Origin of the sequence: Candidatus Brevundimonas colombiensis, assembly GCA_029202665.1 — a bacterium.
Taxonomy (GTDB): Bacteria; Pseudomonadota; Alphaproteobacteria; order Caulobacterales; family Caulobacteraceae; genus Brevundimonas; species Brevundimonas colombiensis.
In genome coordinates this window covers 3,041,866-3,099,536 of record CP119326.1, presented here as the reverse complement: position 1 = coordinate 3,099,536, position 57,671 = coordinate 3,041,866, and the positions used below count along the sequence as shown (strand labels likewise).

Here is a 57,671-nt window from a genome sequence, read left to right as displayed (position 1 = left end):
GATCGAAAGCCTGGTGACGGAGGCGAGGAAGCGGCTGGATCGCGATGGGCCGCACGACGAGGCGGCGTTCGCGCGTGACATGGCCCAGCGCGTCATCGCCGAACACGCCGATGCGGCGAACGAGCAGCATTACGAACTGCCGCCCGAGTTCTTTCAACTGTGCCTGGGCCAGCGGCTGAAATACTCCTGCTGCCTGTATCCAACCGGACGCGAGACGCTGGATCAGGCGGAAGAAGCGGCGCTGGCCGAGACCTGTGCCCATGCCGAGTTGAAGGACGGGCAGACGATCCTGGAGATGGGTTGCGGCTGGGGTTCGCTGTCGCTGTGGATGGCCGAGGTCTATCCGAACGCCCGGATCACGGCGGTGTCGAACAGCCACGGTCAGCGCGGCCATATCGAGGCCCAGGCGGCGGCGCGGGGCTTGAGCAACCTGACCGTCATCACGCGCGACATGAACGCCTTCGAGACCGAGCAGCGGTTCGACCGGATCGTGTCGGTCGAGATGTTCGAACATATGGCCAACTGGCGCGCCCTGCTGACCAAGGCGCGGGGCTGGTTGAAGGACGACGGGCGGATGTTCATCCACGTCTTCACCCACCGCGACGCCCCCTATCGGTTCGACCACACCGACAGCGGCGACTTCATCGCCCAGCACTTCTTCACCGGCGGCGTCATGCCCAGCCACGGCCTGATCCGCCAGTTCCCCGACCTGTTCGCGGTGGAGCAGGAATGGACCTGGAACGGCGGTCACTACGCCCGGACCGCCAACGACTGGCTGGCCAATATGGATCGGAACGCCGACCGGGTCGCGGTGTTGATGCGCGAGACCTATGGCGACGAGGCCCGGCTTTGGACCCGGCGCTGGCGGCGGTTCTATCTGGCGACGGCGGGCCTGTTCGGCAACGACGGGGGCCGGACCTGGGCGGTCAGCCATTACCGACTGAAACCTGTTTGAGGACACGAGCATGATCAAATATGTCGCGGCCTATCTGGGGGCCGGTCTGACCTTCGCCGCCATCGACTTCGTCTGGCTGACGACGATGACCGACCGGCTGTACAAGCCCGTCATCGGGTCGATCATGGCCGACAGGCCGGACATGAAGGCGGCCGTGGCCTTCTATCTGATCTCCATCGCCGGGACGGTGTTTCTGGCCATCGCGCCGGCGCTGAAGGACGGCGCCTGGACGCGGGCGGCGCTGAACGGGGCGGTGCTGGGTTTCGTCGCCTACGCCACCTATGACCTGACCAATCAGGCGACCCTGTCGGTGTGGCAGACCCGGCTGACGCTGATCGACCTGATGTGGGGCACGGTTCTGACGGCCGCGTCGGCGACCGGCGGCTATTTCGCGGTGCGCTGGGCCGAGGGGCGTTTCGGCTGATCCCAGTGAGGGCGCCACCCTTGCCGGGGTGCGTATCGCGTGTGTAACGTCCCGCCAAGGTTGAGTGTCGGGGGCGACAGGTGGGGCGGGAGCGGCGGCGAGGACTGTCTGCGCGCAGCGTGGCCGACGTTGGCTGGCTGTATGTCGCCCACATCGCCCGTTACGCCGCGCCCCTGCTGCTTTATCCGGTTCTGACGCGACGGCTGGGGGTCGAGGGGTTCGGCGTCTATGCGGCGGGTCTGTCGCTGGCGCTGATCGTTTCGGTGGTCGTGGACTATGGCCTGTCGGTGTCCGGCCCGCGCGACATCGCGGCGCGTCCGGCGGACAGGGGCCGGATCGTCGGCCGGGCGGTTGCGGTGCGGGCTCTGTTGGTGCCGCCCGCCATAGGCGTGGGTCTGGGTCTGTCGATCCTGACCCCGGCGCTGGGCGGCGTGGGCGGGGCGACGGCCATGGCGATCCTGCTGGGCGTCGGCCAGGGGGCCGGCCTGCTGTGGTATTTTCAGGGGATCAGAAATCCGGCGCCGATGGCGATGCGGGAGGTCGGCTTCATTCTGGCGGCGGCCCTGGCCATCCTGGCGTGGCCCGGATCGGGCGTGGCCGGGGCCTTGGCGGTGCAGGCCGCCGGGGTCTGGTGTGGCGTGGCGGTCGGCGGCGTGGGGGTATGGCGCAGGGAGCGGATCGCGCGGCCGTCGTGGTCGGCGGTGGTCGGGGCGTTGCGTCAGGAAGGCGCATTGTTTCTCAGCCGCGCGGTGATCGCGGCCTATACGGGGGCGGCCGTGTTCGTGGTCGCCGTCCTGGCCGGGCCGACGCAGGCGGCGCTGTATGGGGTCGCGGATCGGCTGGTCTCGGCCGCCGGGTCGCAGATGCGGCCGCTGGCGGGGGTGATCGCGCCCCGGATCGCCGCCCTGCTGACGCATGATCCCATCGCGGCCTTTCGCACCGCGCGCTGGACGCTGGTCAGCGCCTTCGGGGCGGCGGCGGTGGTGGCCACAGGTTTGATGATCGCGGCGCCGATGCTGATGCGCGGCCTGTTCGGCGCGGCCTTCATGGGGGCGGAGGCGCCCTTGCGTCTGCTGGCCGCGACCCTGCCGCTGGTGGCGATCAGCCAGGTGCTGGGCCTGCATCTGATGACGTCGCTGCGGATGGACGGACGGTTCGCGGCGATGACGGCTGTGGGATGTGCGGCGACGTTGGGGGCGGCCTGGGCGCTGGCCCCGAACTTCGGCGCGGTCGGCACGGCCGGGGCCAGGATCGTGGGCGAGGCGGCGGTCGTCCTGATCTGCGCGGCCTGTCTGAAAGGCCATTGGGGCGCCCTGTTTCCCGCACGGAGCCGTCATGTCCCGGCGATATGACTGGCTGGTGGTGGGGGCGGGGTTCACCGGGGCGGTGGTCGCCGAACGGCTGGCGCGCGGCCTGGATCAGCGCGTGCTGGTGATCGACCGGCGCGATCATGTCGGGGGCAACGCCCATGATCGCCGCGACGAGGGCGGGCGTCTGATCCATCCCTATGGGCCGCACGTCTTTCACACCAACAGCGACCGCATCTTCGATTATCTGAGCCGGTTCACGGCGTGGCGACCCTATGAACATCGGGTGCAAGGGTGGATCGACGGGCGGCTGGTTCCGCTGCCGTTCAACCTGACGTCGCTGCGGATGCTGTTCCCGGAGGCGACGGCGGCGCGGCTGTCCGAACGACTGGTCCGGGCGTTCGGCCGGGACGCGCGGCCGACCATCCACGACCTGAGGGCGGCGGCGGACGACCCCGATCTGAGGCGCGTCGCCGACTATGTGTTCGACAAGGTGTTCGCCAGCTATTCGGCCAGACAATGGGGCGTGCCGGTGGCAGATCTGGACCCCGCCGTCCTGGCCCGGGCGCCGGTGGTGGTCGGGCACGACGACCGCTATTTCACCGACCGTCATCAGGCCATGCCGCGCGACGGCTATTCGGCCCTGTTCGCGCGGCTGCTGGATCACCCGAACATCCATGTGTCCTTGAACACGGCGATGGCCGAGGTCGAGCCGACGACGTGGACCCGGATGGTCTATTGCGGGCCGCTGGACGATTATTTCGGCCGGTCGGCGGGCGCCTTGCCCTATCGCAGCGTGCGGTTCGCGCATCGGGCCGTGGATGTCCGCGACGGCCTGCCGGTCGGAACGGTCAACCATCCCCAGGCGCCCGACTTCACCCGCGTCACCGATTTCCGCCATCTGACGAGGGAGGCGAGGGCGACGACCGCCCTCGTCACCGAATATCCGATGGCCCATGTTCCCAGCGTGACCGAGCCGCACTATCCGGTCCTGTCCGAGGCGTCGGGGCGGTTGGCCGACGAATACCGGACGATGGGGCGGTCGCTGGCGGGCAGGGTCTGGTTCGCCGGGCGGCTGGCCGACTTCCGCTACTACAATATGGATCAGGCGGTGGGGCGGGCCCTGAGCCTGGTCGAAAAGACGCTGGCGCCGGCCGTTATGGGCGCAGCGGCATGAGGTCGCCCGTCGTCTTCGCGGTGGTGGTGACCTGGAACCGGCGCGCCCTGCTGGAGCAATGTCTGGCGCATCTGTTCGCCCAGACGCGGCCGTGCGACGGCCTGATCGTGGTGGACAACGCCAGCGACGACGGCGCCGCCGAGATGCTGGCCGACGCCTGGGCGGGGCGGGCGACCGTGGTGCGGATGGCCACCAACACCGGCGGGGCGGGCGGGTTCAACGCCGGGATTCGTGCGGCCATGCAGGCGGGGGCCGAACGGCTGTGGCTGATGGACGACGACGTGCTGGCCGCGCCCGATGCGCTGGAGGCGCTGTTGGCGGCCGAGACGTCGCTGGTCCGCGAGGGGGCGGCGCCCGCCTTTCTATGTTCCAGCGTCCGCTCGCCCGAAGGCCATCTGACCAATACGCCGGAGATCGACCGGCGGGAGAATGTGCTGGGCTATCCGGCCTGGGGCGAGCGTCTGGAGCGGGGGCTGATCCCGGTGCGACAGGCGACCTTCGTGTCGCTGCTGGTCGGTCGAGCGGCGGTCGTGCGGCACGGTTTGCCGCTGGCGCCGATGTTCATCTGGGGCGATGATACGGAATATACGCTGCGGCTGTCGCGCGACGGGCCGGGGCATTTGGTCGCCGCCAGCCGGGTGATCCACGTCCGCGCCGCGCCGGGTCGGTTGAGCATCGAGACCGAGCCGGACGCTAAACGGGAGCGGCTGCACCGCTATCTGACCCGCAACATCATCCTGGCCAAGCGGCGGCACGAGGGGGCGGGATCGGCGTTGCGCTATGCCGCGTCGCGGCTGCGGATAGCGGGCGGGCTGGCGCTGAAGGGGCGGTGGAGGAAGGCGGGGGTACTGGTCGCCGGGGTGCTGGACGGCGCGCGCTTCGATCCCGAGGTCGAGTTTTGCACGGGGCTGTAGCCGCCGGGCAGCCGCGCCGTCTGCGCTGGTCGCAGGTCAGGGCGGCCTATGGGCGGACGTGTCTAGTTCTGCTGGGGCTGGGCGCGACGGCGCCGCTGTTCCTGACGCCGGGACACCTCAGCGGGCCGCGTCTGGGCGATCTGGCGCTGTTGATCGCCCTGCCGATGACGCTGGTGGAGTTTCGGCGGATGACGCCGACGCTGCGCGCCGTCGGCTGGGGCGCCGCCTTCTTCCTGACGGTCACGATGCTGGCGCAGCAGTCGGCGGTTGGCGCGTCGTTCGATGCCGGGGACGCCGCCTTCTGGTTTCGATGGATCGCCGCCAGCCTGGTCGCGCCGCCCATTGCGGCTTTGATCGCGCGGAATGAGGCGAGCAGACGCCTGTTCTTCGCGGCGGTCCTGGCGGGCGCGGCGGTTCATGTGGCGACGTCGGGGCTGTCGCTGCTGGTCGGGCGCGAGGCGTTGCAGGCCGTGGGGCTGGCCTCGCCGCGCGCCGTGGTCACGACCGTCGCGGCCCAGGTGCGGATCACGACCCTGGCCGAGCATCCGAACGCCGCCATGGCCATGATCGGTCTGGCGATTCCGGCGGGGATCGCCCTGGCGCGCGGGCGGTGGACGCGGGGCGTCGCGACCTGGGCCGGAGCGGGTCTTGTCCTGGCGGGGTTCGCGGGAACCCTGTCGCGGGCGGGTCTGGCGGCGGCGGGCGTCGCCTGGCTGGCGCGGATCGCGGTCGGCTGGCGATGGCGCGAGCGGTTCAATGTGGCGGCCTCGGTTCTGGCGCTGTGCGTCGTCGCGGCGGGGGTGCTGATGCTGCAGGGCGGCGCCGATCTGGACGATATGCGCTTCGCCGAGCGGTTCGACCGGGCGGCGCTGGCGGACAATCTGGCCGGTCGGGTCGAGACCTGGCGACGGACGCTGGATCAGGCGGCGGATCGGCCCGGGGGTGTGGGCTGGACCACGGCGCAGGACATGGGCGCCGATCGCGCCCTGTCGGTCAGTCACAACGGCTATCTGTTCATGGCGCGGACGGTCGGGGCGGCGGCGGCGGTCGGGCTTCTGGCCCTGCATCTGGCGTCCGCAGCGCGGATGGACGCTTTTACGCCGCTGTCTGCCTATCTGCTGGTCGCGATGTTCGCCGAGGACCTGACGCAGGGGGCGGGGTTCGTCTTCTTGTCCTGTCTGATCGCCGCCCTGGCCTGGCGCAGTGCGACGCCGCCATGAGGGTGCTGATCGTCAACACCCTGTATCCCCCGGCCGACATCGGCGGGGCCGAACGCAGCGTGGCGCAACTGGCCGAGGGTCTGGCCGCTGCGGGCGTGGAGACCTCGGTGCTGACCTTGTCGCCCGGCGACGCCGCCGTGGAGCATACGGCGGGGGGCGTCGCCGTTCATCGGCGGCGGTTGAGGAACCTGTACTGGCCCTATGACGGCGAGACGCGCGGGGCGGCGGAACGGGCGCTGTGGCATGGGCTGGAGGCGGCCAATCCGCTGATGGACGGCGTGGTGGATCGGGTGGCGGCGCAGGTTCGGCCCGATCTGATCCATCTGCATCTGACGACCGGGTTTTCGCTGTCGGTCCATCGGGCGGCGGCGCGGCGGGGGCTGCCGCTGGTTCAGACCCTGCGGGACTGGTCGATGATGTGCGCGCGGGCGTCGATGTTTCGGCACGGGGCCCGTTGCTCGCGGCGGTGCGCGTCCTGCATCATGCTGACGGCCGGGAAGCGGGCGCGGTCGCAAGGGGTCGATCATGTGATCGGCCTGAGCCATCCGGTTCTGGAGGCGCATCGCGACGCCGGCTATTTTCGCGCCAGCGCAGGCTCGGTCATCGGCAACGCCGCATCGCCGATGGCCCGGACGCGGCGGCCGCCGTGGTCGCAGGCGCCGGTGTTGACCTTCGGTTTTCTGGGGCGGGTCGAGCCGGAAAAGGGGATCGAAACCCTGCTGCGGGCGACGACGCGGTTGAAGGGGGATTGGCGGCTGCGGATAGCGGGGCGCGGCGATGCGGCCTATTTGGCGCGGCTGCGGGCCGGGTTTTCCGATCCGCGCATCGCCTGGCTGGGACAGGTCGGGGCGGTCGACTTCTGGCCGACGGTGGATGTGCTGGTCGCGCCGGCGCTGTGGGCCGAGCCGTTCGGGCGGGCGGTGGCGGAGGCCGTGCAGCAGGGGAAGGGCGTCATCGCCTCGCGCATCGGCGGACTGCCCGAGGCGGCGGAGAGGGCGGGGGCGTCGGCCTTGGTCGAACCGGGCGATGTCGCGGCCCTGACGCAGGCGATGCAGGCGGCGATGTCGGCGCCTGAACCCTGGCGGTTCGCCGCGTCCGGGGCGCCGCGCTGGACCGAGGCGGCGGTGATCGAGGCCCATCTGGCGATCTATGGCCAGGTCCTGTCCAGGAGGGCGTCGAGGATTTCGGCGGATCGGGACCAGCTGTAGGCGTCGGCGCGGCGTCGGCCCGCTTGGAGACGCGCGGGGTCCGGGTTGTTCAGCAGCGTCTGCATCCGGTCGGACAGGGCGGCGTCGTTGGTCGGGTCGAAATAGAGGGCGGCGTCGGCGCAGACCTCTCTCGTTGCGGGAATGTCGGAGGCGATCACGGGGCAGCCGTGGACCATGGACTCCAGCGGCGGGATGCCGAAGCCTTCGTAGAGGCTGGGGAAGATCAGCCCTGTCGCGCCGCTCAACAGGGCGGCGATCTCCTGGTCCGTGCGCCGACCGGCCGGGATGATGCGCGGATCGGCGGGGGCGGGCGATGCGCGGGTCACGCCGCTCAGGCGGGCGCCGACCAGCACCAGCCGAAGGTCGGGATCGGCAAGGCGGCCCAGGGCGCGGGCCGCCACGGCGAGGTTCTTGTTCGGCGTCTGATTGCCGATGCAGACGAAATAGCGGCGGTCCGACACGTCCAGCGTCCGCAGGATATCCCTGTCCAGGATGATGTCCCGCAGGTGATCGGCGCTGTTCGGCGCGACGGCGATGGCGTCGGGCGCCAGGTTCAGTACGGCCGCCAGTTCGGCCTGGGAAAAGCGCGAGACCGTGGCCAGCCGCGCGCGTTTCGCCAGTCGTCGGCCCAGAACCCGATGCGCCAGGGCGTAGCGGGAGCGAAACAGGTCGGGTCGGCGAAAGACGGCGGCGTCATGGATCACCACCGCCTGACGCGCGTGGCCGACCGGCCCGGCGCCGCACAGGGACAGAAGGCGATGGTTGCGCGCGGCGTCCGCCAGGCGGACCTGTTCCCACAGATGACCGCCGGAGCCCGACAGCCGGCGGACCGGGATCCGATCCAGGGGCATGGGATCGGCGCCGCTGGGGACCATCAGCCGGTAGCGACGCTCGGCGTCCGGCAGCCGATCCAGCGCGCGGACGATCTCGCGGGCGTAACGCTGCACGCCGCTGAGGGGCTGGGTCAGGAACCGCCCGTTGATCAGGATCGGCTCATCCACCCAGGCGGCGCCGCTGGAAGGCCCGACGATAGACGTCCGCCGTTTGCGCCGCCATTTGCGCGGCCGATGGAAGGGCCGCCGCCGCGCAGAGCCTTGGCGGGCGGGCCAGGGCGGACAGGATCGCCTGGGCCAGGTCTTGGGCAGACGTATCCACCGGCAGGCGGTCGATGCGCGCGCCGGCAACGATCAGGCGACCGGCGCCGCCGACGTCGGTCGTGACGATGGACAGGCCCAGAGCCGCGGCCTCAATCAAGGCATAGGCGTCGGCTTCGTAACGGCTGGTCAGGGCGAACAGGTCGAAACCCGCCATCAGCCCGCGTGCGTCGGTGTCGCCCAGTAACCGTACGGCCTCACCGCCCTCTTTCGACACGGCGGTCGCGAGTTCGCCATGTCCGATCATGACGCCCACAAGCCGGGGATTGGACCGTTTGGCCATGCACATGGCGCGGGCGAAACGCACCGGATCCTTCTGTCGACACAATCGGCCCACGAAACCGACGACCAGGGCGGCATCCGGGACGCCCATGGCGCGGCGAGCGGCGGCGCGGTCGGGCCGAGGCGAGGCGGCCAGACCGTTCGGCACGACGTGCAGACGATCCTTGGGCAGGCTGTATCGGCGCGCGACGGCGGCCTCCTCGCTAGAGACGGCGATAACGGCGTCGGTCGTTGAGTGGGCCAGCAGGCTTTCCGTGACCCCGGCCACGATCCTGGACAGGCGGCCGGCGCCCATCATCGGCAGGGCGTGGGGCGTATAGACCTTTGCGGCCCCCGGCGCCTGGGCCAGACGCACCAGGGCCCCGGCCTTGGCGCTGTGGCCATGCAGGATTTCAAAGGGGCCAAGCCGGGCGATCAGTCGGTTCAGGGCCCTGAGGGCAGGAATATCCCAGGGACCGGCTGCACGACGCAACGGCAGCCGTGCGACGGCGGTCAGGGGCAGGGCCGCCACCTCGGCCTCGAACCGCCGTTCGGCGCGAAGCGGCGAATAGGCGAGGGCGACCTGGTGGCCCGCGTCGATCAGGGCGGCGGTCAGATCGACGACATGACGTCCCGAGCCGCCGCCGGACGGCTCGATGACCTGAAGAATACGCACGCCAGCCGTTCCCCGACGATGGTTCAGTTCTGCAACTGCAAGCCATCGTCGGAAAACGTCAAGATTGTATTTTTAGCTGACCGTCGCCTTGACGATCTTGCCCGGGCTGCGCGGCGGCTCGCCCTTGGGCAGGGCGTCGACGTGTTCCATGCCGGATTCGACCTGACCCCAGACGGTGTACTGACGATCCAGGAAGGTGGCGTCGTCGAAGCAGATGAAGAACTGCGAATTGGCGCTGTTGGGGTCCGAGGTGCGGGCCATCGAGCAGACGCCGCGCACGTGCGGCTCGGCCGAAAACTCCTGCTTCAGGTTCGGCTTCTTGGAGCCCGAGGTGCCGGTGCCGGTCGGATCGCCGCCCTGGGCCATGAAGCCCGGGATCACGCGGTGGAAGACCACGCCGTCATAGAAGCCTTCCTGGGCCAGTTCGGTGATGCGTTCGACGTGACCGGGGGCCAGATCGGGGCGCAGCTTGATGACCACGTCGCGGGCTTCGCCGTCGCCGGTGTCCAGGGTGAAGGTCAGGGTGTCGGCCATATCGGTCGTCCTCTTGGGGTTGATTTGAGGCGGGACATAGCCCGCAACGCCGGTCGGGGCTATGTGGGAACGATGAGCGAAGACGAAAAGCCCGAAAATCAAAAGTCTGGGGAACGCCGACGGATGGTTCGTCCCCCCACCGGCGGGACCGCCGCCGGGCGCGGCATGGGCACCAAGATGAAGACGGCCGACACCAAGTCGATGTCCAGCCAGCAGTGGATCAAGCGCCAGTTGTCGGACAAATGGTCCGAAAAGGCGCGGGCCGAGGGCTGGCGCTCGCGCGCGGCCTTCAAGCTGATCGAGATCGACGACAGGTTCCGGCTGATCAAGCGCGGGTCGCGGGTGATCGACCTGGGCGCCGCGCCGGGCGGCTGGGTGCAGGTGGCCTTGAACCGGGGCGCGGCGGCGGTGGCGGGCGTGGACCTGCTGATGATCGAGCCGATCCCGGGCGCGACCCTGCTTCAGGCCGACTTCACCCATCCGGGCGTGGACCAGCAGCTGATCGACGCCATCGGCGGAGCGCCGGACCTGGTGCTGTCGGACATGGCGCACAACACGGTGGGCCACCGCCAGACGGATCACCTGAAGATCATCGCCCTGATCGAGATCGCCGCCGACTTCGCCATTCGAACCCTGAGGCCGGGCGGAAACTTCGTGTCCAAGAATTTCCAGGGCGGGGACGCGGGCGGGGTTCTGGCGCGACTGCGCGAAGAGTTCGAGACGGTGAAATACGTCAAGCCGGCGTCCAGCCGCAAGGACAGCGCCGAGGTCTTCCTGGTGGCGCTGAACAAGCGATGAGCGAGGCGGCGGTCAGACGGGCCTTTGCGGAGCAGGGGGTCATCTGCACGCGGATGGGCGCGCCCTTCACCGGGCGGCTGTGTCGATTGGTCGGGGAACGGCTGACGGCCGACGGCGCCATTGGGCGGCGAGTCCTGGGATGGATCGGCGTTCCCTCGCATCAGGGCGACGCCCTGCCTCTGCGTCTTATGGGCGGACTGCATGACCTGGCCCGGTCAGGGGGGGACGAGGCGCTGGCGGCGACCTATCCGCCGCATCCGGCGCCGGATGACGACGCGACCCTATGGGCCGTCGTGGCGCGGGTGCTGGACGACCATGCCGACAGCCTGTCGCCCTGGCTGGACGGCCCGCCGCAGACCAATGAGGTGGGGCGGTCGGCCGCCCTGATGGCGGGCCTGCTGGTGCTGGCCGAAAGGTTCGGACTGCCGTTCGCGACATATGAACTGGGCGCCAGCGCGGGGCTGAACACCGTGCTGGATCGCTATGCCTACCGTCTGGGGGACATCGAGGCGGGGATGGCCGGGTCGCTCGTGCGGCTGACGCCGACATGGACCGGCGCATCGCCGCCGAGGGGGGATGTGGAGATCCTGCGTCGGGCCGGCGTGGATCGCAATCCGCTGGACGTGCGCGACCCGGCGACCCGTGCGCGACTGGCCGCCTATGTCTGGGCGGATCAGCGCGAACGGTTGGCGCGGTTGGAGGCGGCGCTGGATCTGGCGGCCGCCGATCCGCCGCCTATAGACCAGGCCGACGCTGCCGACTGGCTGGAGGCGAAGTTGTCGACAGCCCCCGAGGCGGGCGTCTGTCGCGTCGTGATGCACACCATCGCCTATCAGTATTTCCCGCCCGAGGGGCAGGCTCGCATTCGCGCCTGCCTCGCCGCAGCGGGCGCTAGGGCGACAACGGACGCGCCTCTGGCCTGGCTGAGTTTCGAGGCCATGTTGGACACTGTGGACCGGCGCCCGGCGCTCGATCTGACGGTCTGGCCCGGCGGCGAGACGCAACGCCTGGCGATCTGTCAGCCGCATGGCGCGGAGATCGACTGGAAGCGTTAGGTCGCAGCCATGTGTCTGACGGCGCGGCGGGCCTCGATCCGCGACCAGATGCGGTCGTGAAGGGTGAAGAAGACCGTCTGCACCAGCGGCTCGATCGTGCCGATGGCCAGGGCCGTGCGGATGTCGTGCGTCAGGGCGAAGGCGACCGAGACGGCGACGGTGAAATGCATGACGCCATAGGTCAGGGTCTTCATCGCGATCTGCCGGAAGGAGCGGGGCAGGGCGTGGGCATGGCCCGCGTGGCCCGCGTTGTCATGGACGCGCGCCTGTTCGTCCGGGGACATGACGTCCAGCCGGGCGGCGACAGCCTCGGTCGCCTCTTCCAGCCCCGACGCCATGCGACGGCGTTCGATGCGGTGCCAGACGCGGTCGTGGATGGAATAGGCCAGCGTCTGGAAGATCGGCTCGACCACGCCGACCGCCAGGGCGACGCGCCAATCGCGGGTGATGACGAAGGCCGTCAGTATGGCCACCACCAGGTGCATCAGCCCATAGCTGGCGATCTTCATCGCCAGTTTTCGCGCTGTGCTGAGGATCATGCCGACCATGCGATCAGAATGGTGAGCCGCCGCAACGGTTGCAAAGCAATAAAATCTATCGCGGCCATAAGCGGCAAGACCCTTGCCCCCGCCCCCCGCATCCCGTTATACGCGGCCCGCAAAACGGAGACTCCCCATGGAGATACGCGAAGGACTGACCTTCGACGATGTTTTGCTGGAACCCGGCCCGTCCGAGTTCATGCCGGCGATGGTCGATGTCTCGACCCAGCTGACGCGCGACATCAAACTGAACATCCCGCTGCTGTCGTCCGCGATGGACACGGTGACGGAAAGCCGCCTGGCCATCGCCATGGCGCAATCCGGCGGCCTGGGCGTGCTGCACCGGAACATGACCATCGAGGAGCAGGCCGATCAGGTCCGCGCCGTCAAACGCTATGAAAGCGGGATGGTGGTCAATCCGGTTACGGTCGGACCCCGGACCACGCTGGGCGAGGTCCGCCAGATCGTCGAGGCCAGGAAGATCACCGGCTTCCCCGTCGTCGATCCCGACACCGGCAAGCTGGTCGGAATGCTGACCCACCGCGACATGCGGTTCGAGAGCGATCCGAACGTTACGGCGGCCTCGCTGATGACCACGGGCGACCTGATCACGGTGCGCGAGGGCGCCAGCCGTGAAGAGGCCCGCGAACTGCTGCGGACCCGCAAGATCGAACGGGTCATCGTGGTGGACGAGGATTATCGCGCCGTCGGCCTGATCACCATGAAGGACATCGAGAAGGCCCAGGCCTTCCCGAACGCCGCCAAGGACGAGCAGGGCCGCCTGCTGGTCGGCGCCGCCTCCACCGTCGGCGACGCCGGTTTCGAACGGGCCATGGCTCTGGCCGACGCGGGTTGCGACGTGGTGGTGATCGACACCGCCCACGGACACTCCGCCTCGGTCGCCGAGGTGGTCGAGCGCATCAAGCGCGAGAACAACCGGCTGCAGATCATCGCCGGAAACGTCGCCACCTATGACGCCACGCGCGCCCTGATCGATGCGGGCGCCGATGCGGTTAAGGTCGGGATCGGTCCCGGCTCCATCTGCACCACCCGCATCGTCGCGGGCGTGGGCGTGCCGCAACTGACGGCCGTGATGGACTCCGCGCGGGCCGCCAAGGGCACGGGCGCCTCGGTCATCGCCGACGGCGGCATCAAATATTCGGGCGACCTGGCCAAGGCCATCGCGGCGGGCGCCAATGTCGCCATGATGGGTTCGATGTTCGCCGGCACCGACGAGAGCCCCGGCCAGGTCTTCCTGTACCAGGGCCGGTCCTACAAGTCGTATCGCGGCATGGGTTCGGTCGGGGCGATGGCGCGCGGATCGGCGGATCGGTATTTCCAGAAGGAAGTCTCGTCCGAGAAGCTGGTGCCCGAGGGCATCGAGGGCCAGACCGCCTACAAGGGGCCGATCAGCCCGGTGCTGCACCAGTTGGTCGGGGGGCTTCGCGCCTCCATGGGCTATGTCGGGGGCGCCAATATCGCCGAGTTCCAGAACCGCGCCCGCTTCGTGCGGATCACCGGCGCGGGCCTGCGCGAAAGCCATGTCCACGACGTGATGATCACGCGCGAGGCGCCGAATTATCGGCAAGGATAAGTGTTTAGCCCGTCATCCTCGCCCCTCGGGTCGTGCCTGCACGGCCCGAGGGGCGAGGGCAGGCCAAGTGGCGAGGATCCCTGCGCCCGGTGTTCGATGGTTGGTCTCCAGCTTTCGGCGTCTGTGTTTATGGATCCTGGGTGCAAGGCCTAGGATGACGCTGTCGAGGATAAGGCCATGACGACCGAGCTGACCTATCTGGCCCTGACGCTGATCCTGGCGCTGGTTCAGGTCTTGCTGCCCGCAGGGGCGCGGACGGTCGAGTTCGGCTTGAAATGGAATGCAGGCGCGCGCGACGATACGCCGACGTCGACCCGCCCGCTGACCGGCCGTCTGGAACGGGCGCAGACCAATCTGTTCGAGACCCTGCCGCTGTTCATCGGCGCGGTGCTGATCGCCCATGTGATCGGCGCCGCCAGCCCCCTTACCCTGTGGGGGACGGCGCTCTATTTCTGGGCGCGCGTCGTCTATGTGCCGCTCTACGCCTTTGGCGTTCCCTATGTCAGAGGACTGGTCTGGCTTGTCTCGATTGCGGGACTGGCCATGATCATCACGTCCCTGTTCGTCTGAAGGTATTAAGTGACCCCAGCCGCCCGTCTCGCCGCCGCCGCCTCTGTCCTGGACTCCATCGCCCAGGGCCGCCAACCGGCCGAGGCCGTCCTGAAGGCCTGGGGCGGCGCCAATCGCTACGCCGGGTCCAAGGACCGCCGCGCCATCGCCGACCGCGTCTACAAGGTGCTGCGCGCGCGCGGGCGCCTGTCGTGGATCATGGGCGGACGCGAGGACGGGCGCGCGCTGGTCATCGGCTCGCTGCACGCCATCGACGGTCTGTCGCTGGAAGAGATCGAGGCCCTGCATTCGGGCGACGGCTATGGTCCGCGCCCCCTGTCGAAACAGGAGCGCAGCCGCATTACGGCGGGGCAGGACGAACTGCCCGGCTGGGTCGCGGCGGGCCTGCCCGAGTTCGTGGTCGAGGATTTCAAGGCAACCTTCGGCGACCGCTGGGCCGACGAAGCTCACGCCCTGATGGCCCCCCGCGCGCCCATCGACCTGCGCATCAATGGCGCCGTCGCCACGGTTGAAGAGGTCGAGGCCGAACTGCGCGAAGCGGGTCTGGAGCCGTCGCGCACGCCCTGGTCCGAGTGGGGCCTGCGCGTGCCGTCCGAGCCGCCGCCCAACATCCAGGCGCTGGACGGCTTCAAGGCGGGCCGGTTCGAGATTCAGGACGAAGGCAGCCAGGTCGTCTGCTGGCTGGCGGGCGCGGAACCCGGCGCGACCGTGGTGGACTATTGCGCGGGCGGCGGCGGCAAGACCCTGGGGCTGGCGCAGGCGATGGGCGGGCAGGGCAAGCTGGTCGCGTCCGACGTCGTGAACAAGCGTCTGGAGCACATCCGCCCCCGCCTGCAACGCGCGGGCGTCGAGGCCGATCTGGTCCTGATCGGCCAGAACGGCGGCGGTCTGGAAGACCTGAACGGACAGGCGGATCTGGTCTTCGTCGACGCGCCGTGTTCCGGTTCCGGCACCTGGCGTCGCCGTCCGGAGGACGCCTGGCGTCTGACGGCCGAAGAGGTCGAGAAACTGCACGGCCTGCAGGTCCGCATCCTGGGCCAGGCGGCCAAGCTGGTGAAGCCGGGCGGGCGTCTGGTCTATGTCACCTGTTCGATGCTGGCGCGCGAGAACGAGGCCAGCGCGGATGCGTTCGAGGCCGCCAACAGCGATTTCCGCCAGGTCGACTTGTCTGAAGTTCTGTCGGCAGGACAACTGACTGACGCGGCCCGCGCCCGGTTCCCCGAACTGGCCAAGGGCGGGCGCCTGCGGCTGTCGCCCCTGTCCGCCGACACCGACGGCTTCTTCGCCGCCGTTTACGGGCGCACGGCGTGAGCGCTGGGCGCCAGGAACGATACGGCGACGTCTCGGTCCTGTGCGTCATGGCGGCCCCGGCTGAGTACGGCCAGAACCTGCGCGCCCGCATCCAGCCCCTGATGACCGGCATCGGTCCGGTCGAGGCGGCGGTGGTGCTGAGCGCCGCTCTGGCGCGGCTGGAGGCGGCGGGGGATTTGCCGGACCTGATCGTGTCGCTGGGCTCATGCGGATCGCGGGTGCTGGAGCACGCCGTGGTCTATCAGGCTTCGTCGGTCGCCTATCGCGATATGGACGCCAGCCCGCTGGGCTTTTCCAAGGGGGTGACGCCGCTGCTGGATCAGCCTGCGGTCCTGCCCCTGCCATGCCCCATTCCCGGCGTGCCGGTCGCGCGCCTGTCGACCGGCGGGAACGTCGTGTCCGGCGCCGCCTATGACGCCATCGACGCCGAGATGGTGGACATGGAGACCTGGGCCCTGGTCCGGGCCGCCCAGACCTTCGGCCTGCCCCTGATCGCGCTCCGCGGCGTGTCGGACGGCCGCACCGAGTTGAAGGCGTTGGAGGACTGGACCTCCACCCTGCATCACGTCGATCAGAATCTGGCCGTTGCGCTGGCTCGGCTGATCGCGGTGCTGGAGGCCGAAGGCCTCGCCGCCCTTGAAATCCCGGCCTCGCAAGGCCAAGACCCCGCGCAACCCTCCCCGGATTCGATCACGTCATGACCACGCCGCACCAAAAGGTTCTCATCGTCGATTTCGGCAGTCAGGTGACGCAGCTGATCGCGCGTCGCCTGCGCGAGGCCAGCGTCTATTGCGAAATCCATCCGTTCCAGAAGGCCGAGGCCGCCCTGGCCGCCATGAACCCCGCCGCCATCATCCTGTCCGGCGGCCCTGAGAGCGTCCATGAGGAAGGCAGCCCCCGCGCGCCGCAGGGCGTGTTCGAGGCGGGCGTGCCGGTTCTGGGCATCTGCTACGGCGAGATGACCATGTGCGAACAGCTGGGCGGCAAGGTCGAGGGCGGTCACACGCGCGAGTTCGGCCGCGCCGAGATCAAGGTGGAAAAGACCTCGCCCCTGCTGGCCGGTCTGGCCCCGGTCGGTGAAGAGGAAACCGTCTGGATGAGCCACGGCGACAAGATCGTCGCCATTCCCGAAGGGTTCGACGTCGTCGCCTCGTCCGACGGTTCGCCCTATGCGGTGATCGCCGACGAGACGCGCCGCTTCTATGGCGTGCAGTTCCACCCCGAGGTGATGCACACCCCGCGCGGGCACCAGATGCTGAAGAACTTCACCCACGGCATCGCGGGCCTGAAGGGCGACTGGACCATGGCCGCCTATCGCGACGAGAAGATCGCTCAGATCCGCGAACAGGTCGGCGACGCCAAGGTGATTTGCGGCCTGTCGGGCGGCGTCGATTCATCGGTCGCGGCGGTCCTGATCCATGAGGCCATCGGCGACCAGCTGACCTGCGTCTTCGTCGACACCGGCCTGCTGCGCAAGGACGAGGCGACCCAGGTCACCACCCTGTTCCGCGAGCACTACAATATCCCGCTGGTGCATGTTGATGCGTCGAAGGAATTCCTGGGCGAACTGGCCGGTCAGTCGGACCCGGAAACCAAGCGCAAGATCATCGGTCGCGTCTTCATCGAGATTTTCGACCGCGAGTCCGCCAAGATCGAGGGCGCCGAATTCCTGGCTCAGGGCACCCTCTATCCCGACGTGATCGAGAGCGTGTCGTCGTCCAGCGGCAAGGCCCACGTCATCAAGAGCCACCACAATGTCGGCGGCCTGCCCGACTATATGAAGCTGAAACTGGTCGAACCCTTGCGCGAACTGTTCAAGGACGAGGTCCGCGCCCTGGGCCGCGAACTGGGCCTGACCGACGCCTTCGTGGGACGCCACCCGTTCCCCGGTCCGGGCCTGGCCATCCGCATCCCAGGCGAGATCACCCCCGACGCCGTGGCCACGCTCCAGGACGCCGACGCCATCTATCTGGACGAAATCCGCAAGGCCGGCCTCTACGACGACATCTGGCAGGCCTTCGCCGTCCTGCTGCCGGTCAAGACCGTCGGCGTCATGGGCGACGCCCGCACCTACGAAAAAGTCCTGGCCCTGCGCGCCGTCACCTCCACCGACGGCATGACCGCCGACTTCTACCAATTCCCCTGGGACATTCTGGCCAAGACCGCCACCCGCATCATCAACGAAGTCCGCGGCGTGAATCGCGTGGTCTACGACGTGACGTCGAAGCCGCCGGGCACGATCGAATGGGAATAATTCGGACCTTTCGGGACCTTTCGGTGTCGCTTCCGAAAACGCCTATAACGCACTGACGATATTGTGAATTCTGTCGAGACCCTTCGAGATCGTTCGGAGGGTCTTTTTTCATTTTACCGTCCCGGATGACGGTACCTCCAGACATTGATCCGGAGGATTCGGCTTCATACCGTCAAGGGGCTGTCGAGCCCGGTGACGGTATTGGTTTCGCTGAAATTATTGAAAAAGCGAAGAAAAATGGCCTGAGGGCGGGCTCGTTTCGAACTTGTCTGGATGGAGGTCGTTTTACCGTGCTTACAGACGCTGCTCTCAAGAATTTACGCCCCAAATCAAAGCCTTACAAATGTACCGACAGGGACGGCATGTACGCCTTCGTGTCGCCCGGAGGAGCCATCTCTTTCCGGTACGACTACCCCTTCAACGGTCGCCGGGAGACGGTCACCCTTGGCCGCTACGGCCGAGGGGGGTTGAGCTTGGCCCAGGCCCGGGAAAAGCTGTTCGACATCAAGCGTACGATCGCTGACGGCGTGTCGCCGGCGCTGGAAAAGCAACGCGCCAAGCGACGGTCAAGCAAGCCCGCAGCTTCGAACACGTCGCCCAGGCCTGGATGGAGAAGGCGCCTATGGCGGACAGCACCCGCAACATGCGCCGGTCGATCTTCAACCGGGAGGTTCTGCCCCAGTGGCGTAATCGGTTGCTCAACGAGATCACGCCGGACGATCTGCGGGCGCACTGCAAGTCGATCGTGGATCGAGGGGCGCCAGCTACGGCCATCCACGTCCGGGACATCGTGAAGCAGATTTACGGCTGGGCAATCCTGCACGGAGAGAAGATCGACAATCCCGCAGACGGCGTGGGGCCTGCGTCCATTGCGACCTTCAGGCCCCGGGACCGAAGCCTGTCGCCGAGCGAAATCCGCATCATGCTCGACTTGCTCGGGGACGTGGCGACCCTGCCGACCATCCGGCTTGGCCTGAAGTTCATCCTGCTGAGCATGGTGCGCAAAAGCGAGCTACAGGATGCAACCTGGGACGAGGTGGATTTCGACAACGCCGTCTGGTCGATCCCCAAGGCCCGCATGAAGCGGTCACGAGCGCACAACGTGTATCTCTCGACCCAGATGCTCGACATCCTGGTCGCGCTGAAGACCTGCGCCGGGAACTCCCGATATCTGCTGCCGTCGCGCTACGACGCCGATGCGCCCATGTCGCGCGCGACCTTCAACCGGGTGACGGTTGCCATCGCCGAGCGCGCCAGCGATAGGGGACTGCCGCTAGAGCCTTTCACCGTGCACGATCTTCGTCGGACTGCGTCGACTCTGCTGCACGAGATGGGGTTCAACTCGGACTGGATCGAGAAAGGTCTGGCGCACGAAGAGCGCTCGTCGCGCGGCGTCTACAACAAGGCGGAGTTCGAGATGCAGAGGCGGCATATGGCGCAGCAATGGTCCGACGCCGTGGAGGCGTGGGAGGCAGGCCAATCGTTTTCGCCCGTCCTGGCGCCGCCAGAGACCGGCTCGCCGCGGTTCAATCCGTCCTTCGCGCCAATCGGTTGACGAGCTTGAGGGGGTGATGTCTGCAGAAAGAAAGGGTTCGGTCCTGGAGGATCGTCTTGTGGCGTATGCGGCGACTTTGCCGGAAGGCCACATCCTCGCTGCGAAGGCGTTGCCGCAGTTTGGCGCACGCGCGGTCGTGACGAGGTCTCTGTCGCAGCTTGTTCGCCATGGACGCCTTTTGCGGGTGGGGCGGGGTCTGTACGTCCTGTCTGCTCAGGGGCGTTTCGGTGAGCGGCCGCCGACCGTCGAAAGCGTCATTCGATGCTTCTCGGCGCACTCGCGGGCAACGGTCGTACGGAGTGGGGCGGCCGCAGCCAACGTCTTGGGGCTGACCACTCAGACGCCGGTGCGCCATGTCTACCTCACGAGTGGTCGCAGTCGTCAGCTCCAGATTGGGCGTCAGTGCGTGGAACTGCAACATGCGCCGTCTTGGCGTCTCGCTTTTTCTGACAGCACGGCCGGTGATGCAATCCGTGCCCTTGCGTGGCTCGGTCCAGAGCACGCCCGAAGCGCATTGGAGGTGTTGCGGCACCGATTGCCTGATAGCGCTTTTGAGGAGATGGCTGCTGTGAAGCGTCTGCCGACTTGGCTCCGCCGCCTGTTAGAGGGGCGCGGTCTGGGGGCGCTGTCGGGAGGCCGAACACCGTAAGAATAGCAGAACGTCACATGGTTAGGCCGTGACTTATTTTGACTCGTAGGCGAAGTTCGGAGCGTCCGCTTGGAGCGTCCTTTTAGGCTGGGCCTTGGCCACTAACGACTATCACGGTCTCTTGGCGGAGCTGCCAATTGCGAGGCAACACCTCAGAATCCGGACGGGCGACCTGGTTACCTATATTCTAGCGATAACGCACTTCTGGGGCTTGGCCGACTCTTTGCCGACGATGGGGATCGGCCAGTCTTATCGAGTTGCGACAACGGGCGGGGGAACAACGTGACGGACGCCTACGAATTTGGCGATGAGCGGGACGATGAACCGCGCTATCGCGATGTCGCCGAGATCGGCGCGGCTGACCTCTACGAAGCGCTGATGAGCTTGGCCGGCTTTGCCGCGAACCCTTATCTGGCCATGCAGGCGAGCCAGCTTTGCCTCGTTGATAATTCGCTCAACGCGATGGAGTTGGAGGTCATGCACCATCAGTTCGATGACGAGCCGCCGCGTGGGAAGATCGCGCTGTTGGGCGCGCTTTCGCCCATGTGGATCTTCGCAGCCTACGAGCTGTTTCGGACATGGCGCCAGCGCTGCGATGACGTCATCAAGCTTGCGGAGAATTCAGGGATCGACCTCAAGGCCGCTCACCTCGAGCGGGACCTGGGATATCGCCACTACGATCGCGAGCTGCGCGCGCAACAATTGCGCGATGCCCAGGAGCGGCCAGAACTTGCTGAGCAGATGCGGCTTGACCTCCGGCGGACGGAAATGGGGTTCACCACGCTTGAGTTCATCCGCGTCGCGTTGGCCAAGCACGAGGTGAGTAAGAAGGGCAACAAGAAGCCCATCGCGTTCGCTCCGGGTCTTGCCCGTCCTAACCGCTGGTGCGGCTCTATGGAGTATGAGCTGAGCAATGGCGGCGCAATCATCAGCTATGTGACGCGTCGCGACATCGCCGAGACCATTCGATTCATCCGGAGGCGGAGAATCCGAGCGATGAGGATCTGGCCTGCTTCCGAGCCTATATGAACCCGCCCGATGTCGAGCCGCCGTTGGGGTGATGGGGTCATGAGCGATCAGACGTCGCCAGAGCGAGCAAAGACCAAGGCTTTCGACCTACTCGCGTCGGTAGCCACTTTTGCGCGGGAACATGCCATCGGGCTAAATGATCCGTCATTGGTCGAACGGTTCCTCGCCGACGCAACGCCAAAGCTGGAGGAGGCGTTGGCGGACCCGACGCTGATTCATGGCTCGCGAACCGAGCGCCTGTTCGAAGCGACGGTGCTTAGCCTGGGCCATTTTCGATTGCTCAAGACCGAGGATGTCGGTCGCGTCCATGCCGAAGACACCTGCCGAGCGCCGGATTTTCGCGTGGTTCTCGATGACGGCGAGCAGTGGTTGGTCGAGGTCAAGAACGTCCGAGGCAGGGAGCCCTTTAAGCAGAAAACACACATGTCTGCGGCCTATCTGGCCTCGCTCCAGACCTATGCCGACATGGTGGGAACGCCCTTGAAGCTGGCGATCTTCTGGTCACTCTGGAACATCTGGACGGTTATCTCGCCGGATCGCTTCCGCAGTCCGAGCGGCGGCCTGCGTGTCACAATGAAGGATGCAGTGCTCGCGAACGAATCCGGAAGGCTCGGTGAGGTGATCATCATGACCAAGGCGCCGCTGCGCTTGGTGCTCGGGGCGTCGACCGATATGCCGCGTTCGCTGAGAGAGGAGGGGCTGGCCAATTTCATCATCGGGTCGGCGAAACTCTATAGCGGCGACGTCGAGTTGACGGATCCCAGAGATCGCAAGCTGGCGGAAGTGCTACTGCTTTACGGGGAGTGGTCGGTCGGCGGGCCGCACGCGATCAGCGACGGCGGCGCGTTCGCGGGTGTCGAATTTGTCGCGACGCCAGAGGAACCGTCCGATCAGGCTTGGGATGGCATAGGCTGGGCCAGCCGCATTTTCAGCCGGTACTACGCCGCGCAGACGGTTGATGGCGACCAGGTCATCCAACTCCATGGAGAGGCGGCCCCGGAATGGTTCGCGCCGCTTTCGGATTGGGATTTCAAGAACAGCAAGCTGCCGCTCTTGCTGGGGCGGCTTCAGTGGCCGGATGACCAGGCGCGCGGTGATCCGGAACCTCCTGTCTGATTCCGTTTCGTGCGTGGGCATTTGAGCGCCTGCGTTCTAATCCGGTTAGTCGTCGACCGGCTGTTCCAGCGGCGGCGGCACCCAGCCGTCGGACTGGAGGAAGGTGAATACGTCTTCGTATTTATCGGCGCGGCGCATGCGGCGAACGTGTTGGTTGAAGCGATTGCGCGCGTCAGGGGTCGGCCGATCACCGGGCACCGCATTGCGTAGCACACCGAGCAGAAGCGTATCTGTTTCGGCCGCATCCCAGTTCTGCCCGTTGTCGATGACGGCCTCGAGGAGTTGGTCAAGCTGTTGGCCGCTCAGGCGGCCGGCGAACGGCGTGATGAGGTCGTTGAAGTTCACCTCTGATCCGCGCCAGCTGCCAGAACCTTTGTAGTGCTCGACTGCCAGAGGCCACAGTTCGGCGAGGGGCTGAGAGGCGATTGCAGCGGCCAAATTTTCCCGATTGAGGCCGGCTATTAGCGCAAGTAGCGCCGCGCGGAATTGCGGCAAGGTCACGCCTGCCAGGATGCGATAGTCGGTGAGTGCCGCAGGGTCGGCGTTGTCGATGGTTGCTTGCAGGGCCGTGCGCGTCGGCTCCTGCAGCTGTGGCCAGAAATCGGGAAAAGCGGCGATGAACGCAATGGCGCGAGGGCGGCTCACTGGCTCAAGGTTGTCCATCAGCCTAGCGATCGCCAGGGATATGTCTGGCCAGGCCTCAGCGGCGCGTTCGCGCACCGCGACCAATGAGGGGATAATCTTGCGATGGAGCGGCTCCCATTGCGCAGGCACGCCTTTGAGAAGGGATTTTGCCAACACCACGCCGAAATTGCGGACGTTTTGAGCGCGGACGCGCGCCAGGTAGCGCTGGTCGACATAGTCCAGGATGCGTTCGTAGTCCGTTGGAAAGCCAGGCGACTGCACATCGACGTCATACAGCTCGAAGATCGCTTTGCCCTGCAAGGGCTCCTGCGACAGCACGAGATCGACCGCGTTGACGAGGTGAAGCCGCACCAGCTCGGGCGATGGCGAGAACAGACCCGCCTCGGCGGAGAAGGCCGGATGCGCGCAAAGATGTCTGTCTTCGCGCAGGCGATCCAGATGCGTTCGAGAGATGCGATTGACGACTTGGGTGTTGGTCGTTGCGTCTTCGAGGATGCCGCCCTCGAGCTGAAGCAGCTTGGGGATGTCGCCGGTGACGGTCGCGTTGTCCCACGCCTGGAGGAACGCCGTCGCGGCCGCATCGCCCATAGCGCTCAGCTCGCGATACTTGGCGATCAGGTCGTAGACCAAGGCGACCCAGGCTGAGGTGAGCGCACCACGCAAAGCGCCAGCCTTGTAGGCCTTCACCGCATCAAGAAAATACACCTTCGACTGCGGATGCCGAATCCGGGTGAGGAGGATGTCGAGATCAACAAATCCAGCGTCCAAGGTCCAGGCCCCTCCAATATGCGTCGTTCCGCGCTGAGCGTGATGATCCAGCTGCTAACGCGGTTCGGGCGCGCGCTTCGTATGTGCTCACCTTTTTGGCCATCCTACAGGCTCCGCCGCCGGAAAGACCGTGTCGATCCCCCAGGCGCAGGAATCCAGCACCTCGAGCGCCATTCCGGGCGAATGAATCTGTGAATTGCCGTGGGAGAGGCTGTTGCGCAGCGCGATCATCGCCTCGACCGGATCGTCGAACGGCATGGCGCCGGCCGCCAGCTTGGGAAAAATCCCGGCCTTACGGGCCTGGTCGACGAGGTTGCGCATCGAGCCCTTGGACTCGCCGCCATGCCCATTGATGCGATGCTTGAGCGCCAGCTCGAAAGCGCCATAGGCCTGGATCTCGCCGACCACCAGAAGGTCGTAGTCGAAGAATGCGTAGAGCATGGTGTTGCGCGCCCGGTCATAGGCGTCGCGTACCTCGGCGGGGGCCGAACCGGACAGGACCACCCGGCCGATCGCGGCATGATGATCAAAGAAGGTCATGGGCCGATGCCTCTCGCCTTCAAGCACCACGAAGCCCTCGAACCGGGCGTCGGGCTTTAGGATGTCGTCGGCGGACTTGTAGGCCATGGCTCAGCCTGGCTGATAGATGACGGCGTCGGCAATGGCTGGCTGGCCGTCGAACACGAACGCAAGGCTGTGGCGGGCCCGGGTGGCGGCCACGTACATCTTCGCCAGGGACTTTTCGATCGGCTTCAACTCCTTTGAGCCTAGCCAGGTCTTGGCTCCGCCATGGGGGAAGATGAGGACCCGGTCGAAGGTCATGCCCTTGACCTCGCCGAAATTCATCGCCGGCAGATCGCCGCACTTGGTCTTGCGATCGTAGCGCAAGGCCTGGGGCCGATAAGTCGCCGCATAGGTGCCGATGTCGGCGGTTCGGACGACGAAGACGCCGTCGTGCCCCGTCACTTGCTGGTTCTTCGACACCGTCGGCGGGCAGTCCGGATAGAAGCTGTCGCCCAGGCTGGCGATGACCTGCGGACAGCGATGGGTGTGGGTATCGTAGGTCAACTTGACCAAGCCCTTCTTGTCCCAGGCCTTAAACTTGTCGAGAATCCCATAGCCTTGGAATTTGCTGTTCTTGGGTGCCTTATTGGTGGCGTAGGTCGCCTGGCGATGATCCCCGACCAAGGTCAGGCGAATGCCCGCCTTGAGCATGGCCTCGAGGATGTCGAGATCATAGCCGGCCAAATCCTGCACCTCGTCGATCAGGATGTGGTCGAACCTCTGGGCGAGGCGGCGCATCACCGCGCCACCGGACCTGTGATCGCAGGCGCAGACGAACTTGGCGATCTTGTCGGGATAGATCAGCCGCCCGTCGTGGAAATAGTGGTCGGCCGTCCGGGACTCCGGCACATAGAGGGCCGAACGTCCCTCGACCCAGTGCAGGCCCTCGATGCGTTCGTCGTGCAGCGCATGCTGATAGGGCCGCGCGAGCTCGCGCAGCAGAAAGGTGAACCAGGTCTGGACTTCGATATGGGCAGGGATCACCGCCCCGCGGCGGTAGAACTTGGCGGCGATCTCGCGCTCGTTGTTCTGGGTGTAGGTCAGTAACGCCGCCCGCGCGCCAGGCTCGGCCAGGAGCTCCTCGACGATGCGCGTAGTCTTGCCGCCCCCCGCCGCGCAGATGATCACCCGACTAGCCAAGGGCCGCCTGGATGTAGGCCGGCGCCGTCCAGAGCTGAGCGGTCTTGAAGAACGCCAAGGCGGCGTCGGCCTTGTTGGCCTTCATCCAGGTCAGAAGCGCGTCGTCGTCAGCGAAAGCCTTGCCCAGGACCGCCTCGATCACCGCCCGGCCGTTGGCCTTGAGCAGTTGCGGCTCCAGGGTGCGGAAGTTGACGTCGGTATCGTAGTGAATGGCCACGCCCGGCTTGCCGTCATAGTCGCGGTACTTAGCCGCGAGCGCGGCCAGGTCGCCGTCGTTGTCAGTGACGACCGCGACCTCGCGTCCGATCAACAGGGCGATGTCGAGGAAACGCTTGAACGCCAGCGACCCCACCGAGATCACGTCCACGCCGGCCGCTAAAGGCGGCTTGCCGTGCTTGCGCTGGAATGCAGCCTGCACCACCAGCTCGTCGGACGGCCCTTCCACCAGGATGGTCCGCTTGGCCAGGATTAGCCGCAAGGTGTCGTGCCCCGGCAAGCGCATGAAGTAGTCCTGCGTGGCGGCCGGCAGATCCTTCAAGGTGGCGTTGCGCCCCCGGTTGAAGAGGATCACCGACTCCATGCCCAGCTTGTTGAGCACGAAGCTGCTGTGGGTGGTGATCACCAGCTGACGCTCGGCGCGCTGCTCGCCAATATGATCGATCAGGGCGTTGAGGTTGGAGAACGACAGATGGTTCTCTGGCTCTTCGATCTGGATCAGATGCGACTCGGCCGAGGCCTCCATGGCCAGCTTGATCTTGATGGTGTTCTGCTCGCCCTTGCCGACCAGGGGCAGGGGGATGGCGTCCAGGTGCGGCATGACGCCGGTCTCCCAGCCGGCCCGCGAGGAAGTGTCCAGCGCCACCGACAACGCTTTGTCGGAGATAGCGCCCTTCTTGGCCGCCAGGGAGGCGTTGACGCCCTTGACCTTCTCCTGGTCGAGGAAGAGGTCTTTCATCTGGCGATAGGACAGCGCCAGATCGACCTTCTCGGCCCGAGTCAGGCTGTCGCGCATGATGTCGATCACATACCGGTTGGCCGCGGCGTTGTTGCGGATGGTGCTGGCGTCGATGAAGCTGGGCTTGATCGGGATTGATCGGGCGGTGACATCGTGGCCTGCGAAGCTGCGCCAGCGCACCTGATAGTATTCGATGGGCAGGGTGCGGACTAGATCCGGGTCGGCGATATAGCTGGCGTACTCAGCAGTGTAGTCGCGAATGAAGGTGATCGAAAGCGCCACGCCCGTTGCATCGGCATGTGCATGGTTGTGTGTGCCGCGCATAGCCGCGAGGGCCGGGTCGTCCGGAAAATAGAGTTCAATGAAAATCTCGGGGATCGGCGCGGCCGTCTTGGCCCGTAAGGCGGCAATATAGGTCTCGACGAGCTCGGCGTTGAATAGGTGCGTATGCAGTTCCCCAGTGATCGGCCGGCCGTTGATCTGACCGCTCAGGGCCAGGTGGATAGCCTCCAGGAGCGTGGATTTTCCGCACTCGTTGTTGCCGACGATGATGTTGAGCTTGGGATTGAGCGACAGATCGACCTTATCCAGGCAGCGATAGTTGCTGATCACGACCCGTTTAACGAACAACTACATCTCCCCAGGCTTCGCCGCTCGCGCAAGCTTGGCTGAATGTTAATACAAGCTGCCATTGTGGTCTATGGCCGCCGCAAGCCTGATCGTCCAGTCTCTGAGTAGGTGCTGAGCGTCCTGTTTCTGGAGGTGGTCCAACGGCGGCTATTGGCGCGGAGGAGAAGTCAGCTGTCCGGCACGGCTAAGTTCAGCGAATGTGGCTGAAGCAACAGAGTGAAGTAGGTTCGACTTAACTGGCCGCGCGATCCAAATGGGGATGGAATGGGAAGAAAAGTAAGCAGAAGGTGGCCAGCATGCCAGTGACGGTACAGATTGATGAGATGCGCTCATCAGGCGCGACAAAATCGAGAGCAATGACCAAGTGTTCTGATCAGCCGCTTTCCGTGCGCACAATCAAAGATGCCGCCGAGAGCGCCACAGCCAAGGCAACGCGGGCGTGGATGATGCGCATGCTTCGGTGGGGTGCCGGCGCGAGCAACATCGATTTCCTTGCTAATCTCTTAGAAGAAATCGGGCTCCGGACCAGCCGTGAGGCCGTCAGGGGCCATGGTGAATGGCTGGCGGAGCGCGGCTACTTGACCATCAGCCACTTTGAGGCGGTGACGGTCTATCGGTTGACACGGCAAGGCGACGAACTGGGCCGCGGGATTATCATCGACGAAGGCGTGATGGCCATTTCGTTGGCCGACGTCGAGGATGACGAGGCAGTGAAGATCAGCACCAGGGCGCCCGGACCGCCGACTTAGGCCTGCCATTTCGCCGCGCGGTGAGAAGCGACAGGACGCGAACGGCGTAGGCGAACATCTGGGCCTTGCGCCGGCTTGATCGGATGCTTGCGTCGCAGGGCGAGCCACGCTTCGACCTCGGCTAAATCCCAGACCACGCATCGTGGCGTAAGCAGGAACCGGCGAGGGAATTCCCCCTTGCGCTCCATTTCCCAGATCGTGCTGTCGGCGAGCGGCACGATCTGGCGAAGTTCGGCTTTCTTGATCGTGCGCGGCAGAGCGGTCTGAGGTTGTCCCATGTCGAAGTCTCCCTGGTGCGACTCAAGGGAATCCGAACGGCGCCGAAGGGTCGACGCGTAAGATCCCCCCGGCACAATCGCTTCCGCCAGGCTTCGGGTTGTTCTCGGTTATGTTCGCACAACGTCGGAATGAGATGAGCGCGACATTTGGATCTTGCGGCGTGATCGTAGTCAGCTACACTCGGTGTTCATGAAATGATCATGGGCGCGAGTCGCGCCGGAGTGGATTCTGTTGCGCGCAATCGACCTCTACGCAGGTATCGGGGGATGGAGCCTTGGGCTGCGTCTGGCCGGCGTTCAGGTCGTGGCCTCCTATGAATGGTGGCGGCCGGCGGTCGATACGCATAACGGCAACCACGGCGGCGACCTGACCGTCACGAACGTCCGGACTTTGAAGCTGGAGGACTTGCCGCGCGATATCGATCTCGTCGTCGGCAGTCCGCCTTGCACCGAATTCTCCTATGCGAACCGGGGCGGTAGCGGCGATCTCGCAGAAGGTCTGAAGGATCTCGTCCGCTTCTTCGAGGTGGTGGACCACCTCAAGCCCCGCTGGTGGGCGATGGAGAACGTGCCGCGCGTGGCGGAGTTCATGCGGGCGGGTTTCGCGACCAAGGGTCATCCGTTGCATCGCTTCCGCCATCTGAACCCGCTGATCGAGGTGGTGGACTTTTCCGACTATGGCGCGGCGCAAGCGCGGCGCCGCTGCATTGCGTCGAACATCCCCATGGCTCTGATCGACGCCTACAAGCCGAAGCTCAAGCGCCGGACGCTCGGCGATGTGGTTCGCGCCTTCAGCGCGGACGGCGACATGGTGACGGACCCGATCTGGGGCGGTCGCCTGCCGGCCGCGTCCCTGACCGAAATGGAGACGGAGCCGGCCCTGGTCGGGGAAGAGTTGCGGATGAACCGGGACGCCAAGGTGTTCCACGCCGTCTACAACAACATGGCCTTCCCTGACCGGCTCGAAGAGCCCTCCCGCACGGTGACGGCGACCTGCACGCGTGTCTCCCGTGAAAGCATCGTGATCGAGGACCCGGTACGGCCTGGATCGTTCCGCAGGCTCACCATCCGCGAACGCGCGAGCCTTCAGGGCTTTCCGATCAACTACCAGTTCTACGCCCGCTCCTTCGCGGAAAAGGCCAAGATGGTCGGCAACGCCATTCCCCCGACCTTCACCTATCTGCTGGCGTCTGCCGCCAAGGACGTGAGCGCCAAGGCGTTCAAGGGCCTGTCCATGGGCGCGGACGAACTCGACTTGCCTGAAGTCCTGCCGAAGCCCACGCCGCCGGAGAAGGCCGGGCGGACCTATCCGGCTGACCGGTCCTTCCGGGCGGCCATTCCAGGGCTCCGCTTCAAGAGCGGAATGCGGTTCGAGCTTTCGAACGGCTCCCGCCGGTCCGGCGTCGATTGGAAGGTGCGGTTCTTCTTCGGGCCCTCGAAGGACGTCCGCGAGGTCGATCTGGACGGGAGCGTCTTTGCTGAGCTATCGGAGACGCTGTTGCGCCAGGCGACCTTCGATCGGGTCTGGACGGAGTTGGAGCGCATCGACGCCAGGCTAGTCGACGCCAATGGCGAGAGCCTCCAAGCCGCCTGGTCGCACAAGGGCGACGGCCATGATCCCTATGATGTGGTGGACTGCCTCGCCGCCGTCGCCGCCGAGCTCCAGACGGCGATCGAGGCCTGGGCTGCGCAGGAGGGCAATGAATCGCTGGCTTCCGCCTATGTCCTGAGCGTCGTCGGAGGCGACGAGCCGCCTTCTATGATTCCGGGAAGCGCCAAGCTGGCGCGGAACGCCAAGGCGATCCTCGCCGGCCTGATCGTGGGCGACTGGTTCAATGTCGGCCGCTTCCCGAAATCGCGCCGGAAGGCCGCCTAGGTCGGATGCAGGACCGACGCCGCTGTCAGGGCGCGACACCAAAGACCACCAGAGGCACAGGCGGAACGCCGCGTCCGCCCCGCATCAGGTTGTGCAGCTCCTTTTCGTAGCAGGAAGGACCTGACGACATCTCGGCCTGCAACGACTTCATGGGCAGGATTTCGATGCCGACGTCGATCTTGCCGGCCACATAGAAGGCCAGGTGCTTCACGAACAGGTCGTAGGCGACGAAGGCGTATTTGCCGAACTGGACCTCGACGGCGACCCTGTCCTTCACGAAGTCGGTCTGGTTGTAGGACCGGATCGGCTCGAAGCCCGCCTCTCGGATCATCTGCTGCTGCTCGTCCAGCGGAAGGTCGATGATCCGGCGATTGATCTCCGCATCTTCGCAGACCCAGTAGTCCGTGCGCACGGACTCCCAAGCGCCGGGGCATTGCGAGAAGCCCCTATGGATCGCCTCGTTCAAGGCCCTGGGGGAATAGAGCGTGCGACCCAGCTTTCGCTTTTCGAGAGATTCCTTGGTGCGGCACGCCTCGGCGTCCACATCGTCGATGACCAGGCGCAACTCCGCCAGCAACTTGGGCTGTCGCGCTTCCAGAAACTCGAGCCCGTTCAGGTGGGAATAGGTCTTGGCGATCCGCAATTCAGGCCTCCGCCCGCATCCTGGAGCGACTCAAGTTAGGAGTCACCTGTAGCAGGGGGAATGATGCGATGTTCGAGGCATTGATCGAAAAGGGGTTCCAGGTCGAATTCCATTCGCACGCACGCGCGATCCTGGCGGCGGACTTCCCAGGCGCCGCCGAAGAACTGGAATCGGCCCTGCTGGAGGCCACCATCCCGATCGAGGAGATCATCGCCGGCGGGGGCGGGGAGGCCAAGGGCACCCAGCGGTTGCGCAACGCCCTGACCGCCCTGGCCTGGCCCAAGACGGAGTTCGTGGTCGAGCGGTCGGTCAATGGCGTGAAGCGCGAGAGCCAATCGCACATCGTCGATCACGTCCGGCAACTCGAGAGCGGCGAACGCGTCGCGCTCGAAATCGAGTGGAACAACAAGGACCCGTTCTTCGACCGGGACCTGGAGAATTTCAAACGGCTGCATGCAGACGGCGCTATCTCGGTCGGCGTGGTGGTCACGCGCGGCCGGAGCCTGCACGAGGGGATGCGCGGCCTGGTGGCGCGCTTCCTGGATGAGCGCCAAATCCAATCTTTCGAGGACATGGCCCAGTGGGGCTATGAGCCGACCTCGCGCCAGCGCCGCAACATCCTCGCTCGGGTCGGGCGTGGCGCGACCTTCCGCGAGGCCTTTACGGGCCAGTTCGTCTCGGACAAGTTCGGCGAAGCGACGACCCACTGGCGCAAGCTGGAGGACCGCATCCATCGCGGGGTCGGCAATCCGTGCCCCATGGTGCTCATCGGATTGCCCGACACGATCGTCACCTTCCATGAAGGGCGTGCGGCCTTGGCGGAGGTCGAGGCCGCGGAGGAAGCGGCCGAGGAATAGGCGGCGGTCTCTGCGCGGGCGTCGGCCTCTACGCCGTGCGTGACCCGCACGACCGCAGGCCCGGCGCCCTGACCCAGGCCGAGACTCTGGCGACGGCGGTCGGTCTGAACATGGCCGGGACGTGGTCGGCGACGGCGGCAGGGTATTTCTCGCGGGTGTCCAAGGCGCGGATGCTGGAGGCGGTGACCGAGGCGGTCGGCGCCGAGGAGGCCGGGCGGATCGCCGGGATGAAGAAGGCCGACATGGCCGACGCGGCGGAACGGCTGCTGGAGGGCAGGGGATGGCTCCCGCCAGTGCTGCGCACGGCGTTGGTCAAGGAACCTGACGCGGAGGCGGCGTCGTCCGAAGATGACGCCTATCCGTTCGCGGCTGAATAGGCGCAAGCAATAGCAACTCGGCCGCACCCAACTCCGGGGTGCGGCCGACCGGCGGAACAGCCTGTGCTATTCGAACTGCACAGCGATGCCCAAATCAAAGCTGCCAATGTGGTCCCGTTCGCCCATCGGCGCTCTCGGGCATGATCAGGAAGGGTTTGTTGAGCGGCATGGGGTGTTGGGGGCGTATCGCTGCCCACTGGGTCGTCTCATCGAAGGCCCAAGATTCGTCTGGTGGGCTCTCGGGCACGAAGTAGTGGCAATAGACCCACTCCAGCGGCTTGCCTTCTGGATCGAACCTCTGAGTGGTCGTGAGGATTTTCTCGTAGCGCGCCTTTTCGATGCGGTCGCCTTCGACCGCTTCGAAACCGATGTGCACAACGCTTGGTCGATCAGAGGGAAGCTGCTGGTTCGCCTCACGCAACTTACGAAAGATGTCTCGCGCCTTGGCGTCGATGGCGGCTTCGGCGGTCACCTCGTACCGGAGCACGATGGCCAGATCGAGATCGGTGATGTAGCGTGGGTTGCCGCCGAATTTGGCCTTCAGCACGGTGTTGTAGGGCATGTTGCGGACATAGCGTCCGGTCAGCAGCTCCATGAGGCGGCTGCTCCCCTGCATCAGATCGTTATCCGCAAGCACGGCCTTGACCGGTCCCATGTCCAACGGCTTGACGACGCCGGTGCTGCTGGCGTCGTCCCATGCGACGGATTGGGATCCGCCTAAGGCGACCGGGGCGACCCGCCGTACTAGGTGATCGTCGGGCAAATCCTGCGGCGGAACGTGGAACTCCACCTCGGCGAGGATGCTGCGACCGGCTCTGGCGAGGTGATGCGCGATGGGATTCCAGAGTTCGCGAATACGATTGCGTTCGCGGTCGCCCGTGTCGCCTACCTCCATCCGTTTGCATTCGACCGCCCAGGTGACACCGCCGATTGTGGCGTTCAGATCATGGGTCTTCGCCACGCCCGGTTGCTCAGGGACGAACGCCACCTCGGCGCCTTCCCGCAGATAGGCCGACGCCACGAGCAGTTCGAACAGTCCGCCGTTCGGCTGGCTTCGGTTCTTGCCCACGATTTCGGCGACGCGATCTTCGACTCCTACAACCGTCTTGAGGGCGTCGAAGTCCCGGCCGATAGCCTTGAACACGGGGATGACACGCGAGCCGAACACCGGCTCATAGTTCCAGACATGGTCCAGATTGGCTTCGGCCAGGAACAGATACCAGCCGAAGGTGTCGCGCGCTTCGAAGAAGCGCCCCTTGGTGTCAGTGATGTTGTGCAAGGCCGCGTCATAGAGCCGCTCGGCGGCGGTGAGTCGTCGAGCCTCCCATTCGTCCGCCGTCATCTTCGACTTGAACCAGTCCACCGCCCGACGAAGTTCAGGATCGTCAGGCCAGTCGTGAGGTCGATCCTCTGGCGGCGTGAACATGTCGTCGGGAAATGGATACTTCGGCATGGTCCGCCCTTTCATCATTGATCACAAGTAAAGGCCGCTGCGGCTGTTGAAGCGCCATGGCAGAGCCTGACCTGCGGCACCTCTACGTAGACACCTCTTCGCCGAGGATCGACTTGTTGAACTCGCGTTGCGTTTCGTCGAACTCGCGGATGATCACGTCTGCATCGGCGGCTACCGCCTGAGCTTTCGTCATCGCCGGTGTCAGTTCCTCGCGCGCGCCGCCCGCCGCCTCGGCGGTTAAGAGCGTGCAGAAGGCGCCCACCATGGCGATATCCGACAGCATGCGGGCCACGTGGGAGGCCTCGAGTCCCGCTCTCTCCTCGGGCGATCTGAAGCTCCGGTCCAGTGTTAGTTCCAGAGCGCGACTGTCCGCGTGTGCCAAATGGCTGGCCATGCCGTAGATGTGCAGGAGGGCGACGGCTTCAGGTCTCTCGGCTTTCAAAAGTCTGTCTATGGCCTTCAGGACTTCCGGCAGGCTCCACTTCTGCTCCAGACGCCTCCGTTCATTCCTATCCAGCGTCTGTTCGCCGCGCTGCGAACGCCGGGCCTGCAGAACCCTGAGAGAGTCCCGGCTGTCACTGCGCCCTTCCGGCATAACGGATTCAGCCATTCCTGCGCGATGGGCCGTTTTGCGATCAGAGACCTGCCCTAAGCCGCTCCAGTATTCGCGGAGGACCTCAGGGCGATCAGCCTCAGGTGTGAGGGCAATCAGCATGAGCTTCGCTGCGCCCTCATGGAATGTCCGCAGCAGGATTTCCGCATCGAAATCGTGGCGCATGGTCATGAGGCGCAGCGCAGCGAATCCCCGCTCGAGGATGTAGCCGAGGAGAAGGCGAAGCGTCGGGCGAAAGTCTTCCCAGTCCTCGGTCGGGTCGCCGGACCGGGTCAGCGCCAGAAGCACGTCTCTTTGTGCGACCTGTGCGTCGTTGCAGGCCGCGATGAGCTTGGTGAGGCGCGCATGTTTGTCGAGCGGCTGATCGGCAGCGCTTGTCATGCCCTCCGCGTCAGCTTTCATCAGCCTTCACTGGCGTCGTTGGCCGCTGTCTTCAAATCCGCGATCCGTCTTTCGCTCGCGTCGGCTACAACCTGCCGAAGTACCTCGATCCGCTCGGTGAGGAAGGTCAGTTCTTCGTCGGTGATGCGGTAGTGCCGTGAATAGCGGGCTTTGACGTAGGCGGCCCGCAGCAGTTCGAAGCAGCGCTTCTGGAACTTGGTGTCGTGGGGCCAGACTTCACGGAGGCGGGGCTCCAGAGGCTCCGTCATGTTGCGGAGGCGGATGAGGTTATGGCTCTTCGGGGAGTAGAATGTCAGAACCTGTAAGAGGCCTTGGTAGATTGTCTCGGCCGTCTGATGGAGGAGGAAGGCAGCCAGCTTCGGCTCGTTCTCTTGCACATAGAACCGAGCGCCTTTGAGAAAGCCGTTAGCCGCTTCCTGCCATTCCTCGAAATACTCGGTGGCTTCTTCCAGCGCCGTAGACGGCGGCAGGGGCTGCGGCTCGGAAAACGTCACGCCTGGCGTGTCCTGAAGGACCACGCCGTCGCGGGCGATGTCGATGAAGAAGCCGCGTCCGTGCTCCAGCTTCCAGTTTACGTCGTCCAGGCTATGGACGATCAGGCTGACGGGCGTGCGCATGGCGCCCGCTGACAGTTCGGCCAGCAGCCGCTTCTCCACGTCCTCCCAGAACTCGAAGTCGGTCAGGTCCTCGTGGTCCACGACGACCAGCAGGTCGAAGTCCGAGAAGTAGCGCCCGACCGGATCGTGCACCCAGTCGCCGCGCGCATAGCTGCCGAACAGGATGATCTTGAGGATGCGGCCGTTCTTCAGCCGGTCGGCACAGCGCGTGGAGATGGCCTTGGCGAAGCCGTCCTGAATGATCCCGACGGCGGCGTCGAGTTCACGCTGTTTGGCGAGCGGCAATTTCCTCAGCGGACGTTTCATGACCGGAGTCTCCGAAATGCGGAGCCGACACGCAAGAGTCGAAACGCCCCGATCCGCGCGCAACTAGGCTACCGCGCTCATAATCGCTACGCTAGCATCTGCGGGCGCCGGTTCCATAGGGCGTCGTCTGTTCGCCGTAGGGCCGGTTCGCCGGAAAATCGTCGCGGCGGCGCCTGAAAGTCCCGGGCCTCCACACAGAGGTTCCAACGCCCGCACCTTTTCCCCTTTCGATATGGGCTGTGGTCTGCGGCTCCAAGTGTCAGAGCGGGGGGTGATCTCCGGGGTCATGTCGACTGTGTTTGTGATGCTCCGGCGGTCTGTGGGTCTTTCCCCTGTTTGCGCGCGCCACGGCGCGGCCTCTCGAAAAGGCGGATTTGACCGGAAACCGGTCGGCTGGGCGCAACCGCGCGCTCGACTTTCTTCCCCGGCCTGACGGCCTCCTCGCGGGACAAGAAACTCTCGCTTGCGGTCCTCCGCTCCGCTGCGGGGGCTTGCTGGCCTCGCCCTGCGCGCCGACCGGCCCCCGGTCTCCCGATCGCCATCGAGGCCGCGACAGGCGTGGCCCGACAGCAAAGGAGAAACTGACATGGCCGCCATCGGAACATTCACCGCCCAGGGCGACGGCTACACCGGGTCGATCAAGACCCTAACCCTCAACGTCAAGAGCGCGACCCTGCGCCCCAACGAGAAGACGGACGACAAGGCGCCGGACTACCGCATCTTCGCGGGCCAGACCGAGTTCGGCGCCGCCTGGAGGAAGACTTCCCGCGAGAACCGGGAATACCTCTCGGTCAAGCTGGACGACCCCAGCTTCCCAGCGCCGATCTACGCCTCGCTGGTCGAGATCGAGGGCGGGCACAGCCTGATCTGGTCCCGCTGAACCGCAAGCGGCGGCGCGTCCGACGCGCCGCCGCCCCTTCATCCGAACAATCCATCCTTGAGGAGGCCGCTATGACGCGCCCCGCCGATCCCGATCATCCGGACATCTACGCCCGGATCACCAACCAGATCATCGACCAGCTGGAGGCCGGCGTCCGGCCGTGGACCCAGCCCTGGACCGGCGGTCATCCGGTCACCCGTCCGCTCCGCCACGACGGCACGCCCTATAGCGGCATCAACGTCCTGCTGCTGTGGTCGGAGGCCTTCAGTCGAGGGTTCGCCTCGCCGACTTGGATGACCTTCCGTCAGGCACTGGCGCTGGACGCTCATGTCCGCAAGGGCGAGAGGGGCTCCACGGTGGTCTACGCCAACCAGATCGTCCGCACCGAAACCGACGATGCGGGCGAAGAGGTCGAACAACGCATCCCGTTCCTGAAGGCCTATACCGTCTTCAACGTCGAACAGATCGACGACCTGCCGGACGCCTATCGGCCGACGCCGCCGGAGCCGGTCAATCCCGACGAAAGGTTGGAAGCGGTCGAGCGCTTCTTCGCCGGGCTGGGCGTCGACATCCGCCACGGCGGATCGGCAGCCTATTACGTCCCGGCGTCGGACCATGTGCAGATGCCGCCGTTCGAGACCTTCCGCGACGCGGGCGCTTACTACGCCACGCTGGGTCATGAGTGCGTGCACTGGACCGGCCACGGGTCACGGCTGGCCCGTGACTTCAGCCGCTCGGCTCAGACCTACGCCCGCGAGGAGCTGGTCGCCGAACTGGGGGCCGCCTTCCTCTGCGCCGACCTCGGGCTGGAGTTGGAACCGCGCGAGGATCACGCCGCCTATCTCGGCCACTGGCTCGAAGTGCTGAAGGCCGACAAGCGGTTCCTGTTTTCGGCAGCGGCGTATGCGCAGAGGGCGGTCGCCTGGCTGCATGAAGCGCATCCGTGATGGGCTGGCGTCTACGCTTTGAGCCTGAGCCGCGTCCTGACCGGGCGCGGCTTTTTCTTTGCTTGGATACGGGGCGAAGGGAAATGGTGGGGTGTCGCCGCCCTCGGTTGGGGCGCCCTTCAGGGCGGCGGGCGAGCGGCCGATTGTGGCCGCCGAGGGGAGGGCGGGGAGCCTCCGTAGGTTTGCGGGGCGAGGCGGTTCGCGGTCTAGGGCAGGATAGGCTTTGCGCCGGCAATGTCTGACAGACCCGCTCTCCGATGGACCGCTTCACCCTTCGCCTTCCGCCCGACCTGGCCCGCCGCTTCGACGCGGCGGCGGTCGCGCGCGGCGGACGGTCCCGCTACCTAAGGGCGCTCATGGAGGCGGCCGCGCAGGCTCCCCTGCCAGCGCGCGAACTAGCCCCGTGCAGCGCAAAGTCGGCCAAGCTGACTCTCCGCCTGGCGGACGAAGACATGGCGTTGCTGGAGGCGGAGGCAGGCCGCGCAGGGCTGTTGCGAACCCAGTGGGCGGTCATGCTCGTCCGCCGTCGGCTCCATGGGCGCCTGCAGTTGACGCCGCCGGAAGCGATGGCCTTGATCGGCGTCCGGCGCGAGCTTCATCGCATCGGCGTCAACATCAACCAGATCGCCCGCGCCCTCAACACCGCCGTCATGGAGGGCGCCGTCCTCGACCTGGAGGTGGCCCAGCTGGCCGCCTTCGCGTCCGAGATTCGGGTGCATCTGAGCGGCCTGGACGAGCTCTTCGCCGGCAACCTGGCCTATTGGTCGGTCGAACCATGAGCGACTTCCGCCGGCCGCTCGGTTTCGAGGAGGCGTTGCGTCCGCCCGTCGACGTGCGCCGGGCCCGCGTCACCCAGCCGGTGTTGAGGCCGCCCGGACGGGCCGGCGATGCGGCGGCGTATGCGCAGCTGGCGCGGATCATCCGGCGCGCGCCGGAGGTGATGGTCAAGGTCACCGGCAGGACCCGCGACGGCGGCCACCTGATGCGGCATCTGGACTACATCAGCCGCAACGGCAGGCTGGCCCTGGAGGAACCGGACGGCGAGCGGCTCGAGGGGCGGGCGGCAATCAAGGCCCTCGCATCGGACTGGGCGGTCGAGGCTATGCTGGAGCCGGGCGGTCGCAAGGATCGGCCTTTGTCCCGGTCCATCGTGCTGAGCATGCCGAGGGGCACGGATCCGATCCGACTGCACGATGCGGCGCGGGCCTTCGCGGCTGAGTCGTTCAGGGGGCGGTTTCCCTACGTGTTTGCCCTGCACGATGAGTGCGGACATCCCCACGTGCATCTGACGGTGAGAGCGTTGGGGTCGAACGGCGTGCGCCTCAATCCCAGAAAGGCGGACCTTGAGGTCTGGCGGCAGCGGTTCGCTCAGGCGTTGCGGGATCGCGGCGTGGAGGCCGAAGCCAGTCCGCGCCGGGCGAGGGGTGTGCTGCAGAGGGCAGAGCCTACGCCGGTCCAAAAGATGCGGGAGCGCTGTTCGAGGCAGGGTGGCCGTGAATCGCACAGTTATCAGGCTGACGGCGTGGAGCGCCATGCTGCGGCGCGGTGGGAAATCAGCCAGCGCGAGAGGCAGGCGAGGATACGCCGATCATTGGCGGCCGAAGCAATCGCGCTCTCAAGCTCGGCTCGGTCGGAGGACCGGTTGCTGGGCGCCGCTTTGATGGAACATATGCGTCGGTTGCCGAAGCTGCAGGATCAGGGGAAAGCTTTGGTTCGGCCGGATGGCGAGAAGCGGTTTGCAGACCGTCAGAAGGAACGATGAATGTCGCTCCCTGACCCCTCGCTGACATTCGCAAGGTCCGTTGCCGAGTCGGCCGGGCCTCACGACGCTGGCGTGTCTCTGGTGATGTAGCAGCCTCCGTCGCACCGCCTCAAGGTTCGCATGACATGTAAAGTCTCCCGCGCCCCGAGTGGCCGCGTGCCGAAAGCGCTGGGCGCAAAATCCACGCGCAAAGCGATATAATGCAGCTAGTAGGCGAATCGATGCCGCATGGGCGTGGCGTGAATTCGGGGGAATGATGAGCACGACACTTCCAAAGCGTATGGTCTCGAAGAGCAAGTTCTCGATGTTCATGCGGACGCTTTGCGATCGGGAACTCTACCTCTCGTTATTTTCAAACAATCCAACCGCCCTAGACGCAGCTGGGATTCCAGTGCCTCTAAAGTCGCGACCTGGCGTGCAGTTGATCACCACCTCGGGCCGGGAATTCGAGTACGAACAGTTTGATCTGCTCCTCAATGCCATCCCAGCGCACGTCATCCACAAGAGCGCCGGACGCACAGGCATCGATCTCGCTGAAGCGTTGGCGAAGGCCAAGCCACAATCCCTGATCCTTCAACCCGAGCTCGAACCCGAAGAGTTTCGTGACGTCGCATTGACCGCGTTGGGGGTGTCGGCCGCCTCTCTGAAGTTGATCCCTCAACTGTCCGGGCTTCGACCCGACGTTCTGTTCGTCGATGCGCGCCAAGACACGGATTACGAGATATTGCCAGATGGATCGCGGCGGCTCATTGCGCTCGATGATCCCCGGACGCCCCTTAGCGTCATTGACCTCAAAAACATCACCGAGGCCAACGCGAGCTACTCAGCCGAGGTGTGCCTCTATGCGATCTTTCTGGCGAACTGGCTGCATTCGAAGGGCGCGGCATTCAAGGAACGGTACTTCATCTCTGACCGAATCTTCCTTTGGCGGCACACAGAGATGCCGGCCTTCTCCGAGATTATGAAGAAGAAGGACGGAGGCGAGGTGACGGCCCGCCTTCAGGCGCTCCGGGCCGATCTCGACGACGGCCGGGTGAATTACCTCGTCTATATGCCGAGCGTCCGTAAGTTCTTCGTCGAAGATCTCCCTCGGGTCATCTCGACCGGCGACGGGGCGGGATGGGCCACTCTCGACTATCATGTGAATCCAAAGTGCGGAGCCTGCGATTGGCTCGGCAACCGTTCATGGCTCTCGCCGGACGATCACGTCTACTTCGACAAGGACCCGACGAAGTATTGTTCCCAAGGAGCTGAAGCCTCCGACCACCTCTGCAAGATGCCAACCCTTAGCAAGGGTGCGACCCGCGTCCTCAAAGATGGCGGTCATCCGGAAGTCGGGAAGCTTGTCGGCATCCAATCCAATGCGGCGGTTCTGCGTGGCCACACTCTTCTTAAGAAAGATCGTGACCAGATCGGTTCACGCGCCCAGTCCATCGCGACCGGCAACGTCAGCGTGGATCAGGCCTCGAAGGTCGGAGGTCTGGCCAAATACCTCGGGGCAGAGTTCGACATCGTCGTGAATTTCGATCCGGGGTCTGGCTTCCTGACGGGCATCGCTCTTCGTGGAACCTTATTCGCGCCATTCGGCCACAAGTTTCAGAAGGCCGATGGGGAGGACCAGTCCATCCGCCCCCTCGGCGAGGCCGCATTCGTCGTCTCAAAGGACAACGCTGTCGCCGAATGGGCAGCGCTCAATTCGTTTATCGAACGCCTTGCAACTTGGATCGACGAGTCGAAGAAGGTCTTCGACGACCACGGCATGGGGACGCTCAGGACCCAAATCTGCTTCTGGGAACTTCGGCAATATACGGAACTCTGCAACGCATTTGGCCGCCACCTGCTGGACATTCTTCAATTGTCCGGCCGCTCTCAACGAGCATTGGCTTGGATTTTCCCGGCGGAAGAGCTGATGGAGAAGGCTGAGCAGGTTTGTCCCAACATCGTCTTCATCAAGGATATCGTCACCGCCTCTGTGCGGCTTCCCCAACGCTTCGCGGTCACGCTCCTCGGGACCGCGGAAGCCTATCACCACAACCGCCTGACGCCTCGCAAGGTCGACAGCTACTACGTTGAGCCACTCGGAAACGGCATTCCTCGGGAGCGCATTTTCGAAATCTGGAAGTCCCCCACGGGGACAGTCCGAATGTTCGGAAAGCCGGTCAGCGTGTTCGAGGCGGTGGAACGCTACGGCGCCGCCTTGAAAGCCCACGCTTGGGCGATGTCGAGCATCGCGGCACGTCTGCGGATCGACCTGAAGAACTGCATTTCAGGCAACGCTCCAGAGCTATCGATGTCTATCCCGTCTGGCCTGGCCGGCGTTGCGTATGACTCGAAGCTCTGGGAGAGGTGGGCAAGCGTGTCTGCTGCCGTCGGCAAGACCGAAGGACTGCACACCCTCATCGCCCGTCCCGAATGGCTCGAGGCCGCCTACCAAGCGGTGATCCTCGAGGCGGTGACGAAGAGTTTCGGCGGCAATCGCTACGAGTTTTCGGTCAGCGCAGATTCGACCGAGGCGAAGATCGAAGAAGGTGATTTCTGCACGGTTGGCGTCGTCAGCCACCCAGGCTTTCCGCTCAAGAACGCAAAGACGCTTGGCGTCGGGTTGGACGACTACACGCCCATGCACCGGGTCATCTCGGCGAAGATCGAAAGTTTCGACAGGGCCGCTGCTCGGATCACCATCAGGCTGGAACCATCTTGGGGAAAGGTTGCGCCGGCATTCCAGGCCGTAATGGCCAGCGGTTTGGTTCCGATCGGCAGTGAGCCGATCTACTTGCTACCGACCATGCCGTTCAATGACTACGACCAGACACGGGAAGTGCTCATCGAAATTGGTGATCCGAGCATCGCAACGCCGTCGGCGGAAGCGAAGCTCGCGATGGGGCACAACGCTGCAAAGAAGCTTCCAAAGGGCACTGGTACGATCTCGCCGGTAGCGCGGGTCTTATGGCAAGGCGATGCGGTCGCGAAGACTTTGGTCCGCACGGATATGCAAACGGAGAAGCTCGCCAGCTTCGCAACAAACGCTAACGCGCATCCGCTCAACGAAAGTCAGATAGAGGCAGTCCGAGTCTGCGGCCAACGACAACTCTCGATAATCTGGGGGCCGCCTGGCACGGGCAAGACAGACACCCTTGTCGCTATGCTGCACGCGATGGTTCGCGAGGGACCTCCGCGAAAAATCCTGATCACCGGCCCCAACTACCGCACCGTCGAAGAGCTGTCCGGCCGCCTGCTGAGGAATCTGGAGGCAGATGCTGCCGCGATAGGAGACTTCTTCTGGCTCTACTCCAAGAGCCGCACGCCGAAGGATGTTTCAAGCTCCAATCCGAACCTCGTAGCCACTGCGGCGACGTTGGATTTCGGCGGAGGCCTCGACAACATTCAAGCAAGCATTAGCGACGCTCAGCGCTCAACGATCATCTCGACCACCGCTCACATGGTTTTGCGTCTCACGAAGGCGGTCGGTCAGAGCGGCTCGGAGCTGGATGAAGTGTTTGATGTGATTGTTCTCGATGAGAGCTCCCAAATCCCGATGACCCTGGCGATCAAACCGCTCGCGGCGATGAAGGCCAGCGCTCAGGTGATTGTCGCTGGCGACCACAAGCAGATGCCGCCGATCCAGAACCTCGATCCCCCGAAAGGGGCTGAGTATCTCGTCGACAGCATTCAGACCTATCTCATCAAGCGGTTTGGCATAGCCCAGCAGCCCCTCCTGGTGAACTATCGTTCCAACCAACATTTGGTCGACTATGCTCGCTCTCTCGGCTACCCGGCGCAGCTCGCCGCCGCGGCACCAAAGAAGGACCTTTCAGTCCTTGAGCCTCTCGATGACGTGGTGAAAACGCTGCCTGCATCCCTACCGCGGTCCGCGGCCTACGCTGAACTTCTCCGTCCGGAACGCCGAGTGACGGCGCTCATTCACGATGACCCGACCTCGTCTCAGGCGAATGAGCTTGAAGCCGGCTTGGTTGCGGGGCTTGCATTCATAGCACGGCACGCAATGGCCAAAGAGCTCGACACGGGCGGAGGGACTAACGGCGAGGCCTTCACTGACGAGACCTTCTTCGAATCTGGAATCGGTATCGTCACGCCACATAAGGCGCAGAAGGCCCTCGTCGTCCGCAAGCTCACAGAGCTGTTCCCGTCAGCTGATCCGGAATTGGTGTTCAGCGCGGTCGACACCGTCGAGCGTTTTCAGGGCGGCGAGCGCAATCTCGTCATCGTGTCCTACGGGGTAGGCGACACGGATATCATCGAGGGAGAGGAAGAGTTCCTCCTCCAACTTGAACGGACAAACGTGGCGGTATCACGAGCCAAGGCGAAGTGCATCGTGCTGATGCCGAAGTCGCTCGCCTATCACCTCCCAACCGATCAGAAGGCCGCAGAGACCTCGATCGCGTTGAAGTCATACTTGGAGGAATTCTGCGGTCAGCGCCTGGCCGTGGACATTCAAGATGACGCGGGAATCCTGCGAGCTGCGGAGATACGTTGGCACTAAGTTCGCACGGCGTGAAAATCGAATTCTTCGGCGGGATTTGACTCGCGGCCCATTTGAGCTGCCTGCCGCTTGCCGGCGTTAGACGTCTTGGCATTCCTGACGGAGAGCAGAGTCCAGCCATCCGCCTCTTCAAGAGATGCCTTTAGAATGTGGCGGGGATCGCTTTTCACTGATGGAATGGCCCCGAACCTTACATAGAGGTGAGCATCGTCATCAGAGGCCTTTAGGACGTTCCGCCACACCTTCGCGAGATCGGCAATGAAGGCATCCGGGCCTGAGTGGCTCATCTGTTGGTCGTTGCCGTAGTCGATCTCCGTTGGCCCTCCCAGAAACCAATTTCGGAGCCACTGATCTTCGACGTAGGTCGTCATGCCGTAGTACGGTGGCGATGTGACGGTGACGGTCGCATTTCGCACCCGGCGATATGAAGCAGCGGAGCGCGCATCGCCGCACTTGATGTCCGTCAGACGTCCCGGGGAAGGCGCATCCAGATCGGATATGCGCGCCAGCTTCTTCCTGAGCACTTCAAGAACCGAAACGACGGGAGGGTTCATGCTCCGGTCCCGCCAGAAGCGGACGGAGTAGTCTGGCTTGGACGCAAAGGTCCGTGGCATCTGGTTTGAGAAGTAGCTTGCCTTCCCGCTCGCGTTCATTGGGCCATGTAAGCAGCCGAGCGCCGCCGCTCGAAGGATCGCCGCGGCGTGGGTTTTTGGGGTGCTGAGAAGCCCCTCTCGCAGAGCGCAAACCTCTAAGAGAGTTGATGGGGCAAACGCTCGCTGAAAAAATTCAGTCTGCGGGACGTTCCTCGGCGCCGTAGCCAAGAGATTCTTGGCGAGTTCCAGCACCGCGTCGGGTTTGGCGCTGGCCACCTTCGCCTGAGCAATCGATGCAGCGATAGCAGATGTGTCCAGACCGTATGATCTCAGGTCGAACTTTCGGGCGGCGTATATAGTCGTCCCTCGACCGCAAAACGGGTCAAGTATGATTGGATTTTCACGACGATATTTCTTTATGATCCCCATCGGATATTCGAGTGGGAACATTGTGTAGTAGGGACAGATGGCGTTGAACGCGTAGTCCTTATTGTATGCGAGAGCTGACTTCATCTATCCCCGACCGGTGCGATCGGAGTTTAGTCCGGGCAGTCCTGACTTTGAAGGCTCTTTCGCGCGCCTAAAAATGTTACATTTTCAATGCTATAACGTAAAGTCGTCAATCTGACCGCATGGGGCATCGCGCTGGACGCCGGCGCGTGAAGGCTGCCGCAGATCGAAATCTGACGAGGGCGGCTAAAGGTCCGCTAGTCGGCGAGGTCCGAATGTCCGCTGTTGGCGCTTCGAAGGTGCCAGCATTGCTGCATCCAACGGCGTTCTATGCAACCTAGCAGGGATCGGGCCAATGGCCGTCTCTCAGCGCTAAAGTATCTCCTTCAGTGTACGGCGTGTTAGAACAGCGGCGTCTTGGGGCAGTTCGCGGAGGTAGCTCAGCGGCGCGGGGGTGGTGGTCACGACCCGGCCAAGAATCCGAATCGGGGTGGCCAGCTTTAACCGGTTAGCGACCGCGGTGGCGTTCTCGCGAATCCAGGCCACGCGCTTTAGATGGCGGTCGAGTTTGTCGCCGTCGTGGCCATGATAGTCCTGCAGCCAACTGGCTACCTCGCGCGACGACCGGGCGCCACCGAACCATTTGCATTCAATCACTATCCAGGTCGCGCCGTCCGCACTGACGGCCAGCACGTCGAGATCGCCGAGTTTTCGCGCGGCGCCTAACTCCGTCATCGGCCGGTTTACGAAGGTCCGCCAATCTTTGGCCTCGGCGAGTTCGCCGATCTCGACCTCGAAGGCGAGCCCGCGGCGACCGACCTCGGCGTCAACCCAGGCGCGTGCCTCAGCGGAGTGCAGCTTTGATTTCGCCCATGTGCCAGTTTCTAGAAGATGGGAGGCGTACTGGAGGCCCATCTGGAGCTGGCGGACGCCGTAGAGCCAGCGGGCCGTCGCCCCGTCCCCGATCCGGATGATCGGCCTGACCATCAACGAAAGCCGACGCTCGAAAATCCAGGGATAGATGTCATCGCCGCTGAACCCGGCAGGTGCCTTGTCCCAGCGCGGACGCGGCGACAGAGTGAAGGTCTTGATGAAAGCGGGCAGGGTGGAAAGGTCGGCCTTGCCGTCGAGCCGGCTGATGAGTTCGGCTTCGGACAGATCGACGACATCGACGGCGAGATCGTCTGCGATCTCCAGCAGGGCGTTCTGGATCGCGGCGACCTCGACCATCCCCAGACCGAACTCGGCGGCGTAGGCCGTCAACATCGGATCGTCCGGCGCCGGCGGTTCGCTGTCGTCCGTGACGAAGAGCTTGGGATAGTGGTCGATGTCGTCGGCGATGGAGTCGGCGATACAGGCCTCCAGATAGCGCTGCATATAGGCGTTCGACCCTCCATCCGAGGCCTCCCAGGCCCCGTCCGCCCGGAACCGCAGATCGGGGGCGACAAGGTCGTGATAGACCGCATCGCTCTGGTCGGCGGTCCGGAACAGGGCCATGACCTCGCCCGCCATCGTGTCGATGTCCGAGAGCGCAGCTTTTCGTCCCCCCGTCGTGGCGGCCTCGCAGACGGCCATTTCGATGATGGCCCGATAGGCGCGGAAAGCTCCGTCGCGCCCGGACATCGTATGGATCGCCCATCGCCCGTAGTCGGCGTAAAGGCTTTGGCGCGCGCGAGCGCCGCGTTCGCCCGATACCCGCTCCCGGTGAAGCGCCTCGATCAGGCGCATCGCCAGGGTGATGACGGAGCTCCGGTCTAGGGTCGCCAGTCTGGAACGGCAGCGTTGCCACAGATCGTCGACGAAGGCGTGCAGCGCCCGGGTGGTTTCCGCCTTCCCAGTGATCTCGACCTGGTCGACGGCGACGCCGCTGGACGGACGCTGCGCCAGGCGCTGGCGGGCGGCCCGTTCGGCTTCCCGTGCGTCGGCGACCTGGATGAAGCGGACCGGCGCCGGCTGGACTTTCCCGTCCAGTTGCAGGGCGAGATCGCCCGACGTCGTGACGTGGATCATCTTCAGGTTCGGATCGGCGGTGACCTTATCGACCCAAGTCGTGAGCGTGACGTCGTCCATAGGCAAATCCAGCGCGAGACGGATCGACTGCGCCAGAAGGGTGACGAGCGCCTTGTCGCCGGCGTTGCCCTCGGTGATGAACAAGGTGATGAAATCGGGCGGCAGCAGGAGATTGACGATGGGGACGCCGGGGCCGGCGCGCATGAGCTCCGGCGCGTCCGATGCATCGATGATGTGATCCGGCACCGGCAAAAGGCGGATTTCGAGGGCGTCGCTCGACCGGGGGACGGCCGAGGGCGCGGCCTGGGCCAGCTTCAGCACCCATTCGATCGAGCCCTCCCAAAGCAGCTTCAGCCAGGTGCGGTCCTCGGGCGTGAACGGGGGACGACCGACAGCGACCCACCAGAGGCCGCGGTCGGTCTCCACGACAGCGCTGAAGTTCTCCATAATGGCTTCGATCGTCGCGTAGTAGACCGGCTTTGCGAGCTCACTCGGCGGCGTCGTCGGTCCGATCCAGCGTTCGACCGTACGGGCGTCGCCATAGGCCGTGGGGGCCGGGTGACGACCGCCCAACAGTCGGCCGAGGTGTCTGAACCCGCCGATATCCACGCCCTGGTGCGCAATGCCGCCAAATGCGGTGACGTCGATGGTCTCTGGCCAGAAGCTGAAGCCCTGGTCACGCCACACCGTCCACCAGTCGACCGGGTCAGGCCAGATCGCCAGTCGAACCCCCGCCTCGCCGATCTCCCGGGCCTGGCGGTGCATCTTCCAGCAGTCGAGCAAGCTGAACGCGGGATCGGCGAACAGGGCGGTCAGCCCCGGCGCATCCGTCCCGATGATGAACCAGTCAGGCGCGAACTCGCCTGGGAGCGCCAGGGGTAGGCCCCACCCGGGGCTGTCATGGACGATGACGGTCAGGCCTGCGTCGCTCCCGAATTGTTGGCGCAGAGCGTCGAAACTGGCGCGAAGATGGTCCGCCAGGTTGGCCTCGAAGTCGGGGCTCCCACGCCTTGCGGCGCCGATGTCCGCATCGGGCGGCGAGTGCCAGTCGCAGCCCAGAACGACTAGATGCGCCAGCTTCTCTTCGTCGAAGCGAAGGACGGCGTGCATGTAGTCGCCGAACAGGCGGAAGCCCGGTTCAGGCATCTCGACGTCGTCGTTGGAAAGCGCCCGGGCGCCGGTTGTGCGCGCATCGAACAAGGTCCATCGAGCGAACTGGACCTCGTGAAATATGGTGGTCGCCCCACGAGGAACGACGCCACGCGCGATCCGGTCCGTCAGCCGCAAACGCAGAGCAGGCGAGAGGAAGCTCGGTGCGGGGACGACGATCCCGTCGCCGTCGCGCAGCAGCGGCCGGACGTTCAGCGCCGTGCGACCGAACGGCGCGTCGTTTAGGCCGGTGAGGTCCTTGAGGATGAAGGGGGCAAGCGTGTCTACAGAGACGCCGAGCTTCTGCAATGCCGAGCCGCTGAACCGTGTGGCCTGGCCGAGCGTACCTAGGGCCTCGATGTCGTCCGGCCACTCGGTCTGGCGCGGGATGGAGTCGCCTGCGGCATTTAGAAAGAGACCAGCCAGACGCGCGATCGTATCGCTGATCGCCAGCAAGGCCGTGCATTCGGCGAGCAGCCCATCTTGTGACGGGAAATCCTCGGTAAAGACCGCGTCCAGCAGCCGCTGGAGGGCCTCGTCCGAAGCCACATACATGCCATTGATGATAAGGCGTTCCTGTCCGGCGAAGCCGACGCCCACGCAGAAGGCGTCTTCCGCCACGTCTTCGTGTCGGCCGCTATCCTGATCGACGAGGCCGTTCAGTAAGGTCGAAATGTGGGCCTGGGACGGCCGCCGGTCGCCGCGCGCATGAACGAGGGCGAGCTGGATCAGGGTGAGCAGGCGATTGTGGTTTGACTGGTAGGTCGGATCGAGGGTGAGGCCGATCAGGATATCCAGCAGGCTCTCGCGGTCGCATCGCCGGATGAGCGCGAGAATCGGCTTCGGAGCCTCGATTGTGAACATTTAGCCGCCCCAACAAATTTCACTTGTCTTGAGGCTAGTTAGCCGCCCGCCGTACTGCTTTGGCAACTTTAGGATTGTTGGGCGCTTCCAGGGCGTCCATGAGCTGCCTGCTTGTCGCGAACAATCAAGGTCTCCAACGCCACTTGATGAGAGTCTAAGGCAGAGCCTTTCCAAGAAGAGGAAGCTGTCGCTAGACCTCTGAGATGCGCGACAAGTCCCCTATGTATCCGCGCGCCTATTTCGCTTCTTGGCGCTGCTTCGACGTTCACCAACCGCTGCTAAGGGCTATCAGCTGATCTAGCGGGGAGCAACTTTCGCTTGTGCTGCTGAATAGGGACAATAGGCTGCGGGCGCTCAGCGGCGACGAGAGTACGTCGGTCGACTGCAGCAATCGTGGGGGAGGGGAGCTTGCGAATAGCGGTGGACGTGCGGCCGATCTCGGTCATGATCTCTAGTCAGTGCAAGCGATCCTTTCCGGCGGGTGGCCGCTCGATGACCGAGATTCGACGAGCGCTTCGGGAGCAGATCGAAGGCGCCGAACTGTTCGGTCAGAAACTGTTCTCCGTCTGGATTAATGAGGACGCTCCGGCACAGGGCCTGGATGAGAACAGCTGGGAGGCTTGCCTGACGCAGGCGTCTTCTGCGGATATCGTGATTGTCCTCGATACGGGCCATGCGGGATGGACGAGGACTCCAGGAGATGTCGGCATCTGCCATGCCGAGCTGATGACGGCACAGAACAGCGCGCCGGCGAAGGTTCGTATCATTCCCCTGACCGGAACCGAGCCGCTGGACGATGAAGATGCCGCAGCTAACGCACGCTTCAAGACGGTTTCAGAGACATTGAACGCCTTCGGCGCTCCGGTCGAAACTGAAGCGAATCTCATCGCAGCGGTTCTGAACGCCGTTGCCGATGCGTCGACCAAGTTGGTTCATCTTGGCGTCCGAGAGGCGCGCAAAGGCCGATATTACTCGGGCGACGCCCTGACTTGGAGTCGGTTGAACTACGGTGAACGCGAGGGCCGGATGGCGGCGGTCCTCGAAACAGCACTCCTGGAAAGCGGCGGCAAGCTGCTGGGTCCGAAACAGGTTAGTTTCGTGGTCGGGGCCGGAACGATTGTCTTCTCTCTGCACGCCGCACCTGCGGGTCTCGGGGTGCCGGCCAGCCGGGAACGGGTCGGCCGGCCTTTTCTGGATGACTATAAGATCGTCGGTGGGCTCCCGCCCAAACTCGGACCGCTTCATTTGATCGCCAGCCAGAGTGGTGCGACCGAAGCGCAAGCGCGGGCCCTCTTAGGATTTGCGGACGCCACTGTGGTCAAGCCGCCGTTCGGCATCTTCGCCGCCGACGAGGTTCAGCAAGTGCAGTTTGCGATATTGCGGGACTGTCGCGACGAGACCACCACGCGCCATGCGGTTCACCGCTTTCTCGACTGGTTGCGCGAGTCCGGCGAAGATGTTGAGGTCGTGCGCAGGGCTGCTAAACGACGGATAATCTCTGATACGGTCGCCGCCCAGATCGTGCTTTAAAGCTCGGGTCTTCCGCCTCGCCGATCAGCGAGTTCGCTATGGCGTGCGATTTCCTTCCGCTAGGCTCACGCAGGCGCGCGTTGCCGATACAGTTTCTTGGATGATGCTGCCAAGCACCTCTCTTGGAGCGACTGTTCCTCATCCTCGTAAGCTTTGAGGCTGGAGTTTCAGGTCGGGTAGAAGACCGGTTTCGGTGCGTGTGCAGCCGACCATAGGCGAGGTCAATGCGATCGATCCAGGTGGTTCGATATCCGCGTTCGGGTTTGTCATCGCCTAGTCGCTCGGGAAGAGCGCGTCGATGGCTCTACTTGAGCTTTTCGATAGAGCTTCCGTCCTCATCCGCCGCAGCTGGACGTTGTAGAGGCCCGCATTTGCGGCGAGAAAGGGGAGGCCGCGGATTTAAGGGGGGAATGTGAAGCTGTACTCAGGTTGGGAGGGGCAAGGCAGGGGGAGGACCGAGTACTTCTCCTATCTAGAGGCGCGCAGCCGCCTGCCCGGCGGCGTAGCCTTGCCGGTGGACGGTCGCGCGGTCGTCGGAGCTCGTTGGTCGGAAGAGGAGGTCGCTCATCTGGGGTTTTCGTCTATCGTCCGCCGACAGTTTTTCGAGCACACGCCGGAAATCCTGGGAGCGGAGCCGCCGCGACCGTTGGACGCCGAATGGAGAACCGATCGAGCCGCCCGTCTGCGTCAGCTCTTCGGGGTCATGCCGACGAGTCGGATCGATCTCTATGCTGCGTCCGCCTCAGTCGCCGTTGGCGCCTTGATACGGGAGCTCCAACTTGGCGGGTGGTTCCGCATAACCCTGAGCAAGGCGAAAGCCATCGGTCCCGGCATCCCTGCCTTCGCGACGGTATCCGACAAGGAGGGCGAAGTGCGCCCAGCTCATGTGCGGCAGGTGCTAAGAGTGACGCAGGATGAGAAACGGGCGTTACGACAAGTCTTCTCCCTAGATCATATAGGCGATCTGGGCGGTGAAGAGCCCGGGCCTGAGCCGGCGCCGGAAACACCCCCCAGCGCACCGTTTCTCCTCGCCGAATTCAAGGCATTGAAGCCGGGCCGCATCGCTGTCGTCTTCGGTCGAAATCGGCTTCAGGAAGCGAAGACATACGAAAGAGACATCGAACCGATCGAGGTGGTGGAAAGGCATTACCGTTTTGACTCGGATGCGATTCTGAAGCGGGGATTGTCGGCGTCGTCTGATACCCCTCGTCCGGAGGAGGCCTGACCATGACGGCTCCAACTCTTGAAAAAATCGATGCCCTCGACCTCGGGCTGCAGTTCGATCCCTTGGCATCCGTGAACTCTCTGTCTGGTGTTCGCGTAGATGACGTCGGCCAGGGCGACGCCATCGTTATTCTGGACGAAACCGGGAAGGGCGTGCTCCGGATCGACTACGGCGGTGTCCAGAGCAGTCCATTCAACGGCCTGAAATTGGCTGCGCGGCTGACTGAGATCGATCGTCTGTTGCCGGTGCCGGTTGAGCAGACCATCATGCTGACCCACTGGGACCACGACCATTGGGCCAGCGCTTGGCCGGGGACGGCTGCGGCCAAACACGGCCGTTGGCTGACTCCCCGGCAATGGACATCTCCGTCGGCTGTGGAGCGCTCCGCTGAGATCGTGAACATCCGCTGTATTCCGCCGTCCCTGGAGACCGTGCCGTGCTGCTTCGTGGCGGCGAACGGAGACGAGCTTTGGTGGGAAAAGCTGAAGGCCTTTCGGCCGACGCTTCACAACGAGGACTGCAACAGAAGCGGCGTGGCGTTCTCGATCGTTCAGAAGGAGACCGGCAAGGTTATCTTCCTACCTGGCGATGCGCCCTTTCATCTTCCGAGACACTACAAGATGCATGCATCAGACGGTCTTGAGATGAGAGGACTTGTCGCTTTCCATCACGGCGCGGGCACCCATTGGACGAAGGGCACACGCAGTTTCCTGAAGCGATGGGGATCGGCGCGCGAACGTCAGACAATCGTCTATTCCGCCGGGGCGGTGAACCGGGACAACCATCCCGTAGAGAAGAATTATCAGACCGCCTTCCCGTCGGCCGCCTTTCCAAAGTTGGAAATCCTCTACACGCGCGACGTCCGGGGCGCGAGCAGGCGTCCGGTTGAAATCCGGTTCTGACGAGACCGCAATGCTTGGGGCAATATGAAACCCGCCGCGCGGACGCTTGGACTGATCGGGGAGAACTACCGACGCGTGGATGAATGCCAGTGAAGCCTATGTGCGACGTCTGAATCTCGCCTATGCGCCGGCGGCGGTCGAGCGAACGTCTTATTGTCGGCTGGGAGCCGAAGTCTGCTTCGGACGGTGTGAAGATCGATGCGCCAAGGCGCTTAGCACTCTCGCTGCCGACCGTGTCGAGACTCCCGGTCCGGCGATCGCGCCAGTCCGGCCTTTTCCGCGGCATAGGCGATCAGCCGCTGCTGTGCCTGCGGGTCCATGACCAGGGTGCGGACCACCAGGGAGGCCCGGCGGAGCCGCGCCTCCATCTCGGCCCGCCCGTGCGGCAACCCGGCCGCTGCGCGGTCCCGGTCCCGGGGACGATAGCCTTGAACCTCCAGGCCCATGGCTCGGGCCTGGACCCAGACTTCGCGCCGGAAGGCCTCGTCTCCCACCACCTTGAGGCGGGTCCAACCGCGATATTGTGCGACCTTGAGCATGTCGGCGACGGTGTCCGGATACGACGAGCAGGTGCTCAACACCTCGCACGACAATACCTCAGTCCTGCTGCGCACCGTGATCCGTCCGTTGGAAGGTCACACCTTCGATCTGTCCTACATGCGCTATGAAACCGAACACGGCGAGATGAAACCTTCGCAGCTGATGTACGGCGACACGCCTCGCCAGACGACATCAGATGTCGGCGTGGACACGTGGACGGCGCGCTATCGCTACAATCCCGCTTCGCCCCTGATCGATTTCAAGGCGGATCTCTGGCTGACGGAGATCGACAGCCTAGTGGTGGACCCTGTCCGACTGCATTTCGGCAATTCCGACTACAACGGTGACAAGTTCGCGGCCACGGCGTCGCAGCGCCGAGGCGTGACCCTGTCCAACACCTCGCGTTTCAGCGGCGCGGCGGGGGAGTTGGCCATCGCCTATGGCGGCGCCTTCGACTTGGAGAAGTTCGGCCTTTCGAAAGACTGGGCCAGGCTGGATGCACAGTATCCGGGCCGTGCCTGGGATATCACGCGCGAAGGCTGGCGACGCCAGTACAGCGCCTTTATCGCCGCGACCTACAAGCCGGCCCCTTGGACCACGCTGGAGCTGGGGGGGCGCTACACGGAGAACGTGGTTCAGGATCGCAAGGCCGGTATCAGCTGGGTTCAGGGCGGGTTGATAAACCGCGACGAGGGATCCGGCTGGGCCCCCGTCATTTCGGCGATCATCGAGCCGGTTCGCGGCGTGCAACTGTACGGCCGCCATGCTGAGGCCCTGCGCTTCGCCAGCCCGTTTGAGGCCACGGAGGGTTTCTCGGGGTTCGTCAATCCCTACACCAACCTGCGGCCCGAACACGCCCACAACACTGAGATCGGGGTCAATTATCAGGCCTTCGGCCTGCTGGGCCACGACGACATGCTGCAGGCCAAGTTCGGCTGGTTCCACAATGATGTGACCGACTACATCACTCTGGGCGACGAACTGTTGACATCGCCGGACGGGTATTCGACCAATGTCCTCGCTCGCATCAATATCCCTCGCGTCAGTCTGAAAGGTTATGAGTATTCGGTCCGCTACGACCGAGGCTGGATCTTCGGCGAGCTGAACGGGACCGAGTATACTGATATTACCACCTGCAGTCGGGAGATGGCCGGGCAGAGCGAGTGGTGCGAGCAGGGCATGGCGCCGACAAACCAATCCTGGTTCGTCTCTCACATCCCGCCACGCCGTATGAACAGCGTCTCGCTTGGCGGCCGCCTGCTGGACGAGAAGCTTGAGTTCGGAGCCCGCTATAGCAAGGTGGAGCGTGAACCCGCCTATGAGGTGGTCGATCTCTACGGCAGCTATGCGATCAATGGGCGGACCAGTCTGAACCTGACGGTCAACAACCTGACAGACCGCTACTATGTTGACGCCTTGACCCTGGGCGAGGGCGTGGCCGTCCTGCCGGCGCCCGGCCGGACCCTGAGCTTCAATCTGGTGACCCGCTTCGGCGACGGTGAATGGGAGGGGGGCGGTTCCGCCCGCCGTCGCGCCCGCGCCGCGATGGAGGGGCTTGCCGCCGATCCGTTGCAGGACTTCAACGGCGACTGGAGCGGCTTCTACCTCGGCTCGCACATGGGGTGGGGGCAGTACAGCAGCCGGGGCGACACCCGTTCGGCCAACGGCGAGGCCAGTGGGGTCGCGGCTTCCGAACGCGTCGACCGTCAGGCCCGCGCGGCCAACGGCGGCCTGCAGGGCGGCTACAACTGGATGCTGTCGGACCTTTGGGTCGCGGGCATTGAGATCGACGGCAGCGCCAGCCCGGCAAAGGGGCGCGAGTACTTCCTCGCTGCCGAACTGGATACCGGCCGGTGGGCCGATAAGGAGATTATTCAGGCCGAGTATCACTACAGCTACGACTGGAACGCCTCGGTGCGCGCCCGTCTGGGCCACACCTTCGGTCGGACGCTGGTCTATGGAACGGGCGGCGTCGCCTTCCTCCAGGAGCAGCAGACGCGGATTCAGGGACGGTCCAACTCGGCCAGCGCAGACTCGCCGTTCGGCCTCGTGACCCGGCCCTACTTCAGCGAAGAGGCCAAGGAGTTGCGCGTCGGCTGGGTGGTGGGCGCCGGGGCCGAGGTGGCCTTCAGCGATCGCGTCTCGCTGAAGGCCGAGTACCTCTACAATCGCTTCGGCGACGAGGACTTCCAGTTGGACCGGGCGAGCCGAAACATCAATCGTGGCTACACCTCGGACAACGTCACGGTTCCCTCGGGGGTTGACACCCCGATTGGCCGCATCTCCTCCAGCACGCTCGATCTGCACACGGTGCGGGTCGGCCTGAACTACCGCTTCTGATCGAAGGAAACCGTCTCGGTCGGCGGTGTCGGCCGGGACGTCTGACTATCGCGCCTCCGCCGCCCGGCCGGAGGCGCGACCTGTTCCGGATCGGGCGAAGACGAGTTGGCGATGAGTGACACAATCCAGGACCTAGGCCGTTCGAAACGCCTCAAGGGGCTGACGCACGACACCCACGATAGTCTGGACAAGACCATCGTGGCCCAGCGTCCGTTCGAGGACCTGACCCGATACGCGCGTTTCCTCGCGGTTCAGTACGGTTTCCACCGTGACATCCACGCCCTGTATGACCAGCCCGCGCTGGGACGTCTGCTGCCCGATCTGACCGAGCGGCGCCGCCTGGCCGACGTCGTCGCGGACCTGAAGGATGTCGGCGCTGAACTGCCGGAACACACATCGGCGCCCCGTTTCGCGCCGGGCGAGGTGGATCTGCCGACCGCCCTGGGCTGGCTCTATGTGGCCGAGGGCTCCAACCTCGGCGCGGCCTTTCTTCTGAAATGGTCGGCGGCGCTGGGGCTGAACGAGACGCACGGCGCCCGCCATCTGGCCGCTTCGCCGGAGGGGCGGGCGCGGCACTGGCGCAGCTTCACCGAGGCTCTGGACGGCATAGAACTGACGCAGGCCGAAGAGGGACGGGTCGCGGACGGCGCCCGGGAAGCCTTCGTCCGGGTGCATGGACTTGTCCGCGATGTCTTCGATTTCGCTTGATCGTGTCGTCGGGCGGAGGGCGCTGACCTTGCGGGCGCCGCAGCGACGCAAGGCGTTTGAGAAGGGCGCGGCGGCAGCGTTCGCATTGGCCGTGCATCTTCTGCCGTTCGTGGGGCTGCTGATGATCCCGTCGGCGCCGAGGTCCACGCCCACGGTCGAGCCCGTCGTGATGGTGGAACTGGTCCGAGATCAAGCTCCGCCGCGGCCGGTTTCAGAGCTCCCGCCCGGACCGCAACAGGTGGAGGCGGCGGCTTCCCGACCCGTGCCACGCGAGCTGGAGAAGGTGCGGATCACCGAGGCGCAGGATCAGGTCGAACCCCTGCTGATCCCTGAGCGAACCCCGCAGCCCGAGAGCGCCGTTCAGGCGACGCCGGCTCCCGCCACAACGGCGCCGTTGTCACGACCCGCGCCCCCTGCGGCGTCAGCGTCGTCGGCGCCATCGGACTGGCGCGGCCGGCTTCTGGCCCATCTGGAAAGCAACAAGCGCTATCCCGCAGCCGCTCTGGCCCGCCGCCAGCAGGGCGTCGCCCATGTGCGCTTCGTTATGGATCGGCAGGGCCGCGTCCTGACCGCGCGGATCGATCGCAGCTCGGGAGCGCCGGTTCTGGATCATGCAGCGCTGGATATGCTGACCCGTGCTCAGCCCCTGCCAAGACCTCCGGCCGAGGTCGAGGGCGAACGGATCGAACTGGTCGTGCCGGTCGAGTTCTTCGTCGGGAGAAACGGATGAGGCCGTTTTGTTTCTGGGCCGGGCGCGCAGCGCGGCCAATACCCTGTGGCGGTTCTGAGAGGCTAAGCCCGAGGCCGCCGGTCCGGTGGGCGACGTGTTGGGCCGTGCTTCAGGTGCGATCGACGATCCGGTAGAATTGCGTGCCCAGTTCGATCGACTTCCGGCCGGTCTCGCGGCGATGCAGGTTGGTGTCCCGCAGCGAATAGACGCAGCCGCAGTATTCCTGCTGATAGAATTCTTCCTGTTTGGAGATTTCGATCATGCGCGAGGCGCCGCCGCCCTTGCGCCAGTTATAGTCCCAGTAGCTGAGGCCGTCGTACGGCTTCACCGCCCGTTCGCCGCAGCCGTTGATCTGGTTCATGTCCTTCCATCGGCTGATGCCGAGGCTGGACGTCATGACCGGAAAGCCGTGTTCGTGGGCGTAGAGCGCCGTCCGCTCGAAGCGCATGTCGAAACACATGGTGCAGCGGATGCCGCGTTCCGGCTCCCACTCCATGCCTTTGGCCCGTTCGAACCAGTTGTCCTTGTCGTAGTCGGCGTCGACGAAGGGCACGCCGTGCTTCTCGGCGAAACGAACGTTCTCGTCCTTGCGGAGGAGGTACTCCTTCTCCGGGTGGATGTTCGGGTTGTAGAAGAAGATCGTGTAGTCGATGTCCGACGCCAGCATCGCCTCCATGACCTCGCCTGAGCAGGGCGCGCAGCAGGAATGCAGCAGCACCCTGGTCTCGCCGCCGGGCGGGACCAGGACAGGGCGGATGAAGGCTTCGGCAGGTTTGTGCGCGTCTGACATGGACCGGCGTCTAGCACGAATGCCGGGTCGGATCAGCCGACCTGCGGCATCCCCTGGGGCACGATGGTCTTGATGATCGAGGCGTCCAGTTCCTCGAACTGGTGCAGGCCGATGGTGTCGTACAGTTCCTGACGGGTCTGCATGCGGTCGACGTATTTGTGCGTCCCGCCGTTGGCCCTGATCGAGGCGTAGAGCTCTTCCTGCGCCTTGTTGGCGGCGCGCAGCGAGGAGACCGGCCAGATCACCATCTTGTAGCCCATCTGCTCGAACTCGGTCGCGGTATAGAAGGGCGTCTTGCCGAACTCGGTCATATTGGCCAGCAGCGGCACGCCGGGCATGGCCCTGGCGAACTTCTCGAACATCTCGCGGGTGTTCAGGGCTTCCGGGAAGATGCAGTCGGCGCCGGCGTCGACGTACATCTTCGCCCGGTCCACGGCGGCGTCGAAACCCTCCACGCCGGCGGCGTCGGTGCGGGCCATGATGACGATGTCGCGGCTGGCCTTTTTGGCGGCGGCGACCTTGGCGGCCATGTCGAGGGCCGGGACCAGGGCCTTGCCGTTCAGGTGGCCGCACTTCT

General features: G+C 64.9%; 50 protein-coding genes and 1 pseudogene (2 of these 51 only partly in view). 33 read left to right on the top strand and 18 right to left on the bottom strand.

Translation table 11 applies throughout. The features are described 5' to 3' along the window. The 7 genes from P0Y50_15180 to P0Y50_15150 form a co-directional block, all read left to right on the top strand. A protein-coding gene (locus P0Y50_15180) for a cyclopropane-fatty-acyl-phospholipid synthase (GenBank protein ID WEK39857.1) crosses the window boundary here: on the top strand, window positions 1-955 show its 3' portion. The gene continues 71 nt to the left of window position 1, outside the view; only the last 955 of its 1,026 coding nucleotides appear in the window; its start codon lies off the left edge, out of view; it ends in the stop codon at window positions 953-955. A gap of 10 nt (window positions 956-965) precedes the next feature. Then, on the top strand, window positions 966-1,379 hold the full coding sequence (locus P0Y50_15175; protein ID WEK39856.1) for a DUF2177 family protein: 414 nt from the start codon (window positions 966-968) through the stop codon (window positions 1,377-1,379). 119 nt (window positions 1,380-1,498) lie between these two features. Beyond that, entirely contained in the window at window positions 1,499-2,731 is a 1,233-nt protein-coding gene (locus P0Y50_15170) for an oligosaccharide flippase family protein (protein ID WEK39855.1), read from the top strand. After that, window positions 2,715-3,863, top strand: coding sequence for a UDP-galactopyranose mutase (gene glf, locus P0Y50_15165; protein ID WEK39854.1), 1,149 nt, complete (start codon window positions 2,715-2,717; stop codon window positions 3,861-3,863). Before P0Y50_15170 ends, glf begins: the two co-directional genes overlap by 17 nt. Continuing rightward, complete coding sequence (locus P0Y50_15160; protein WEK39853.1) at window positions 3,860-4,777, top strand: glycosyltransferase family 2 protein; 918 nt, start codon at window positions 3,860-3,862, stop codon at window positions 4,775-4,777. Before glf ends, P0Y50_15160 begins: the two co-directional genes overlap by 4 nt. Further along, window positions 4,762-5,997 (top strand): O-antigen ligase family protein, encoded by a 1,236-nt coding sequence (locus P0Y50_15155; GenBank protein ID WEK39852.1) that lies wholly within the window; start codon window positions 4,762-4,764, stop codon window positions 5,995-5,997. Before P0Y50_15160 ends, P0Y50_15155 begins: the two co-directional genes overlap by 16 nt. Then, entirely contained in the window at window positions 5,994-7,205 is a 1,212-nt protein-coding gene (locus tag P0Y50_15150; GenBank protein WEK39851.1) for a glycosyltransferase family 4 protein, read from the top strand. The genes P0Y50_15155 and P0Y50_15150 overlap by 4 nt, the downstream gene beginning before the upstream one ends. Here the strand turns inward: P0Y50_15150 and P0Y50_15145 are convergent. The 3 genes from P0Y50_15145 to P0Y50_15135 form a co-directional block, all read right to left on the bottom strand. Next, a complete protein-coding gene (locus tag P0Y50_15145) occupies window positions 7,145-8,206 on the bottom strand; it encodes a glycosyltransferase family 1 protein (protein WEK39850.1) in 1,062 nt (353 codons plus the stop codon). The two genes, P0Y50_15150 and P0Y50_15145, sit on opposite strands and share 61 nt — an antisense overlap. Further along, on the bottom strand, window positions 8,199-9,296 hold the full coding sequence (locus P0Y50_15140; GenBank protein WEK39849.1) for a glycosyltransferase family 4 protein: 1,098 nt from the start codon (window positions 9,294-9,296) through the stop codon (window positions 8,199-8,201). The genes P0Y50_15145 and P0Y50_15140 overlap by 8 nt, the downstream gene beginning before the upstream one ends. 72 nt (window positions 9,297-9,368) lie before the next feature. Continuing rightward, the gene (locus tag P0Y50_15135; GenBank protein ID WEK39848.1) at window positions 9,369-9,830 is read right to left on the bottom strand and encodes a peptidylprolyl isomerase; all 462 of its coding nucleotides are present in this window, start codon (window positions 9,828-9,830) and stop codon (window positions 9,369-9,371) included. A 72-nt stretch (window positions 9,831-9,902) separates the two neighbouring features. On the opposite strand from P0Y50_15135, the gene P0Y50_15130 reads away from it, so the two are divergent. Together P0Y50_15130 and P0Y50_15125 are read left to right on the top strand one after the other, a co-directional pair. Then, window positions 9,903-10,628 (top strand): RlmE family RNA methyltransferase, encoded by a 726-nt coding sequence (locus P0Y50_15130; GenBank protein ID WEK39847.1) that lies wholly within the window; start codon window positions 9,903-9,905, stop codon window positions 10,626-10,628. After that, window positions 10,625-11,683, top strand: coding sequence for a DUF2332 family protein (locus tag P0Y50_15125; protein WEK39846.1), 1,059 nt, complete (start codon window positions 10,625-10,627; stop codon window positions 11,681-11,683). Before P0Y50_15130 ends, P0Y50_15125 begins: the two co-directional genes overlap by 4 nt. On the opposite strand, the gene P0Y50_15120 is transcribed toward P0Y50_15125, so the two are convergent. After that, complete coding sequence (locus tag P0Y50_15120) at window positions 11,680-12,222, bottom strand: DUF2061 domain-containing protein (GenBank protein WEK39845.1); 543 nt, start codon at window positions 12,220-12,222, stop codon at window positions 11,680-11,682. The genes P0Y50_15125 and P0Y50_15120 overlap by 4 nt on opposite strands. 136 nt (window positions 12,223-12,358) lie before the next feature. Here P0Y50_15120 and guaB point away from each other — a divergent pair, with 136 nt between their 5' ends. From guaB to P0Y50_15075, 9 genes and pseudogenes are all read left to right on the top strand, one after another. Further along, entirely contained in the window at window positions 12,359-13,816 is a 1,458-nt protein-coding gene (guaB, locus tag P0Y50_15115) for an IMP dehydrogenase (GenBank protein ID WEK39844.1), read from the top strand. A 177-nt stretch (window positions 13,817-13,993) separates the two neighbouring features. Next, window positions 13,994-14,386, top strand: coding sequence for an MAPEG family protein (locus P0Y50_15110; GenBank protein ID WEK39843.1), 393 nt, complete (start codon window positions 13,994-13,996; stop codon window positions 14,384-14,386). Window positions 14,387-14,395: 9 nt separating this feature from the next. Next, window positions 14,396-15,697 carry an RsmB/NOP family class I SAM-dependent RNA methyltransferase gene (locus tag P0Y50_15105; GenBank protein WEK39842.1) on the top strand — a complete coding sequence of 434 codons (1,302 nt, stop codon included), beginning with the start codon at window positions 14,396-14,398 and terminating at the stop codon, window positions 15,695-15,697. Further along, the gene (locus P0Y50_15100; protein ID WEK39841.1) at window positions 15,694-16,398 is read left to right on the top strand and encodes a 5'-methylthioadenosine/S-adenosylhomocysteine nucleosidase; all 705 of its coding nucleotides are present in this window, start codon (window positions 15,694-15,696) and stop codon (window positions 16,396-16,398) included. Before P0Y50_15105 ends, P0Y50_15100 begins: the two co-directional genes overlap by 4 nt. Then, window positions 16,395-17,951: a glutamine-hydrolyzing GMP synthase gene (gene guaA / locus P0Y50_15095; GenBank protein ID WEK39840.1), complete on the top strand. Its 1,557-nt coding sequence runs from the start codon at window positions 16,395-16,397 to the stop codon at window positions 17,949-17,951. The genes P0Y50_15100 and guaA overlap by 4 nt, the downstream gene beginning before the upstream one ends. A gap of 290 nt (window positions 17,952-18,241) precedes the next feature. Further along, window positions 18,242-19,506: pseudogene (locus P0Y50_15090) on the top strand (tyrosine-type recombinase/integrase). Window positions 19,507-19,522: 16 nt separating this feature from the next. Further along, window positions 19,523-20,155, top strand: coding sequence for a DUF6088 family protein (locus P0Y50_15085; protein ID WEK39839.1), 633 nt, complete (start codon window positions 19,523-19,525; stop codon window positions 20,153-20,155). Between the two features lie 282 nt (window positions 20,156-20,437). Then, window positions 20,438-21,184: a hypothetical protein gene (locus tag P0Y50_15080; protein WEK39838.1), complete on the top strand. Its 747-nt coding sequence runs from the start codon at window positions 20,438-20,440 to the stop codon at window positions 21,182-21,184. 39 nt (window positions 21,185-21,223) lie between these two features. Then, window positions 21,224-22,300 (top strand): hypothetical protein, encoded by a 1,077-nt coding sequence (locus P0Y50_15075; protein WEK39837.1) that lies wholly within the window; start codon window positions 21,224-21,226, stop codon window positions 22,298-22,300. A 45-nt stretch (window positions 22,301-22,345) separates the two neighbouring features. Here the strand turns inward: P0Y50_15075 and P0Y50_15070 are convergent, their stop codons facing one another. The 4 genes from P0Y50_15070 to P0Y50_15055 all read right to left on the bottom strand — a co-directional run bounded on the left by P0Y50_15070 (window position 22,346) and on the right by P0Y50_15055 (window position 27,002). Beyond that, entirely contained in the window at window positions 22,346-23,713 is a 1,368-nt protein-coding gene (locus P0Y50_15070; protein WEK39836.1) for a hypothetical protein, read from the bottom strand. 87 nt (window positions 23,714-23,800) lie between these two features. Beyond that, window positions 23,801-24,253 (bottom strand): hypothetical protein, encoded by a 453-nt coding sequence (locus P0Y50_15065; protein WEK39835.1) that lies wholly within the window; start codon window positions 24,251-24,253, stop codon window positions 23,801-23,803. A gap of 90 nt (window positions 24,254-24,343) precedes the next feature. Then, window positions 24,344-25,405, bottom strand: coding sequence for a UvrD-helicase domain-containing protein (locus P0Y50_15060; GenBank protein ID WEK39834.1), 1,062 nt, complete (start codon window positions 25,403-25,405; stop codon window positions 24,344-24,346). A gap of 4 nt (window positions 25,406-25,409) precedes the next feature. Beyond that, on the bottom strand, window positions 25,410-27,002 hold the full coding sequence (locus P0Y50_15055; protein WEK39833.1) for an AAA family ATPase: 1,593 nt from the start codon (window positions 27,000-27,002) through the stop codon (window positions 25,410-25,412). A 296-nt stretch (window positions 27,003-27,298) separates the two neighbouring features. Between P0Y50_15055 and P0Y50_15050 the strand changes: the two genes are divergently transcribed. Continuing rightward, on the top strand, window positions 27,299-27,751 hold the full coding sequence (locus P0Y50_15050) for a hypothetical protein (GenBank protein WEK39832.1): 453 nt from the start codon (window positions 27,299-27,301) through the stop codon (window positions 27,749-27,751). Here the strand turns inward: P0Y50_15050 and P0Y50_15045 are convergent. Further along, a complete protein-coding gene (locus P0Y50_15045; protein ID WEK39831.1) occupies window positions 27,748-28,029 on the bottom strand; it encodes an AlpA family phage regulatory protein in 282 nt (93 codons plus the stop codon). The two genes, P0Y50_15050 and P0Y50_15045, sit on opposite strands and share 4 nt — an antisense overlap. 232 nt (window positions 28,030-28,261) lie before the next feature. On the opposite strand from P0Y50_15045, the gene P0Y50_15040 reads away from it, so the two are divergent. After that, window positions 28,262-29,905: a DNA cytosine methyltransferase gene (locus P0Y50_15040; protein WEK39830.1), complete on the top strand. Its 1,644-nt coding sequence runs from the start codon at window positions 28,262-28,264 to the stop codon at window positions 29,903-29,905. 25 nt (window positions 29,906-29,930) lie between these two features. Here P0Y50_15040 and P0Y50_15035 read toward each other — a convergent pair whose 3' ends face one another. After that, window positions 29,931-30,548 (bottom strand): BglII/BstYI family type II restriction endonuclease, encoded by a 618-nt coding sequence (locus tag P0Y50_15035; GenBank protein WEK39829.1) that lies wholly within the window; start codon window positions 30,546-30,548, stop codon window positions 29,931-29,933. A 68-nt stretch (window positions 30,549-30,616) separates the two neighbouring features. Here P0Y50_15035 and P0Y50_15030 point away from each other — a divergent pair, with 68 nt between their 5' ends. Both P0Y50_15030 and P0Y50_15025 read left to right on the top strand, forming a co-directional pair. Then, window positions 30,617-31,405, top strand: a complete 789-nt coding sequence (locus tag P0Y50_15030; protein WEK39828.1) for a BglII/BstYI family type II restriction endonuclease — start codon at window positions 30,617-30,619, stop codon at window positions 31,403-31,405. Between the two features lie 35 nt (window positions 31,406-31,440). Further along, window positions 31,441-31,782, top strand: a complete 342-nt coding sequence (locus P0Y50_15025) for a hypothetical protein (protein WEK39827.1) — start codon at window positions 31,441-31,443, stop codon at window positions 31,780-31,782. A 94-nt stretch (window positions 31,783-31,876) separates the two neighbouring features. Here the strand turns inward: P0Y50_15025 and P0Y50_15020 are convergent, their stop codons facing one another. From P0Y50_15020 to P0Y50_15010, 3 genes are all read right to left on the bottom strand, one after another. Continuing rightward, entirely contained in the window at window positions 31,877-33,235 is a 1,359-nt protein-coding gene (locus P0Y50_15020; GenBank protein WEK39826.1) for a hypothetical protein, read from the bottom strand. 82 nt (window positions 33,236-33,317) lie between these two features. Beyond that, window positions 33,318-34,250: a hypothetical protein gene (locus tag P0Y50_15015; GenBank protein WEK39825.1), complete on the bottom strand. Its 933-nt coding sequence runs from the start codon at window positions 34,248-34,250 to the stop codon at window positions 33,318-33,320. Continuing rightward, entirely contained in the window at window positions 34,250-35,173 is a 924-nt protein-coding gene (locus tag P0Y50_15010; protein WEK39824.1) for a HEPN domain-containing protein, read from the bottom strand. Before P0Y50_15010 ends, P0Y50_15015 begins: the two co-directional genes overlap by 1 nt. A 586-nt stretch (window positions 35,174-35,759) precedes the next feature. On the opposite strand from P0Y50_15010, the gene P0Y50_15005 reads away from it, so the two are divergent. The 5 genes from P0Y50_15005 to P0Y50_14985 all read left to right on the top strand — a co-directional run bounded on the left by P0Y50_15005 (window position 35,760) and on the right by P0Y50_14985 (window position 43,263). Next, window positions 35,760-36,053 (top strand): DUF736 domain-containing protein, encoded by a 294-nt coding sequence (locus P0Y50_15005; GenBank protein ID WEK39823.1) that lies wholly within the window; start codon window positions 35,760-35,762, stop codon window positions 36,051-36,053. A 71-nt stretch (window positions 36,054-36,124) separates the two neighbouring features. Next, complete coding sequence (locus tag P0Y50_15000) at window positions 36,125-37,000, top strand: zincin-like metallopeptidase domain-containing protein (protein WEK39822.1); 876 nt, start codon at window positions 36,125-36,127, stop codon at window positions 36,998-37,000. Window positions 37,001-37,257: 257 nt separating this feature from the next. Then, window positions 37,258-37,779: a plasmid mobilization relaxosome protein MobC gene (gene mobC, locus P0Y50_14995; GenBank protein ID WEK39821.1), complete on the top strand. Its 522-nt coding sequence runs from the start codon at window positions 37,258-37,260 to the stop codon at window positions 37,777-37,779. Continuing rightward, the gene (locus tag P0Y50_14990; protein WEK39820.1) at window positions 37,776-38,762 is read left to right on the top strand and encodes a hypothetical protein; all 987 of its coding nucleotides are present in this window, start codon (window positions 37,776-37,778) and stop codon (window positions 38,760-38,762) included. Before mobC ends, P0Y50_14990 begins: the two co-directional genes overlap by 4 nt. A 415-nt stretch (window positions 38,763-39,177) precedes the next feature. Beyond that, on the top strand, window positions 39,178-43,263 hold the full coding sequence (locus tag P0Y50_14985) for an AAA domain-containing protein (GenBank protein ID WEK39819.1): 4,086 nt from the start codon (window positions 39,178-39,180) through the stop codon (window positions 43,261-43,263). Here the strand turns inward: P0Y50_14985 and P0Y50_14980 are convergent. After that, entirely contained in the window at window positions 43,260-44,369 is a 1,110-nt protein-coding gene (locus P0Y50_14980; GenBank protein WEK39818.1) for a DNA methyltransferase, read from the bottom strand. The two genes, P0Y50_14985 and P0Y50_14980, sit on opposite strands and share 4 nt — an antisense overlap. Before the next feature lie 309 nt (window positions 44,370-44,678). After that, window positions 44,679-48,329 carry a hypothetical protein gene (locus P0Y50_14975; protein ID WEK39817.1) on the bottom strand — a complete coding sequence of 1,217 codons (3,651 nt, stop codon included), beginning with the start codon at window positions 48,327-48,329 and terminating at the stop codon, window positions 44,679-44,681. A 492-nt stretch (window positions 48,330-48,821) separates the two neighbouring features. Between P0Y50_14975 and P0Y50_14970 the strand changes: the two genes are divergently transcribed. The 3 genes from P0Y50_14970 to P0Y50_14960 all read left to right on the top strand — a co-directional run bounded on the left by P0Y50_14970 (window position 48,822) and on the right by P0Y50_14960 (window position 51,986). Next, window positions 48,822-49,859, top strand: coding sequence for a hypothetical protein (locus P0Y50_14970; protein ID WEK39816.1), 1,038 nt, complete (start codon window positions 48,822-48,824; stop codon window positions 49,857-49,859). A 412-nt stretch (window positions 49,860-50,271) separates the two neighbouring features. Further along, window positions 50,272-51,084, top strand: a complete 813-nt coding sequence (locus P0Y50_14965) for a hypothetical protein (GenBank protein ID WEK39815.1) — start codon at window positions 50,272-50,274, stop codon at window positions 51,082-51,084. A gap of 2 nt (window positions 51,085-51,086) precedes the next feature. Next, a complete protein-coding gene (locus P0Y50_14960) occupies window positions 51,087-51,986 on the top strand; it encodes a hypothetical protein (protein WEK39814.1) in 900 nt (299 codons plus the stop codon). A 212-nt stretch (window positions 51,987-52,198) separates the two neighbouring features. On the opposite strand, the gene P0Y50_14955 is transcribed toward P0Y50_14960, so the two are convergent. Next, the gene (locus tag P0Y50_14955) at window positions 52,199-52,567 is read right to left on the bottom strand and encodes a hypothetical protein (GenBank protein ID WEK39813.1); all 369 of its coding nucleotides are present in this window, start codon (window positions 52,565-52,567) and stop codon (window positions 52,199-52,201) included. On the opposite strand from P0Y50_14955, the gene P0Y50_14950 reads away from it, so the two are divergent. The 3 genes from P0Y50_14950 (at window position 52,524) to P0Y50_14940 (ending at window position 56,304) form a co-directional block, all read left to right on the top strand. Further along, a complete protein-coding gene (locus P0Y50_14950; GenBank protein ID WEK41589.1) occupies window positions 52,524-54,866 on the top strand; it encodes a TonB-dependent receptor in 2,343 nt (780 codons plus the stop codon). The two genes, P0Y50_14955 and P0Y50_14950, sit on opposite strands and share 44 nt — an antisense overlap. A 111-nt stretch (window positions 54,867-54,977) precedes the next feature. Then, window positions 54,978-55,574, top strand: a complete 597-nt coding sequence (locus P0Y50_14945; GenBank protein ID WEK39812.1) for a biliverdin-producing heme oxygenase — start codon at window positions 54,978-54,980, stop codon at window positions 55,572-55,574. Between the two features lie 91 nt (window positions 55,575-55,665). Then, the gene (locus P0Y50_14940) at window positions 55,666-56,304 is read left to right on the top strand and encodes an energy transducer TonB (GenBank protein WEK39811.1); all 639 of its coding nucleotides are present in this window, start codon (window positions 55,666-55,668) and stop codon (window positions 56,302-56,304) included. Between the two features lie 109 nt (window positions 56,305-56,413). Here P0Y50_14940 and P0Y50_14935 read toward each other — a convergent pair whose 3' ends face one another. Next, complete coding sequence (locus P0Y50_14935; protein ID WEK39810.1) at window positions 56,414-57,094, bottom strand: epoxyqueuosine reductase QueH; 681 nt, start codon at window positions 57,092-57,094, stop codon at window positions 56,414-56,416. Window positions 57,095-57,126: 32 nt separating this feature from the next. Beyond that, window positions 57,127-57,671, bottom strand: partial view of a methylisocitrate lyase gene (gene prpB, locus P0Y50_14930; GenBank protein WEK39809.1) — the 3' portion only. Its footprint extends 379 nt past the window's final position; only the last 545 of its 924 coding nucleotides appear in the window; the start codon falls outside the window, past its right edge; it ends in the stop codon at window positions 57,127-57,129.

Bases quoted from the DNA above. Each gene is read 5' to 3' on its own strand.
- mobC (WEK39821.1), top strand. From the start codon at position 37,258: ATGGACCGCTTCACCCTTCGCCTTCCGCCCGACCTGGCCCGCCGCTTC.
- P0Y50_15010 (WEK39824.1), bottom strand. From the start codon at position 35,173: ATGAAACGTCCGCTGAGGAAATTGCCGCTCGCCAAACAGCGTGAACTC.
- P0Y50_15045 (WEK39831.1), bottom strand. From the start codon at position 28,029: ATGGGACAACCTCAGACCGCTCTGCCGCGCACGATCAAGAAAGCCGAA.
- P0Y50_15110 (WEK39843.1), top strand. From the start codon at position 13,994: ATGACGACCGAGCTGACCTATCTGGCCCTGACGCTGATCCTGGCGCTG.
- P0Y50_15015 (WEK39825.1), bottom strand. From the start codon at position 34,250: ATGAAAGCTGACGCGGAGGGCATGACAAGCGCTGCCGATCAGCCGCTC.
- P0Y50_15150 (WEK39851.1), top strand. From the start codon at position 5,994: ATGAGGGTGCTGATCGTCAACACCCTGTATCCCCCGGCCGACATCGGC.
- P0Y50_15130 (WEK39847.1), top strand. From the start codon at position 9,903: ATGAGCGAAGACGAAAAGCCCGAAAATCAAAAGTCTGGGGAACGCCGA.
- P0Y50_15135 (WEK39848.1), bottom strand. From the start codon at position 9,830: ATGGCCGACACCCTGACCTTCACCCTGGACACCGGCGACGGCGAAGCC.
- P0Y50_15085 (WEK39839.1), top strand. From the start codon at position 19,523: ATGTCTGCAGAAAGAAAGGGTTCGGTCCTGGAGGATCGTCTTGTGGCG.
- P0Y50_14970 (WEK39816.1), top strand. From the start codon at position 48,822: ATGACCGAGATTCGACGAGCGCTTCGGGAGCAGATCGAAGGCGCCGAA.
- P0Y50_15175 (WEK39856.1), top strand. From the start codon at position 966: ATGATCAAATATGTCGCGGCCTATCTGGGGGCCGGTCTGACCTTCGCC.
- guaB (WEK39844.1), top strand. From the start codon at position 12,359: ATGGAGATACGCGAAGGACTGACCTTCGACGATGTTTTGCTGGAACCC.
- P0Y50_15050 (WEK39832.1), top strand. From the start codon at position 27,299: ATGCCAGTGACGGTACAGATTGATGAGATGCGCTCATCAGGCGCGACA.
- P0Y50_14975 (WEK39817.1), bottom strand. From the start codon at position 48,329: ATGTTCACAATCGAGGCTCCGAAGCCGATTCTCGCGCTCATCCGGCGA.
- P0Y50_14950 (WEK41589.1), top strand. From the start codon at position 52,524: ATGTCGGCGACGGTGTCCGGATACGACGAGCAGGTGCTCAACACCTCG.
- P0Y50_14945 (WEK39812.1), top strand. From the start codon at position 54,978: ATGAGTGACACAATCCAGGACCTAGGCCGTTCGAAACGCCTCAAGGGG.
- P0Y50_15065 (WEK39835.1), bottom strand. From the start codon at position 24,253: ATGACCTTCTTTGATCATCATGCCGCGATCGGCCGGGTGGTCCTGTCC.
- P0Y50_15125 (WEK39846.1), top strand. From the start codon at position 10,625: ATGAGCGAGGCGGCGGTCAGACGGGCCTTTGCGGAGCAGGGGGTCATC.
- P0Y50_14960 (WEK39814.1), top strand. From the start codon at position 51,087: ATGACGGCTCCAACTCTTGAAAAAATCGATGCCCTCGACCTCGGGCTG.
- P0Y50_15005 (WEK39823.1), top strand. From the start codon at position 35,760: ATGGCCGCCATCGGAACATTCACCGCCCAGGGCGACGGCTACACCGGG.
- P0Y50_15160 (WEK39853.1), top strand. From the start codon at position 3,860: ATGAGGTCGCCCGTCGTCTTCGCGGTGGTGGTGACCTGGAACCGGCGC.
- P0Y50_14935 (WEK39810.1), bottom strand. From the start codon at position 57,094: ATGTCAGACGCGCACAAACCTGCCGAAGCCTTCATCCGCCCTGTCCTG.
- guaA (WEK39840.1), top strand. From the start codon at position 16,395: ATGACCACGCCGCACCAAAAGGTTCTCATCGTCGATTTCGGCAGTCAG.
- glf (WEK39854.1), top strand. From the start codon at position 2,715: ATGTCCCGGCGATATGACTGGCTGGTGGTGGGGGCGGGGTTCACCGGG.
- P0Y50_15030 (WEK39828.1), top strand. From the start codon at position 30,617: ATGTTCGAGGCATTGATCGAAAAGGGGTTCCAGGTCGAATTCCATTCG.
- P0Y50_14990 (WEK39820.1), top strand. From the start codon at position 37,776: ATGAGCGACTTCCGCCGGCCGCTCGGTTTCGAGGAGGCGTTGCGTCCG.
- P0Y50_15120 (WEK39845.1), bottom strand. From the start codon at position 12,222: ATGATCCTCAGCACAGCGCGAAAACTGGCGATGAAGATCGCCAGCTAT.
- P0Y50_15020 (WEK39826.1), bottom strand. From the start codon at position 33,235: ATGCCGAAGTATCCATTTCCCGACGACATGTTCACGCCGCCAGAGGAT.
- P0Y50_14980 (WEK39818.1), bottom strand. From the start codon at position 44,369: ATGAAGTCAGCTCTCGCATACAATAAGGACTACGCGTTCAACGCCATC.
- P0Y50_15075 (WEK39837.1), top strand. From the start codon at position 21,224: ATGAGCGATCAGACGTCGCCAGAGCGAGCAAAGACCAAGGCTTTCGAC.
- P0Y50_15000 (WEK39822.1), top strand. From the start codon at position 36,125: ATGACGCGCCCCGCCGATCCCGATCATCCGGACATCTACGCCCGGATC.